Here is a 57,671-nt window from a genome sequence, read left to right as displayed (position 1 = left end):
TTTTCTAATTTGATACGCTCACGTTGGATCATCAAACGCTCTTTTTTAGAAAGGATCGCATAAGTACCGTCTTTGGTCATCTTGTCGATGTTAGCCATCTTCTTGATCGACTTGCGTACGGTAGTGAAGTTCGTTAACATACCACCCAACCAACGCTCGGTCACGAAAGGCATGTTTACTTTCTTAGCTTGTTCTGCAACAATTTCCTTAGCTTGTTTCTTGGTTGCTACAAATAAGATCTTACGACCTGATTTTACGATTTGTTTGATCGCTGCGGCAGCTTCTTCAGTTTTAGCTAAAGTTTTGTTTAAATCTATAATGTGGATACCATTGCGCTCCATGAAAATGTAAGGAGCCATTTTTGGATTCCATTTGCGGGTAAGGTGACCAAAGTGTACACCTGCATCCAATAAGTCTTGATATGTTGTTCTTGCCATTGTATTGTCTCCTTAAGATTAACGTTTACTGAATTGGAATCTCTTACGAGCTTTCGCACGTCCTGGTTTCTTACGTTCAACCATACGCATGTCGCGGGTCATTAAACCTTTAGCACGTAGCGCAGATTTTTTCTCAGCATCTAATTCAACAATAGCTTTAGCAATTGCTAAACGAACAGCCTCAGCTTGTCCTTTAACACCACCACCAGCTACATTTACTTGTACATCATATTTACCGGCAACTTCCGCAACTTCGAAAGATTGGTTAACAATGTATTGTAAAGGTAGGGTTGGGAAATATACTTTATAATCTTTACCGTTTACGGTAATAGCGCCGTTGCCATCTTTCAAATAGATACGGGCAACTGCTGTTTTTCTTCTACCAGAAGTATTTGTTGTTGACATTTCTTTTCTCTTTTAATTAAAGTTTAATGGTTTTAGGCGCTTGTGCAGCGTGTGGGTGCTCAGAACCAGCATAAACAAATAAATTAGTGTATAATTTTTTGCCCAACTTGGTTTTAGGCAACATACCACGAACCGCTTTCTCAACAACACGCTCAGGGTGTTTAGCCAATAACTCTTTTGGAGAAATGAAACGTTGACCACCTGGATAACCAGTGTAACGCACATAGGTCTTATCAACCATTTTGCTTCCTGTCAACTTAACTTTGTCTGCATTGATAACAATAACGTTATCACCACAGTCTACGTGTGGGGTGTACTCAGGCTTGTTTTTACCTCTAATAATCATCGCGATCTTAGAAGACAAGCGCCCCAAAATCTCTCCTTCAGCATCAACTACAACCCATTGTTTGTTAACGGTTTTAGCATTCGCAGAGACAGTTTTGTAACTTAACGTATTCACTTGCTTTTATTTAATTGTTAAAAAATTTATTATTCCCCAGTTTTTTAGGGACTGCAAAGATACGGAGATTTGTTTAATTACCAAATAGTTGGCGTAGAATTTTTTGGTTTTAAGTTGTAAGTTACTCGTGATATGTATAAAGTTGATCATTTGAAAAGCAAATACAGTAGCGTTTTTGTACCGAAAGTCCCGCTTTTCGTTGCAATCTTTTGCTGTGGTCGTCATTGCCCGGAACGAAGCAACCTCAAGCAAAAGTATTTCCACTTCAATCGGGTTTGAAAACGCAACGCCTGTTTACAAAACCAAAGTTGCATAAAGCTTATAACTCATCGGGCTTAAATCCAATTCGCTTTCTCGGCGCTGCCTTCTCTTGAATGAGTTGATCCAAGTAAGTAAAAACCAATTCAATGTTCTTGTCGTGGTTGTGCAGGTGCCTTTTAATTTCTGCGATCTCCAATTTCAATTCGTTATGGTGATCCAGTAGTTTGCGTAAACGAGAAAAAATCCTAACAATTTGAATATTTACTTGTATCGCTTGAGGGCTATTAAGGACGCTTGATAGCATTAAAACGCCGTGCTCGGTAAAAGCAAAAGGAGGTTTTCTAAGTCCCAACTTCTCACGATTGGATATCACAATTTGTGACTTCCAATTTTCTAATTCTTTTGAATTGAGTTGAAACATGAAATCTTCAGGAAAACGGTTGATGTTACGTTTCACCGCCTGATTTAAAACTCTTGTTTCCACACCATAAAGTTCTGCCAAATCACGATCTAGCATTACTTTTTGATTTCTTATCTCGTAAATTTTGTTCACCACAATATCATCAGATATAGAGGTGAAAAGTGGTTTGGCTGTCATAGGCGAACCAAATATAATCAATATATTTTAGGTTTGATGTCGCAATTGCGACATCAAAAACGATAATGTTAAGCGCAAAAAAAGCGCTGACATTAACTGCCAACGCTTCCAGTATCGTTTAACGCTAAATTACTTTCTTACCAACTTAATCGACATGGTTTTTGTTTCCTTGCCATCTTTAGTATCGTACATTTCCATTAGTTGGTTGTTGTCATCAACAATAGTGAATGTTTCTCTGAACCGAATTTGTTTGCCAGACGCGGCATCGGTAGCATTACCTCTAAAAGTCATTACCTTACGATCCTTATCAAAGGTACCTTCCGCATACATCAATCCTGTACCCATATTATCTATCCAAGTGCTGATGTAAACTTTTCTGGCATTATCATAAGCCATGGTGTTCATTCCTTCGAATGGCATGCCGTCCATCATCCCTTTATAGTTAGATTGTAGGTAACGCCCTCCCAAAACCATTTTAGTTTCGGCCTTAATGCCGGGACTGGTAGACATGATGGATCCATCTGGCTTGTAGAAAGAACACTCGGCTTCCCAATTACCCGCCGATTTGGCCATCCACTGATGTTCGCTTCCTGGTGCCATATAAGCTTCCCAGGCTTTCATCATCTCGGCGGAGTCGACTGGTTTAGAAGTATCGTTGTTTTTGGTGGTAGAAGTATCAGTTGTAGTACTATCTGTTGTAATACTTTTTTTCTCGCTATTGCAGGCTGTGGCAAACAATAACATGAGGCTGGCGGCCATCATTAAATTTTTCATTTGAGCTCAAATTAGTTTGATATTCAGTTGATTGTATTGTGATTAACAAGATAAGATAAACTTTGTTTTGAACGAAAAATTTCTAGAGAAATAATGAGTATGAGATCATTCAGACAGAATTTAATTCATCTATTTTCTGCTGTGCTTTTACACTGATTTTAGTATCCTGAATTTGATCAGCTACGGTAATATCCGCATCTCTATCTTTATCCGAAAGATGGACCTGCACTTTCTCTGCATTTTCAATGGCATGGTCGTATGAACCTCGAGCGCTCATCAGCTTTACAAAAACGGGTAAACATTCAAAGAAAATGAAAAGCAGCCCAATAAACGTTACCGCAAGTGAAGTGTTAAAATCTTTGGACCCATCTGGATTAAAGCTCAATTGTCCCAACGCCCAATTCCTATCCGCAAAGCCAGCAATGTTTGCCAAGCTATCTAGCTGTTTAGAGGTGAAGAGCTTCTCGCTCATCAATCCATCAAACTGCTTACGTCCGTCAACAAACTTTTCCATTTGTCTAACATCGGCGTTAAGCGTATCAAGGTTTTGCTCACGCTGTTTCAGTTCGGCTTCCTTGCGTTTGGCGTAGGGCCCATAGCCCATTACCCCGGAGGTTTCAGTGGTCTTGTTGCCGAAAATCTCATAGTTGAGTTTTTGCCTATCGCTTTTAATCGCTGCTGCCAGTGAATCGCGTTGCGCTTTCAACTCGTTCAGCTTTCCAAGCTCAATGGTATATTTTTTATCAAAAGCCTTATTTAAAGTGTCAATTTTCGAACGTTGCCCATTCAGGTAGCTCACTTTCAGCTTTTCTTTAATCTCTTTATCAAAAATCTTCAACTCCAATGGGCGTGAAATCACGATACCGATCATGATGGCCAGCAAAATACGGGGTGTTGCCTGTAATAGTTGTTTGTTGCTGCTTGCGTTTTTATCCAAACTGCCCACAATATAACGGTCCATGTTAAAAATGGCCAAGCCCCAAATCAAACCAAAAAATATTGAAAAAAGCCAAGCGAAGTCGCTGCCCTTAAATACGAAGTACATGGCATAGCCGCCAGAAAGGGCCGCAAACAAACCTGTAAAAAAGATTGTGGCACCAATACCTATATATTTATTGTGATCTGTAGGATGTTTTTCGAGCGTAGCAATGTGAGCTCCAGAGCAAAACCAAAGGAAGCGGGAAACGCGGTTCATAGTAACCAAAATTAAAATTCTATAGTTAAACGACTGGCCATCTCAATTGTTACAGTTCTTCGAGAAATAAATTCTCTATTTGTTTCAAGGTAGGAGAAAAGTAAAAATACCGTTTGAGTTTTGCGATGGAAGTAATTAATCACGTAATTCGTATCTTTGATTAAAACACGAAAAAATGAAAGAAGTTACAGTTCAAGACTTAAAACAAAAAATAGATAACAATGAGCCTTTCCAACTAATTGATGTTAGAGAGACTTTTGAATATGAAACCTCTAACCTTGACGGTTTAAATATCCCTTTGGGCGGTATTTTAATTGAGGCTGATAAAATTGACAGAGATAAACCTGTAATTGTGCAATGCCGCAGTGGGAAACGTAGTGCAGCCGCCATTATGCAATTGGAGCAGGTTCACGGTTTTGATAACCTTTACAACCTTAAAGGTGGGATTTTAGCTTGGCAAGAAGCTTTTGACCCAAACATGCCGGTGTACTAATTTTGAAATACTGATTTGATACGATCGACGTGTCATTCATCCTGTATTCAAACCCGAAGGTCATCGTAGATAATCCAATCATTTTATGAAAAAGAAAATATTCTTAAATGCTTTTTACAACCTGGCATTAATTCTTTGTATCCTAGGAGCCTTTTGGGCTTTTGAGAACAAGAGCCCTTTAATTGCCATATTTTTAGTGGCGGCCTTAGCTGCTTTCCTTTTCTTCAAGATAAAATTGATTAAGGAGCTAAACAAGGAATTTAGACAGGGACCACCCCGAAAGTAAAACAAAAAAGCCATCACAATATCCTGATGGCTTTTTTGTTTAAACGTGCTTAACTGCCTTTGGCAGATCTGGTCATTTGCTCTAGCATATCCCACATTTCTGATGGGATGGCTTCCAATCCGTTCATTTGTCCAGCGCCCTGTAACCATTCACCGCCATCAATGGTAATTATTTCTCCGTTGATGTAGCTAGAGAAATCGCTCACTAAAAATGCGGCTAGGTTTGCCAGTTCCTGATGGTCGCCTACACGTTTCAATGGTACCCTGTTCTTAAAATCAAACTTTTCGGCCAAATCACCAGGTAGCAATCTGTCCCAGGCACCTTTGGTTGGAAATGGACCAGGGGCAATGGCGTTACTTCTAATTCCATATTTGCCCCATTCTACTGCTAAGGATCGAGTTAGCGCTAACACACCACCTTTAGCACATGCCGAAGGAACTACATAAGCCGAACCTGTAAAGGCATAAGTGGTAACAATGTTTAGTACGCTTGCGGCCTGCTTTTGCTTGATCCAATGCTTGCCAAAAGCCAAGGTGCAGTTAACAGTGCCTTTAAGTACAATATCTATGATGCTAGAAAAGGCATTCGCCGATAAACGTTCGGTAGGGGAGATAAAGTTTCCCGCAGCATTGTTTACCAATACATCTACATTGCCAAACCTGGAAAGGGTTTCTGCCAGTACATTTTCTACTTGTTCATATTCTCTAACATCGCATTGTACAGCCAAAACCTTGCCTCCAGTTTGTTCTTCCATTTCTTGGGCGGTTTTTCGCAATACGTCTATCTTTCTGCTGGTGATGACCAAGTTGGCTCCCAGTTTTAGAAAATAGGTGGCCATGGCCTTGCCGAGGCCCGTGCCTCCACCAGTAACAACAATGGTTTTACCTTTTAGGGCATCGTCCTTTAGCATGGGTTGGTTGTACATTTCCTAGTATTTAATGGTTAGTATTTAGATATGTCGCTAAACGAAAGCGATCACTTTTTCTGTAGGCTATCTACCAATGATTTTAAAATGGCCCGGGTAGCCGGCGACCACCATTGTTTGAGCATAATTTCCAGATCGGCGCTTTGGTCGGCGCTGGTTGCAGCTACCAAGTCTTTTCGCAGGTTGAGTTTGCTCTGTTGCCAGGTGTTGGCTTCAAAGGCCATATATTTTCTGGCTTTCCTTTCTGCGGCGGTCAAAATACTTTCTGGTTTTACTATTTCGTCTACTAAACCTACAGATAAGGCTTCTTCAGGAGAAAACAGTTTGCCTTCCAATAAGTTCCGATAGGCATTTGCCTTGCCTAGCCAAAAGCTATAAAGTTTAAAGATGCTATCGGGAACTATAATGCCCACGGGAACTTCATTTAATCCAATGATATATTTTCCTTCAGCCATTACTCTGGCATCGCAGGCCAGGGCAATTACGCAGCCTCCCGCAGGGCTATGGCCATTAATTGCAGCTACTAAAGGTTTCTTGAAAGCGGTAATTTTAGCTGTAAAATCTAGGAACAGATGCCAAAAACTGCGGGCTTCCTGTTCGTTGTAGTGGTAAAGTTCTATCAAATCCAATCCGGCAGAAAAGAAATTCTCCCTTCCGGTTATCACTACGCCACCAATGTTTTCGTCGTTTTCAACGTTGTGCAGCATATCCTGAAGTTCGGTTACCATTTCTCGGTTCAACGAATTGGATTTGCCTCGGTTTAGTGTAATAACGGCAAGTCTGTCTTTTACGGTGGTTGCAATAGTATTCATTCCTCTTAGCTTTACATTTATATTTTTATAAAGCTAAGAGGTTCGAATTTATTATGCAAGCATAAAATTATTTTACTTCGTAAGTCAATACTTTTCTGGCCAGGCTTCCATTCACATCTATACCTTCAATTACAATGCGGTAAGCGCCGGGTACATCGGTGTTGAAATAGGAGATGTTGGCGATGCCATTTTTATCGGTAATTAGGTTTGGTTCCCAGAAAACGGTGGTTCTATGGTCGGGTTTGTTATCTTCTTTAACATATTTTGGTGAATAAAACTCACGATTATAGGAGTAGCCTACTGCGGCATAATTAACTATGCCGTGTGGGACAAAGGGCAGGGCAAATGGATCATGTTTTTTAGAGGTGATTACAATAACGCCATCACTGCCTTGTCCACCGTAAGCAGATGTATAACCTGCACTTTTTAAGATTTCTACCATTTCAATATTACGGGTAGGTATAGAAAGGCTTGCATTGGTTTGTATTTTTCCATCTATAACAATTAGCATGGGCCTTGATGACCCGCGTAAATAGGCCTGATTGCCATTAACTGTTATGCCTGCAAATCTTCCCATTAAAAATGTATTTAAACTTACTGCAGTTTCTAACACTTTCGCAGTAATTACCCTATCTGCGTGCCCCCTACCATTAATGTTTTGAGATTCAGGGTAAACCTGGCGTTTGCCTTTGATGGTTACCTGCTTTAGAAGGTTTGTTTTGGTCAACGTGCCTAATTTTTCTTGGTCTTCAAAATGTTTTTCACTTTGATCAAGATACCCTATTAGCTTGCTATTTATGTTGACTTCTATGTCCCCATTATTAGGATTTTTGGTGATTAACTGATCGGGTGTTTGATCTAGGGCGATGTCTACAAGTTTTCCATCTTTACTGGTGCGAGCCTGAACGATAAACGTTAGGCTATCTGAAAACTCGATATTGTCAAAGCAGAAACGTCCCTTATCATCTGTCAACGTATCAATCATAAAAAAACCTTGGGTTGTTGAAACCAAAGAAACTTTTCCCTTAACCACGGGTTTACCCGCTTTACTAACGGTACCGCTAATTTTTAAATTTTTTTCGGGCGGAAATGTATTTATGGTTTCTTTATGTTCGGCAAGATCTTTCCAGTTTATTTTCCTCCAGCCCTGGGTGAGCAATAAATTGTCCAGATCGTATGTCGCATTTTTGTGGTGATTGAAATAGTAATTTGGGCTTTCAACATAACCCGCTAAATCAGCCGTGAGCAATAATTTAACAAGGATATTGCTTTCGTTGTTCTCATCAGGTTTTACGGCTAAAGTATTTGTAACAGCTACTGAAAAGCTGCCCTGTAGTGGAACATCGCCGTTGCTGGCAGTAAGTGGGAACTCTACTGGAGATTTTTTCGCATAATTGCTCTGTAGTTTTTCGGATGTGATATTAATTTTATCATGTAAATTGTTTACAAAAACGATACGCTCATTTAAAGGTTTAAAACTTGATGACAACAGCGATACTTGAAAAATTCCAGAGGGCAGATTTTCTTTGGGAACGGTGAATGTAACGGTTCCATTGTTCACGGGAACTTCGGTGTAATAATGAATGCTTCCATTTTTTTGTACCACTAGAAAATGAGGGCCAGTAGAGGCCTTGTCCGAAGAAAAGTACAACCTTATTCTCATTTTTAGGCTGTCTAGATTGTCTACGGCAAGTGCTGTTCCGCTACTATAAGCTTGAGGTAGGTTTATTGTTAATGTTTTGTTTTTGGGCTGCGTTATTTTTGCGCTATAGTTGCGCCCTTTAGTAGGGTTAATGTAAAACGAACCCATACCCAGTTGGTTGGTTTCGAAATTGGTAATCTTATTTCCCAAATCGTCTTCAATAACTCCATTTAAATAAGTGCCTTGTCCAGTTTCTTTTATTGCTTTAATTGCCATTCGATTGGGAAACCCTTCAAGCATTATTCCGCCTTCCGGAAAGAATTGTACATCTGTGTTTTGGGAAACGGTTTTAAGTTGAAGCCGTTTTTTTACGACCTGCTTATTAGGCAAGGTAATATTTGCAGAAACAACTCTTTCTATATCTAAAGTTTTGTGGTTATCAATTGCTATTTCCCCTTTTTCGTTGGTTAGGCCTTGCCCTTTTTGCAAAATTTTATTATCAGATGATTTTACTTCGTAATCTACTTTGCTGTTGGCATAAGGGCTATGGTTTTTCTCTGTAAATTGAAGAATTGTGCTTGAGTTTTGCCCACTTGCTGATTCGTATGATTTGATGAATACGCGGTTGGTCCAAGAGTTCCCGATTTTGATCGTTTTATCGAAAAAGAAATCAGGTCCTGCATTGCGCATCCACTGGGTATATGCCCTTATTCTATAATTTCCCTCTTGCAGTGTATCGGCCAAACTAAAGTCGCCCCATGATGTGCCCAATTTCACAGGAAGTTTAAGTTTTTTGGTCAATAAGCCCTCTTCGTTAATCAACTCAACATATAATATGCCGCTTATTGCCGATGGTTTTCCAGTTTTTGCGTTTAATATGTAAGCTTTAAACCAAATATTGTCGCCTACCGCATAATAAGGTTTATCTAGATGTAGGTAAACTTTTTCTTGAGCGTAGCGACTGCCATATTGCTCAACTTTCTGTAGAAAATCAGTTAGTAAATTATTTTGGGCAATGACAAACTGTGACGCACATATTAATATACCCGTAAAGAAAATCCTTCGTAGTATTTGCATCAGGAATTATTTTACTTCGTAAGTCAATACTTTTCTGGCCAGGCTTCCATTCACATCTATACCTTCAATTACAATGCGGTAAGTGCCGGGTACATCGGTGTTGAAATAGGAAAGTTTGGCTTTGCCGTTGGCATCGCTTACCATTTGTGGCTCCCAAAAAACAGTAGTTCTTAGGTCAGGTCGGTTGTCTGGTTTCACATCATATTTCGGAGAATAAAACTCTCTCACCGCGGCATAGCCTTTTGGTGTGAAGTTGATAAGGCCGGGGGTATAAGAATTTACAGATCTTACTCCTTCGCCGCGTTTTGTATTGATTACAATTACACCCGATCCGCCTTGCATACCATAGATAGCCGTGGTAGCAATGCTTTTTAAAATTTCTACAGTTTCTATATCCTGAACCACAATATTGTCTAGGTTAAAGTCTTCGCCTCCCAAATTCATTCCATCAACAATAATTGCCATTGGTGCTTGGCCACCGCGGGCATATGCCTGGCCGTCTCTAATTTGTATGCCTGCTATCCTGCCCTGCAAGTATTGGGAAAGGGAAATGGCCGTTTCCAGGTCTTTGGCGGTAATTACGGCATCGGCATTGCCGGCGCCACCTAAATTGGAAGAATTATAGGTGGGTTTGCGTTTTTCAACGATGGTCACCTCGTCTAGCAAAATTGTTCGGTTCAGTAGGCCCCTTTTGGTTTGGTCATCAAAATATTTGCCGCTTTCTTGTAGGTAGGCCGATAACGATTGGTTTACATTTACCTCGATATCTCCCGTATTAGGGTTTTTGTTAATTGTTTGGCCAGGAACCACGTCCATCGCAATATCCACAAACTTCCTGTCTTTTTCGGTTCTGGCCTGCACTACAAATTTGGTGCTATCCAAAAATTCGATCTTGTCGAAGTTAAAACGGCCCTTTTCATCTGTTAAGGTGTCTGTCATGAAAAAACCGCCAGAGAACGATACCAACGAAACTTTGCCCTTAACAACGGGTTTTCCGCCCTTGGTAACCGTTCCGCTAATTTGCAGCTTTTTTTCGGCTGGGAATTTGGCAATAGGCGCTGTGCCATTTGCTACTTCCTTCCAATTGATTTTTCTCCAACCTTGGGTAAGCAGAAGATTGTCAAGCTCATATCTGGTATTTCTGTCGTTACGGAGGAAATAATGGTTCGGTTTTTCTATATACCCTGTCAAGTCGGCCGTGAGCAGAAGCTTTGTAAGGATATTGGTTTCATTTTCTGGATCGGGCTTTACCGCTGATGTATTAGTTACCGCAACTGAAAAACTTCCCTGAACGGGCTTGTTGTTATTTGTGGCGGCTAGGGATAAATCCACTTTTGCTCGTTTGCCGTAGGTAGGATTTAAGTTTTCGGGAGCCAGTTCGATTTTATCTTTCAAATTGTTAACGAACACAATGCGTTCGTTTAACGGGGCAAAGCTAGAAGACAGCAACGAGATTTGTACAATTCCTGATGGAAGGCTGTCTTTCGGGACCGTTAATGCAACCACCTGCTTAGAAGAAGCAATTTTACTGGAGAAATAGGTAACGCCGTTATGCTGTGCAATGAGGTTATATTCATCTTTGTTAAGCAAATCTTCAGAGATGTAAACTTTTACCGACATTTTTGTGCTGTCGATATTAGAAACGGATAGTACTAGGCCGCTTTTTTCCGCTGTGGGAAGGTTAACTGTCTTTTTTGTCCCGTCGGCAAAGGTAAGGTTGGCCCTATAGCCTTGTCCGGCAACTGGATTAAGAAAGAAAGAGCCCATGCCCAGCTTATTGGTCTCAAATTGGGATATTTCGGTGCCGTCGTTGGTTGTAATTACCCCTGTTGCAAATTCGCCCAAACCATTGCTGTTAATTGCTTTAATACCAACTTTGTTGGGCAGGTTTTCAACTAACTTGCCTCCTTCCGGGAAAAACTGCACATCAATATCCCGTGAAGTAGTTTTCAACGGAATTTCTTTGCCGATTACCTGTTTGTTGGGCAAGGTGATATTGGCAATTATTGAGCCGCTTTTCAAGGTGCCCGGCTGCTTGTTGATGGCATTTATAACAATTTCACCTTGGCTGTTGGTAATACTTTTGCCCCTTTCAATGGTTTTTTGGCCAAGCTTTACTTCATAGTTTACCTGGCAGTTTGTGTAGGGAACATTCTGCTTGTCGGTAAATTGTATGGTAGTGCTTATTTTTTCCTGGTTGTTTTCAATACTCAGTACATTGCTGGATTTGGTGAACACCTTGTTTGCCCATAAGTTTCCAATTTTGATGGTTTTGTCGAAGAAAAATTCCGCTCCTGCGTTTCTCATCCACTGCGTGTAAGCCCTGATACGATAATTGCCCTCGCTAAGAGAGTCTGTGAGCCTAAAATCACCCCAGGTAATACCACTTCTCATAGGGAGTTTCAGCTGTTTGGTTACCGAGTCCTTTTCATTGATCAACTCAACATATAATAGCCCGCTAATGGTAGAAGGTAGCCCGGTTTTTGCATTGATGGTATAGGCCTTAAACCAGATGTTATCGCCCACGGCGTAATAAGGTTTATCTAAGTGTAGATATACTTTTTCCTGTGCTTGCTTATCGGTAATTTCATCTAGTTTTTTTAGGAAACTGCCTAGGTTGGCATCTTGTGCCCAAAGAGAGGAGGTGCTAATGATACTTAAAAGGGCTGCACCCAGCGTTATGAGTTTAATTTTCATTGGAGTATTCAAATTTAATGTAAAGACCAGTAAAGATTCTTTACGCTATACGGCGGTTCATTCGTGTCAAGTTTCCTCTTTAAGATTGATTTATCGGGGTTTATCGCCATTCAAGATACAAAAAAAATAGCCTTGTTGCGTTTTTTAGACTATTATTTTAGTGACAAGGTTCAAAAGGCAGCTAGAAATTATTTTTCCACATCATGCTTTCCACGGGGCGAGTGGTTTTGTTGTTGTATTTTGCGTTGTTTTTGGTGTTGTACATATTTTCTATTTGCCCCTCTACAATAAAATAAATGAGTTGGCCAATGGGCATGCCGGCATAAACTCTCACAGGTTGTACACATGAAATCTCTAGTGTCCAAGTATTGCAAAAGCCAACATCGCCCTTACCGGCCGTGGCATGTATGTCAATGCCCAATCGGCCAGTGCTGCTCTTTCCTTCCAAAAACGGGACATGCCCATGGGTTTCTGTATATTCAACGGTTACTCCTAAGTATAAAGTTCCTGGTTGTAGCACAAAACCTTCTTTAGGGATTTCAAAATGTTCTATTTTATTGTGGGCCTTCGCATCTAATACACGGTCTTTGTAGGTTGCCAAATACTTTCCTAAATGTACGTCGTATGAATTGGTGCCCAAGCATTCAGGCTTAAAAGGTTCAATAATAATGGTTCCTTTGTCTATCTCCTCAAGTATCCGTTTGTCTGATAATATCATTTTTAAGTTTTTTGGTCTAAATTATGATTAATTTAAGATACTTTTGTATTGATTTTCTAAATAGAGGATGCCCGTAGTTTTTGATTTAAAAATTGATGCCCATACCGAACTAGCCGTATGGAAAATTGAAGAAAGCCATGATCAATTGATGGCAGGTCTGCAGCTTAAACAACACGAACTCGATATTATTGACTCCTTTAAAAGTGACAAGAGGGCCCTGCAATGGTTAAGTACGCGGTTGCTGCTGAGAACTATGCTCGATACCAGGGAATACATCGACTGCCAGATGGATGATCAGGGGAAGCCCTATTTGGTAAACTACGACTATCATATCTCGTTAAGCCATTCTTACGACTATGCTGCCGTAATGATTAGTAGGGATCCAGCAAAAAAAGTTGGACTGGATATGGAGATGATCAAACATAAGATTAAACTGGTCAGGCATAAATTTTTGTCGGATGTAGAACTGGCCCAAAAGCAAATTGGCGATAATATCAACGGGCTGTACGTGTGCTGGTGTGCAAAAGAGGCCATCTATAAATGGCACGGCCGTAAAGAATTGGAGTTTAAGCGGGATATCCATATCAAACCTTTCAAATTAAGGGACGATGGAGAACTTACCGCGGTGGTTGATTTGCCGCAGGGGCAAAAGGAACTAAATGTAAATTATTTTAAAACAGATGACGGCTACATGCTGGGCTACGTGATAGGATAAAATGAAATTTTTGATCGAGTAATGCTGGCGTGGTCGAATTGGCGTCAGGTCATCGGGTTTTCAAACGCTAAAACTTTTCGGACTAAAAAAAATGAACAAGGAAGTTAAATTTGTGGATTGGGGCTTAACAGATTATCAGGAGGCCTGGCATAAACAGGAACAGATTTTTGAGCAAACGGTGGCCTTAAAGGTAAAGAACCGTACTGAAAACAAGCAGGAGCCTACGCCAAACTACCTGGTTTTTTGTGAACATCCGCATGTATATACGCTGGGGAAAAGCGGCCATCCGGAGAATTTGCTGCTGGATGACCAGGGGCTCAAGGAAAAACAAGCCACTTACTATAAAATCAACAGAGGAGGAGATATCACCTATCATGGCCCGGGGCAATTGGTGGGCTATCCGATATTGGATCTGGATAATTTTTTTACCGATATACATCTGTACCTGCGCACTTTGGAAGAAGCCGTTATTTTAACGTTGGCCGATTACGGCATTGTTGCCGGCCGTTATGAGGGCTATACAGGTGTTTGGCTAGATGCGGACAATGAGAAAGCCCGTAAAATTTGTGCCATGGGCGTGCGTTGCAGCCGCTGGGTAACCATGCATGGTTTCGCCTTTAATGTAAATGCCAACTTGGCTTATTTCAAAAATATTGTTCCTTGCGGAATTGATGATAAAGACGTTACTTCTATGCAGCGTGAACTGGGCCGAGAGCTGAATATGGACGAAGTAAAAGAAAAATTAAAAGGCCATATTGCCAAGCTTTTTGAGATGCAGTTGAAATGACACTCGCCAGGAGGGCCGATTTTTAACATCGAACCTAATGGGCCAAATGCTTTGAACTAAAAGTGAGCTATTTTATTACGGTTTTTCATGGCCTTCAATTATCTTTACAGGATGCTGGTTCCAGCATATAAAGTAAAAAATTGGCATGACAGCACTTTCTTATTTGGCCCTTGGCGATTCTTATACCATAGGTGAAGCCGTGGAAACACACGAATCTTTCCCTTATCAATTGATAAAGGTTTTAAACACGGAGCATTTTGATTTTGCGGTGCCTAAAATTATCGCAAAAACAGGCTGGACTACCGATGAGCTGCGCCAGGCGATACAGCAAGAACAACTTACCGAAACCTTTGACCTGGTAACCCTCCTGATTGGGGTAAACAATCAATACAGGGGCTATTCGCAGGAAACCTATCGGAAGGAGTTTGTAGAACTGTTGGAAATGGCCATCGGCTTTGCCAAAGGAAATAAAGCCATGGTGTACGTAGTGTCTATCCCTGATTGGGGAGTGACCCAATTTGCAAAGCAGAGTGGCCGGGATTTAAAAAACATCAGCAATGAAATAGATGCTTTTAACCAAATCAACAGGCAAGAAACCGAGGCCAGGCAAATAAGTTATGTAGATATTACCCCCGGCTCTAGGCAGGCACTGAAAAAGCAAACGCTGATAGCCCCGGATGGTTTACATCCCTCGGGTAAAATGTATGCAGAGTGGGCCAGGCAAATAGCCGAAAAGTTTTTGGAAAAAGCTTAGCTGATAAGGTCTTCGTTCTGCATGGCCCATTTTAATAAAGCATTGTTTTCGTCCTTTAAATTCAATTTAGTGCAAATGCGATGCCTATAGTTTTTAATGGTGTACGGGCTTAAAAACAGTGTTTCGGCAATTTGTTTGGTGGTTTGCTGCTTTAAAATCAGGCGCACAATCTGTAGCTCTATGGCATTGATTGGTAATGTATTGCTTAATTCTTGTCCAAATTTTAAATGCGAAATAACGGCATTCTCTACAAGTTTAATAGCGGTATAAACCTTGGTTTCATCAACTGGTTTAATGATATAGTTTAGCGGTTTGGTATTTAAGGCCCGTTCTATAATTGCTTTAGATTGATAGGAAGTGATGTAAATGATGCCAAAGGCATATTGGCTTTGTAGCTGTTCAATTAAGTGGATACCATCATGTTCCTCGTTTAAATTAATATCGCATAAAATGAGATGAGGCAACAACTTTGGAACAAGCATTCTTACTTCTTCAAAGTTGAGGGCAATGGCAGTTGTACAGTTAAAATTAGCTTTAACCTGTTGCTCAATAAACCTGGCAATGATAATTTCGTCCTCAATGATCAATACCCGCATCTATATCAAATTGGAAAATTAAAAAGATAGGTTAGTCCATGGTTGTTCGCTGTTTCCACGGAGCCTTTTAACTGGCGGGTAAGATCCCTGATAAGCGTTAGTCCAAAGGAATTTTCTTTGGCCAGATGTATTCCGCTGCCGTTGTCACGATATTGCATTTCCCACTGTCTGTTTTTTAATGAAATACTGATATGAATGGCTGGTTCGGGCTGGGTTGCGAAGGCATGTTTATAGGAATTGGTGATCAGCTCCGAAACGATGAGGCCCAGTGATAAGCCTACTTTTGAATCAAGTACCAGTTTTTCGTCAATATTTAAGGTGATTTTTGTAGGGCTTTCCGGTACAAACATCCGTTTGGAGTGTGCCGCAATTTCGGCTATAAATTCATTTAGCGAGGCCGTTTTTTCACTGGCGTTATGGCTTGGATTTAAGCTGTCATTCACCAGCATCATCGCCTTTATTCTAGCAATATTGTCTTTAAGTAGATGTGTAGTTGAAGCTTCGGCCACTGAGGGCAGTTGGAGGCTGTTCAAACTGTAAAGCAATTGGAGGTTGTTTTTTACCCGATGATTAAGCTCGTTCATTAAGGTTTCGATCCGCTGGTTGCGCTGGCTAAGTTCAGAGGTTCTTAAGGCTACGCTTTCTTCCAACAACTCGTTTTGATACTTTTGGAGCTGGTTCAGTTCATCGAGATAGCGTAATTTATCTAGCTCATTTTGCCTTAGCCTAGCATTTAAACCAGTAAAGAACAACAACACTACTGTAATGGAAATGATTTTAGTTGCAATTGGGGTAATTAGGTAAAGTTGTTCGCCCCACAAAGTAATGGTAATGTTAAAGAAAATAGTAGCCGTAACATACAGGGCTAGCCCGTAAACCAGATAGCGCTCCTGCTTGTCTAATTGGTGCCAAAGTACTATAGGCGTATAAATCGCATAGGCCAAAAATATCAGCGAAAAGCAGATGTTAATTTGGGTTGAAAGTTTATAATTGGAACTGGTGAAGTTAATTAGGAATGAAATTACAGCAATGACAAAGATGCAGGCAATCACCATTTTTCCGTAGCGATAAAGCCTCATGTTCTTATCTCTGATTTTCCAGGAATCAATCAGCAGCAGAAATAGCCCTACTAAGCCCAATTGCAGAAAATGTTGTACAAATAGCCAGCCATATTGGGGCGCGTTTGGCAAAAGCCAGTCTATAAAGTATCTATTTAGTGAAATGTCATACAAATGAAAACCTAGAGCAAAAAGCATCAGGAAAATAAAAGGCCGATATTTTGTGGTAAGCCACGAGAAAAAGATGTAGATAATCAATAAACTTGAAGCTCCCTGTAGCCACAAGTCCAATAATTCACTGTTGGTCTTCTTTTCGATAAAATTGCCTTGATTGCTAAGTTCAAAGTCGAAAACTGGTTGGTATTTTTTAGTGTGCTTGCTCTTAAGCAATAATTTATATGGTAGATGTTGTTCCAAATCAATAGAGAAATGGAATCTGCTATCACCGTTTTTGATTTCATTTAAAGGCCTAAACGCACCAGCTTTTTGTGATAAGATGGGGGCATTGGGGGTATCGGCCTGTAAATATAGTTCTGCATGGGTTAAATGCCGGAAGGTAACCACCGCCGCAGTACTTGTATCAACTTTAAAGGGAACAAACAGCCAAAAAACATCGTCCATTCGTTGAACCTTGAAATTTTTAATCGCTTGGAAAGCAGAAGTGTTTTTCAGTAAGTCAGCAGCCTGGTATTGATTGCTACGGTCCTCTAAAATGCTAAAATGAGGTTTTAGTGGGATCTGATTTGGGCCGCTTAACCGGAAGCTGTGCTGCGAACGAGCCATAGTACACCATAAACATAGTAGCAAAGCGGTTATCAGGAAAGTACATTGGTTGTGGCGCATTAACGAGAGTGTTCATCAAAATAAGTTCCCGTTTTCCTAAGGTAGCATGGTAAAGGTCGGTATTTATGGAGAAAACTCCTAAAAAAACTCTTAATAGGACCTGAAAATAGAACCCTGGGGTCTATTTACTGGCGTTAACCTATGGGGTAATTTTGGCAAGCTATGAGGCGCATATTCCTCAAGAGCTCTTCAACGCTTAATCAAAAACTATAAATCATGGTGAAATCTTTACTTAAATCAAATGGTAAATCAACTATCGTACTTACGCTGTTGCTGTTCTTTTTTACAAGTGTTAATGCACAAAAATATAATTGGACGTTTTTAAAAGGCTATGCTGGCGCACCCATTTATAGCGCTTTTGGAACAAAAGGCGTAGCAAATAATTTTGCCACTCCTAACGGAAGATACGGGGTAGCTACTTGGGAGCTTAATGGCAAGTTTTATTTTTTTGGTGGCGAAGGGTATCCTGTGCCGTTAATTATAGGCTTTTCGGGTTTTCCTGTCAGTACAAATGACTTATGGTGCTACGATCCTGCCACTAAGCAGTGGACTTGGCTTAGTGGCTTAGACAATACCTATACAGCACAGGGAATTTATGGTACTATCCGTGTTGAAAATGAGAACAATATGCCAGGATCGAGATCGGGTGCGGTAACGTGGACCCTAAACGGTAAGCTATATCTTTTTGGAGGAACCGGCTTAGGGGCATCTAGTTCCTCCGGAAGTTTAAACGACCTATGGAGCTATGATCCTGCTACTAATAAATGGACTTGGATAAAAGGGGCAAATACCGTTAATCAATTGGGTACTTATGGAACCAGAGGAAATGCGGCTGCTGCAAATACACCTGGTGCAAGGCAATACGCTTTGGGAGGTGTAATTGACGGGAAACTTTATCTTTTTGGTGGAGAAGGATACGGGGCTTCAGGCTCATCATCAGGAAGTTTGAATGATCTTTGGAGCTATGATCCGGTTACGGGCAATTGGACTTGGCTAAAGGGAGCAAATGCCATTAATCAAACCGCCACTTATGGCTCAATTGGACAAGGAGCCAACGCCAATACACCTGGTGCAAGGAAACAGTCCGTTGCTTGGATAGACAACGGAAAGTTTTATCTTTTTGGTGGAAATGGCTATAACGCCAGCGCAGCCGGCAAACTGAATGATTTGTGGAGTTATGATCCTTCCACTGGATTTTGGACATGGGTAAAAGGCCCCTCAGGCATAAATCAAGCTGGCGTTTATGGCGTTAAACAAGTTGCTGCAAACAATAACGTGCCAGGGGCAAGAGTCGGCGCCGTGGGTTGGGCGCTTGATCATAAATTATATTTGTTTGGCGGAAGCGCAACAGGGGGTGCTGTAAATGATATATGGTCTTTTGATATTGGCACGGGGTTATGGACATGGCTTGGCGGGCCCGATACCCCAGACGGCAAAGGAAACTACGGGGTTAAGGGACAGGCTCACCCGGAAGCGGTGCCAGGTGCCAGAAATGTAGCTTCATCTCTGGTCTATAACAATAAACTTTACCTGTTACATGGGCAGGGGTATGGAAAAATTAGGATCGGCTTTTTGAATGATATTTGGAGTTTTAGCCCAGCCACTACACAATGGACATGGGAAGATGGCTTTGATTATTTCGAGCCTGTAGGTAACTACGGCACCAGTGAAATACCTGCGGCCTCTAACAATCCCGGGGGTAGAATAAAGCCGCTTAGTTGGGAAAACAATGGTAAGCTTTACCTGTTTGGCGGCCAAGGTTATGGTGTTGTTAAGAGCAACAACAATGCAGGGGCACTGAATGATCTTTGGCGTTATGACTCTGATACGAATGAATGGGTTTGGCTAAAGGGAAGTAATGATACACATCAGGCTGGGACCTATGGCACGATAAATATTCCGGCAGATGCTAATACTCCGGGAGCAAGATTGGGTGCTGTAGGTTGGCTGTTAAATGGAAAGTACTATCTGTTCGGTGGCTCTGGTTATGGTGCCACGTCATCCGTGGGCCGATTAAACGACTTATGGAGCTATGATTTGGCTACCAACAGATGGACTTGGATAAAAGGACCAAATACAGTTAACCAAGTAGGTACTTATGGAACTATTAATGTGGCGCATGCCAATAATTTACCTGGCCCTCGAAATGATGGCGTTGGTTGGGTGCATGGTGGAAAACTATATCTTTTTGGTGGAGAGGGGCTTGCCGCTAATTCAACTTTTGGCCGATTAAACGATCTTTGGTGCTTTGACCCCGCTACAGGTAACTGGACTTGGATAAAAGGCTCCAATGTGGTCAATCCGGTCAACGTACACGGTACAAAGCAGGTTGAAAATTCAGCAAATACCCCGGGCGGCAGGGTTTACGGAACAAGCTGGATTGACCAAGATAAATTGTACATTTTTGGCGGAATGAGTATTACTTCGGGATCTAGCATTGCAAGCTATAACGACTTGTGGGCATTTGATGTTAATACCCGAAATTGGACCTGGCTGAACGGTAGCAATACTGCTAATGCGGGAGGTGTTTACAGTGGGCCCAATGCCGTGCCGGGTTCCGTTTATGGTGCCTCGGGCATCACAGTAAAGGGGAAATTTTATCTCTTTGGTGGCCAAAACGCTAATACTAATGCCTACCTCAGCGAACTTTGGGTATATCAGCCAAACACCAATGAATGGGTTTTCATTAAAGGCGAGTCTGGCAAAACAAGTACTTACGAAGCCATAGGTGTGGCTGCGGTAAACAACGCCATCAGCGGTAGAATTAATGCTGCCACTTGGGTGCAAAATGACCATTTGTATGTGTTTGGGGGGAGAGGAATGGGCGTGGATAGAGCGGATGAAATGAGGGCTGATTTATGGCGGTTCTCGTTACCGTCAAGTAATGCGAAGCTTGCAAATATTGAGCTAAATAATGGTCAGATATCGCCCAACTTTGATCAGGACCTGAAAGTATACGCCGCAGTAGTTGGCAACTCGGTTGGTAATATTAAAGTTAAACCTACTTCAGCAAGCGGAACGGCGCAAATAAAGGTTAACCATGTCGACGTTGCCGATGGGAGCGAATCAGGTGAAATTGCGCTGAACGTTGGTGAAAACATCATCACGATCGAAGTGGTTGCAGAAGATGGACAAAGTACCGACAGTTATACCTTAAATGTGAATAGGGAGGAGGTGCTGCCAGTTAAGGTATCTTCGTTTACTGCTAAAGCGGCACATCACCTGGCTGAGATAAAATGGACTACTATTTCCGAGCAAAACAACCAAGAATTTATCCTTAGCCGATCGGTAGATGGGAAAACTTTTTCGGAATTGGGCAAGGTAAAGGGAGCGGGAAATTCATCTACCCCTAAAAGCTATTTTTATTATGACCGCAAGCCATTAAATGGTGCCAATTATTACCAATTGGAGCAAATGGATGCTGATGGTAAAATTAATTTGGTAGGCACAGCGGTGGTTAATTTTAAATTTGCTGTCACCACTATTTCGGTATATCCTAACCCAACTGGCAAGGAAATCAACTTAATGTTGCCAAATCAACTCAATACAACGCTTGCGGTAACCATAGTAACTATGTTGGGAAACGTGGTACACACAGAAAGATTGCCGGTAGTGCCCGGACAAACACAATACAAATTAAACAATAAAGAGCTTCCGGCGGGTCAGTATGTACTTCAGTTAAGTAACGCTGAAATTAGGGAAAGCTTTAAGGTTTTAGTCAATTAATGTGCTCCAAATGAAGTTTTAAATTCATTTGATTTGGATGAGGATGTCGATATTTCGTACATCCTCATTTTTTAAATGAGCTCCAGCATTTCTACCGCTTCATCAATGTTGTTGATATTATCGAAGGAAATCCGTAAGCTATCTTTTACTTCCTTTAAATTACATAGGCGGGGATGTAGCTGCGCAAAGGCCAATATGCGGTTAAAAGTTTCCGAGTCGAAAAACTTCGATTGTTTGTCGCTCAGGAAATAGCCACGCAGGATATTTTTCTTATAGCTCACCTTTTCAAACCCAAGTGTTTTGGCAATCCATTGAAGGCGTACCACCTTTAACATCGCCAAAACCTGTGCCGGTACGGGGCCAAATCTGTCCCGCAAACGTTTCTCAAAACTGCTGATCTGCTGCTCGGTTTCCAGCTTGGATATTTCGGTATAGAGGTTATAACGCTCGGTAATGTTGGTTACGTAACTGTCAGGAATGTGCATTTCCAAATCAGTATCTACTTGGGTGAAGCTCACAAAAGGGCGCTCCGGCTGGTCTTTGAACAGATCCTTGAATTCATCATCTTTCAGTTCCTGAATGGCCTCGTCCAAAATTTTGTTGTACATCTCAAACCCAATTTCGGCAATAAAGCCACTTTGCTCGCCTCCCAGCAGGTTGCCGCTGCCACGGATATCCAGATCACGCATTGCGATGTTGAAACCGCTGCCCAGATCTGAAAATTCCTCAATGGCACTTAGGCGTTTGCGGGCTTCATCAGTTAGGGTAGATAATGGTAAAGAAAGCAAATAACAGAACGCCTTTTTGTTGGAACGGCCTACACGGCCCCGCATTTGGTGCAAATCGCTTAAACCAAACATGTGCGCATGGTTAATGATGATGGTATTGGCGTTAGGTACGTCCAAGCCGGTTTCAATAATGGTGGTAGCTACCAAAACATCCTTTTCACCGTTAATAAAATCGAGCATCACATCTTCCAATGCATCGCCATCCAACTGACCATGGGCAATGCCAATACGTGCCGTTGGTACCAAGGTTTGGATCAGGCCGGCCAGTTGTTGTAAATCCTGCACACGGTTATGGACAAAGAAAACCTGCCCACCTCTATCAAGCTCAAATTGTATGGCCTCTTGCAGTAGTTTATCGTTAAAAACGTGTAGCTCTGTAGTTACAGGCTGTCTATTTGGCGGTGGTGTATTAATGATGGATAAATCTCTGGCGCCCATCAACGAAAAGTGGAGCGTACGCGGAATAGGAGTTGCCGTTAGGGTTAAAGTATCTACGCTTACCCGTAGGGCACGTAGTTTTTCCTTGGCAGCTACCCCAAACTTTTGTTCCTCATCAATAACCATTAAGCCCAAGTCCTTAAACTTTACGTCTTTGCTTAACAGGCGATGAGTTCCAATAATGATGTCTATTTTGCCTTGAGCTAATTTTTCCAGGCTTTCTTTGATTTGTTTGCTCGTTTTAAAGCGGTTGATGTAATCTACCGTACATGGAAAATCTCTCAACCTCGAAGAAAATGTTTTGAAATGCTGTAGGGCTAAAATGGTGGTGGGCACTAAAACGGCCACTTGTTTACCGTTTGCAACGGCTTTGAAAGCTGCACGAAGCGCTACTTCAGTTTTGCCAAAACCTACGTCGCCACAAACCAGCCGATCCATCGGATGTGGAGCTTCCATGTCCTTTTTCACATCGGTGGTGGCCTTCATTTGGTCTGGGGTATCTTCATAAATGAAAGAAGCCTCCAGCTCAGTATCCAAATAACTGTCAGGAGCAAAAGCAGTACCTACTTGTGCTTTACGTAAGGCATAAAGCTTAATCAGGTCGCGAGCTATGTCCTTAACTTTTTTTTTAGTGCTTTTTTTTAGCTTGTCCCAGGCTTCGGTGCCCAGTTTGTTCATTTTCGGCGGCGTGCCATCTTTGCCGCTGTATTTCGCAATGCGGTTTAGGGAGTTGATGTTTACATACAATAGATCATTGTCTGCATACACCAAACGAATCATCTCCTGCATTTTGCCATTGGTTTCTACTTTTTCTAAGCCCGCATATTTCCCAATACCGTGGTCTATGTGCGTTACAAAATCGCCTGGCTTTAAATCTCTTAGCTCTTTTAAGGTAATGGCCTGGCTGCGCTGATAACCTTTTTTAAGTTGGTATTTATAGAAACGGTCGAAAATTTGATGGTCGGTATAAAAAGCTACCTTTTGCGTAAAATCAACAAAGCCCTCACGCAGTGGAATATGGATTGGAATAAATTTTACGCTTTTATCAATGTCGTCTAAAATGGCGTACAAACGCTCCACCTGTTTGGCCGAGTTGGTAAAAATAAAATTATTAACGCCTTGCTTTTCGTTTTCCTTAAAGTTGTGGATCAGCAAGTTGAAATCTTTGTTGAAAGAAGGCTGCGGTTTAGTGTCGAAATTAAAAACATGGTCCGTTTGGTAGAAAAACTGCTTCCCAAACTCCACAAGCGTAAAATCATGCAGTAAATCAGCAATCATTTTTTCATCAGAGAAAGCGAATTTAGGATCTAGCCAATTTGGATTTTGCTGTTTCTCTGTTGCGGGCAATGCTTTCCAGAGCTCATTGGCTTTTTTGTAGCCAGTTTTTATAACGTCCAACGCAAAAGCGACATCCTTGAACCAAAGTTGCGTGTCTTTTTCAATATAATCTAGCAGGCTGATGTTGTTTTCGGTAAGGAACTTAGCCTGCACGTTGGGCACAATGGTCAAGGTTTTTACCTCGTCTACTGATAACTGGCTTTCGATCTCGAAAGTTCTGATACTTTCTACGGTATCACCAAAAAACTCGATGCGGTAGGGAAGGTCGTGAGAAAAAGAAAAAATATCGACAATACCACCACGGATCGAAAATTGACCGGGTTCATAAACAAATTCTGCACGCTCAAAATCATACTCAAACAAAAATTCGTTGATGAAATCTATGCCAAGTGTTGCACCTACGGTAATTTCCAAGGTGTTTTTTTCTAATACAGTACGGTCAATCACTTTTTCGGCCAAGGCTTCGGGGTAGGTTACCACAATTTGCCCGTATTCAGACTGGTGGTTCAGCTCATTGAGCACTTCGGCACGGGCCAGTACATTAGCGGTATCCACCTGTGTAAATTCAAAGGGCTTGCGGAACGAAGAAGGGAACAGTAAAATTTCCTTTCCCAAAATACTTTCAAGGTCAGAAGAAAAATAAGCAGCCTCTTCCCTGTTGGGTAGTATAAAAAGTTGTGGTTTGTGCTGTAAAAAATAGGTGGTTAACGCAATTACGGCATCGGAAGAACCCACCAATCCCTTGATTTGAGTTTTGCTCTTGCTGTTGTTCAGCGATTTTGCAATGGCAAGAACTCTTTGGTCGGTTTTAAATCTATTAATTAAGTCTCTAACGTTCACTATCCAAAGATACGCATTGTATTATTGTTGTATTGTTAAATTGTTAAATAGTCTTTAAAGCCGACAGGCAGGGAGTTGGGAAGTTTTTTGATATAGCGCTCATTTGCTAATAATCAAATCATCATATTCAATTTAGGTTTGGTCGGGATTTATTTCCAGTTTGTCGAAATTGGTTTCATAACACGTAACATAAAGCTTATTATTGTTTCTTAATATTACAAAATGCGGAACAAATGATAAGTAATAAAGGAAAATATGCAGAAATTGTGTTTTGGGTTTTAGCACTAACGTTACTGGCCACTGCTAATCCTCACGAGCATCATTTCACCTTATGTCCTTTGGCAAATCTAGGTTTCGATTGGTGTCCGGGGTGTGGTTTGGGAAGATCAATCACGGCCATTTTTAACGCTGATTTTGAAGCGAGTTTCAGGCATCATTGGTTTGGCATTCCGGCCTTGCTAATTATCCTCTACCGCATTTATCAGTTAGGTAAACAATTAATTATTAAACAAAACAAGCATTTAAAATATAAGGAGATTTAGCCATGTTCGATCAAAATTTCATGTCATTGCCAGGCATCACCCCACAAGAATATTCATACTTACAATCTGCCACACAAGGTTTAAACGAGCAACAATTGCGCACTTTCTTGATGATTTACTCTGGAAAGCGTAAAAATCCAAGCGATATGTTGTTGTTCTGTATCATTGGGTTGTTTTTGGTGCCCGGTTTACAACGCTTTATCATTGGCCAAATTGGCATGGGCATTTTGTACCTGCTTACTGCTGGACTTTGTTTTATCGGTTCGATCATCGACATTGTTAACCATAAAACCTTAGCCTTTGAACATAACCAACGCATGGTTTTCGAAAGCATGCAAATGGTTAGAATGAGCAACTTTTAGGCTTCATCTACATCAATATAACAGCCCATTAGCTTTAAACTAATGGGCTGTTCTGTTTTTAATAACTCGATTTCGATTATTATATAGCCGGCAATTGTTTGACGTATGGCTGACCCTGAAATAAATTCAGGGTGACGCTAAATAAACGCTTCGTCATGCTGAATTTATTTCAGCATCAGTTTTGCGGATTAACTACCACACCAACGTAGCGGCTGCGTTAGGGGCTAGGGAATAAGGAGTTCTTTCATTTTTAAGTGCAACTGAAAACGCCTTTTGCGCTTTTCCGGTATTCAGTACAATCAGAACCGTTTTACCTTCTGGCGTTTTAAAAGCCACGTTGGCCAATCCATCAATTTCATTCGAAGCAATCCTAACCGAACCGGGTCTTACAAACTTTGCGGCCTGTGCAATAATGTAGTAGGCTGGATTTCTGGTCACTTTATTGCCTTCAATGGTGATGGCTCCCAGGCACCTGTCGCAACCACCGGGCGTATGTGGTTTGTAGTTCCCATCTGCCGCCAGGTTCCATTCCAATACGGTTTTTGCCCAGTTTCTGGTGGCGCCAATTATGAGGTGCTTCACATGAAATGGAAAATCACCGGCCATGTTCCCCGGGGCACCTACCCATTGCTCGGTAAAATAAATATTCTTGTCAGGATGTGCTTCATGCACCTTGCTTAAAGCTTCAATTTTACCGCCGTATAAGTGAAAAGCGGAACCATCGATGTAAGGCTTAGCTTCAGGATCATCCAAAATACTGATCGGATAGTCGGGCCTATCGGCATTGTGATCGTAAATGATGATTTTGGTATTGATTTTATGCTGCTTGAAGGCAGGACCTAAATGCTTTTTCACAAAAATGGCCTGGTCTGCGGCAAGCATTAGCAAACTTGGATTGTTACCTGGATGCAAGGGCTCGTTTTGTACGGTGATGGCATCAATGGTGATCCCATTTGCTTTCATCGCTTGGATATATTTAACAAAATACAAAGCATAGGCATCATAAAATTCGGGTTTTAGGCTGCCACCTTTGGTTGCGTTGTTGGTTTTCATCCAAGCTGGTGGCGACCAAGGTGATCCCATGAGCTTGATTTTTGGGTTAATGGCCAGGATTTCCTTCAATACTGGAACAATGTCCTTTTTATCGGGCCCCAAGTCAAACTTGTTCATCAATAAATCGGTTTCACCTTCTGGTAAATCGTTGTACGAAAACACCCGCTCATTAAGGTCAGATGCGCCAATGCTCAAACGAAGGTAACTGGTGCCGATATTATTTTTGTCGGTCGCAAATAGCTCGGTTAAAATCGCTTTGCGGGCCAATTTTTCCATGGCAAGTAAATGTTGCGCACTTCCGCCGGTAAGCGTATAGCCAAAACCATCTATACGCTGGTAAGTTTTACTGGGATCTATGCTAATGGTATGCTCGCCAGTGGCTACGTGCTCTGGTGCGTTAGTTTGCTGTACAAACAGAATGTTTTGCTGCACATCGGTAAGCCAAACTTGGGGTTGCTTTTGAGCCTGTAAGCTGCCCCAGCAAAGGCAGCTCAAGGTCAAGATAAAGGATTTCTTCATCGGGGTGTTCAAATAGTGCGTTAATTAATTGACAATAAAAGTGCTGATAGAATGTGGCTGGCTTTGTGTTTTAGCCACTTCTCCGTTTAACCATAGTTGATAGTCGAGCTTTTTATCGCTCGTATTCATTACCACCACCACAATTTTGCCATCAGGATTAAGGAAACCCGAAGTTTGTAAAATATCTCTGGTAGAGGAAGTGATGATGCGTTTAGCGCCGGGCTTAATGAATTTAGAGAAATGCCCCAGGTAGTAATAAGCATTGGTGTAAATCAACTTTCCCGTGCGGGTGTCGGCATGAATAGGCGCAAAGCAATAATTCTGCACATGGTTTGGGCCTCCTTTTTCATCTAAAAGGATGTTCCAGTCGGTCCATGCAGCAGTTCCGTTGTTAAAATCATTAATCATCGAATGGCCATATCGCTCGCCTAAAGACCAATTATTGATGCTGTCTAGGCTAAATTTTTCTTTACAGCCTTCGGTGAAAATCAATTGCTTATCTGGAAAGCTTTCATTCACTTTTCGTAGATTATCGAATTGCATTTTACTGCCTGTCCAAGTTTCATACCAGTGGAAACCAATGCCCCAAACATATTTTGCGGCCTGTGGATCGTTCAAAATAGTGCTGGCTCTGTGATAGATCAAATCTCGGTTGTGGTCCCAAGCAATGAGCTTTTTGTTGGCCATGCCCGATTTATGCAGCGTTGGGCCTAAGTAATTTTTAATGAAATCCCTTTCTTCCTCTGCCGTATATATACACGATTCCCATCTTTGCTTAGCCATGGGTTCATTTTGCATGGTCAGCCCCCAGATAGGAATATTCCTTTTCTCGTATTCCTGGATGAATTTGAGGTAATAATTGGCCCAGGCCTGCTGGTATTCGGCTTTTAGTTTACCGCCTTGTAACATGCTGTTGTTGGTTTTCATAAAAGCTGGTGGCGACCAAGGGCTCACGTAGGTCGTTAGTTTTCCGCCTGCGGCAGCAATGGCCTTTTTAATCAAAGGAATTTTGAACTGCTCATCAGGAGCGATGTTGAAAGTCTTTAATTCTTTATCGCCTTCTTTCACATAAGTGTAACTGCTTGAAGAAAAATCGCAGCTGTTGATGTTGGTGCGCAATAAATTGTAGCCAATACCTTTTTCTTTGTCATAGTAAGCCATTAAAAATTCTTTTTGCTGCTCCACAGGTAGTTTGGCAAAAACTTCGGCAGAAGCATCCGTAATGGCTCCGCCTATGCCTACCATGGTTTGAAAAGTTTTATTGGTGTTGATGAATACCGTAGGCTCGGTTTCCAACGGTTGGCTGTAAGGGGTAAAATTGAGCTTGCCCTCATTGCTGATCCGCAGATTGGTGTGCTCTGCGGTGGTGAACTTCTCCGCTTGTTTGGTGCTGTTCCTTGGCTGATCTGTACAAACGAGTAGAAAAGCGAGTACTAAGGTAAATAGGTTGGCTTGATACATATTTTACTAATGATGGAATATTTGGTGTTTTTTGGATTTTGCCGCATGCCCGTAAATCATGATTTAAGTTTTACGGACAAGGGCGTATTTAGGGTTTGTATTTGGTTAGATTAATGTTGCTTTTGAAGGCTTTTTTTTGCCATTGCTTGATGCAAAGTAGAATAAACTATCGCTAAAAACCAAGTATTTTGGTTTTAAATTTTTAATTAAATAACTGTAATACAGATTGTTGTGTTGGTTTTGATACGTTTTGATGCCGAAAGCTCAGCAAATGAAATTCCTTGCCAAAGCTGGTGCTAAGCAAGTTTTTTGGCCAAAATGCGTAAAGGTGGTTGATACGTTTGAGTACCTAAGTGATTTTTTTCGAATTTTAGCTAATAACGAGCCTGCTCCAGCCCATGTCGCCTGCATTTTTCAGCTCTTTTTTCCGGCTTTCCATCACTTTTTTGATTTTGTGGCCATAGTTTAAGCAAGTGTTTTGCCTAATGCCCAAAATTTCGGAAAGCTTGTGCGAAGAAATTTTCCCTTGGGAAGAATAGATGAGAAAAACCATATAGAAGGATTTGGTAATGGAGATGCGGCTATTTTGAAAGATGGTATCAATCAGTACCGACTCTTCATAACCACATTTTTTACAACGCCGGCTATGGGAGGTATGACCAGGAATATAATCGCTGGTGCCACATTTTTTACATTGATAGCCGTTACTCCATTTTAAGGTGGCCAAAAATGCAAAACAGCTTTCCTTGTCGGGATAAATTTTACTGAACTCCTCAAAGCCTACTTGGGTCGACATCACCCGTGCTCGGGTCACCTTTTCAATATCCACTTTAAGCTCCTGGTTGTCGTTGGCGAGCAGCGCATTCATCTTACTAATTTCTTCTGCCTGTTGGGCCAAACGACGATTCGATTCCGTAAGCTGTATGTTTTGGGCCTCAATTACCGCCGATTTTTCAAATACCTCCCTGGTTCGCTCGGCAACTTTTCTCTCCAGTTCCTTATTAAGATTGTCCTTAAGCTCAGCGTTAATGCCCATCTGTTTAATGGTTTCCTGCTGTGCCAAGTCCTTTTGCTGCTTTAACCATCGCACCTTATCGCCAATGGCTAAAGAAAGAAACATCATTTCCAATACAAAACTGATGCTTAGCCCATAATAGCTTAAGGCACTAACGTTGAACCAGTCGAAACCAACCGAAATGAGAAATTTGAGCAAGAAACCGCAAAATAAAAAGCTATAGCCCAACACAAAATACCTTGCAGGCTTGTAGCCTTTTAAATAGATGTAAATGCCGGTTCCGTAGGCAAGCGTTAACGGAATAATTTCAAGAACTTTGTATTTGAACAGATCTTGGTTAAAGAAGAATGAAATTATAAACAAAGCAATCCTTAAAATAATTACCAGATTAATAAGGCGATGTAAGGAAGGAGCTTTCTCTTTTACCTGCAAAAGCCGTTGCGAAAACAACAGTGCAAAAACACTGGCGGCACACAGGGCAACCGCATAGGCAATTTGATTCCAATGTGGACTATTGGGCCAAAAAAACTGGTAGGCTATGCCATCGGCACTCATCTCGTAAATGGCTATGCTAATGTTGTAGAAAACGTAATACAGATACTGCCGTTGCCTGATGTAAACAAACATTAGCAGGTTGTAAAAGCTGAAAATGGCGATCATGCCATAAAACACACCAAAAGAGAAATATTCGGTGGTGGCATATTGGATAAACCAAGGTACAGAACGCAAAACCAATATCACATCAGCGCTTTGCTGCGATTGTATTCTAAAATAGAAGGTTCTTTTTTGGTTGGGAATATTTTCGAGCAGAATTTCAAAATTTTTGTGCAGCAAGGGCCGCTGGTCAAACGAATAACGATCACCTAAGGACAAACTGTGGTAGCCGCCCTGCTGATTGGGGATATAGGCCACAATATCGTCAATCGTCTGGTCAAAAAACTCTAACAAAAAGCTCTTATTAAGTGGCTCTTTTTGATCGATGGAAATTCTGTACCAATGCACCGCGGCTTTGTTGGTTTTTTTAGGCGTGCTCGAAACGCTTGGCTTAAAGGAATGTACATGCTGTGGTAATAAAACGTCCTCGAAAGTTAGCTTGCCAGTAGGGTCTTCGAGCTGTTCAATTTCCTTAAAGGAGAAGATATGCTGTTTGGTGTTTTCTGTGATCCACACAGTTTTTTGGGCAAAAGCGTTTCCAAAAGCAGTAAAAAAGGCCGCTTGCAAAAGAAACAGTTTGAGGTGGAACAGAATTGAATTTCTCATTAATTTGGTTTGGTGTAACAAGCGTGAGCATGATGAACATGCGAAAACTTATCTCCTTAGTGTCAAAGATACAATTTGCTCGCTCAAAATAAATTTATGTATTGAGATGGCTTAGTCGCACCTATTTCTATTCCTCGGCAAAGCAATCTTTAACTACTATGCCCCATGTGTCTGTGTGATTTTATGTTCCTGTTGAACCACATAGACATACAGCTTTTGACGAACAACCTCAATTATTAGAGGAAGCGGATATGTTTTAATTAAAAGCTTATGGTTAACTTTAACCAATGAAATTAAAGAATCTAATTGAAAGTTTAGAACAATGGGCGCCGCTCAACTACCAGGAAGACTACGACAACTCTGGTTTGATTGTGGGAAGCCCGGATGATGAAATCCACGCCGCTTTGGTTTCGCTGGACTGTACCGAGAAGATTGTTGACGAAGCCATAGAAAAGAACTGCAATCTGATCATTTCCCATCATCCCATCGTGTTTAAAGGACTGAAGAAACTGAATGGCAAAAACTATGTGGAACGGGTGGTGATGAAGGCCATCAAAAACAACATTGCCCTATATGCCGCACATACCAATTTAGATAGCGTTTCGAATGGTGTGAACGCCAAAATCTGTGAACGCTTGGGCGTGGAGAACGCCAAAATTTTGGTGCCCAAATCGGGCCTCCTGAAAAAACTGGTTACGTTTTGCGAGCATAAAGATGCCGAACAACTGCGTAATGCCCTGTTTGCCGCAGGTGGGGGCAATATCAGTCATTACAGCGATTGCAGTTTTAACCTAGAAGGCGTGGGTACGTTTAAGGGCGACGAGCAATCGAACCCAACCTTAGGTACGGCTGGCGTGAGGGAATATGCCCATGAAACCCGTATCGAAGTCATCTTTAAGGTACAAGACGAACGCAGGTTGTTGTCGGCTTTGTTTGAAAATCATCCTTACGAAGAAGTAGCTTACGATATTTATGCTTTGGATAACCAACTGCAAAATGTAGGTTCGGGTATGGTTGGGGACTTGCCCGAAGAAATGGACGGTGCAGAATTTCTGCGTTTGGTGAAAACCCAAATGGATGCCAGGGTATTGAGGCACACTGGCCTATTGCCCCAAAAAATAAGGCGTGTTGCTGTATGTGGTGGTTCGGGAAGTTTTCTGTTGAAAAATGCCATTGCGGCAGGGGCCGATGCTTTTGTAACGGCCGACTTTAAGTACCATGAATTTTTTGACGCCGAAGACAAAATCGTGATTGTGGACATCGGACATTTTGAAAGTGAACAATTTACATCTAATTTGTTGATAGATAATATTCAAGAAAAATTTCCTAACTTTGCAATCCGTTTAACGGAGCATAACACAAACCCCATAAATTATTTCATTTAATGGAACAAACAGTAGAGCAGAAGCTAAAGGCTTTATACGAATTACAAAACATACATACCAAGATTGATAAAATACGCCAAATTAGAGGTGAATTGCCAATTGAGGTTGCCGATTTGGAAGATGAGGTAGCTGGTTTGGAAACCCGTATCCAAAAGATCAAAGCAGAGTTGGATGATACGGAAGATGCTATTGTAAATCGTAAAAACATGATCAAGGAAGCTCAAAACTTGATCAAAAAATACGATACACAACTTAAGGATGTAAAAAACAACCGCGAGTACGATGCCTTGACCAAAGAGGTTGAAATCCAAAACTTAGATATTCAGGTAAGTGAGAAAAAGATCAGGGAGTTTGGTTTCGAGATTAACAATAAGACTGAAATTTACGAGAAAGCCAAGGCCAACCTTGACTTAAGAAAAGGTGATTTAGAAGCCAAGAAAACTGAACTGGAAACCATCACGGCTGAAACGGAAAAAGAAGAGCAAGCTTTGTTGAAAAAGGCTGAAAAAGCCCAAGAAAACATCGAAGAACGTTTGTTGTTTGCTTACAACAGATTGAGAAAAAATGCCGTGAACGGTTTAGCGGTAGTAACTATCGATAGAGATTCTTGCTCAGGTTGCTTCAACAAAATCCCACCTCAACGCCAGTTAGATATCCGTCAGCGCAAAAAAGTAATCGTTTGCGAGCACTGCGGCCGTATCTTGGTTGATGAGGCTTTAACGCACGAATTGGCAGAAGCTTAATTAGTATCCAACCAACCAAATATAAAATTAGCCCCGCAATTGCGGGGCTTTTTGTTTGATACGGTATTGAAACCGTTGTAACTTCTATTAAGTTCTTGCTTTTTTCTTGTGATTATGCTTATCACTATACCACGCAAAGAGTTAGCTGATTGTTGATCACACCAACCTTAGGCGAGATCTTATCGTTAATTATAGATTAGAATAATGAGAGAAAGGATCACATATATTATTAATCCTGTTGGTAATCTTCAATTTTTTGATGTCTTTTTTTGGGGTTTTGTTTTCCATGGTTGAATGCTTTATATCCCGAGCCTATGAGGACTTATGCTCAAAGAGGAGTGGAAGGGCTAAAGCAATCGTATTATAAATTGAATGTATAAGTGCCACGGCGATAAAAGCATAGCCCTTGTTGTTTTCTTTACAGGCAATGTACATGTAGTTTAAAATAATTCCCGTAACAAAGGCAAAGCCAACGTAAAATATAGAGAAACTATGGCTTATTGCAAATGCCAATGAAGGTAAGGTAATTCTTACTAACATACTTTTCACTTTTAGCCTGCTCATAATTAAAAAAGGTAATTTTTGGAACAGATAGGCCTCTAAAAGTGGAGCTATTAAAATCCCTATAATTATTCTGAATGCCAGGGATTCTTTTTCAAGGATAGGATTGGGTTGTATATTTGAAGTGCAGAAGTACTCTAATGCACTAAATAATTGTGCTATTTAACATAATCGCCACTAAGCAGTAAAGAAAGAGGCGGATGGCTTGAAGGTGGTTATTTAATGCGATCAACATGGCATAGTTTTGATTTTGCAATTTCCAGGTTGCTTATTACCGTCTACATTATTTTAACTCCGAATGTCACAGCAGATCTTGTCAAATCGTAATCATGTGTGGGACTTTTTTCTAAAGCATTGTTTAAACCTAAACGATAAGATAGTTCGGGTACAGCTGTAAAATGCTTAAACTTGATGGCATAGCCTGCGCCAGCCAAAGCTAAAATGTTGTTCTTTTGGAGTTTGAGTTCTTCCTTTTGCTTGCTTGCTACATATAAATACTCTATTCCACTAAGTAGGGATAGCTCTTCATATAATTTTAACCTTAGCTTAAGGGGAGCGGCAATATTTACATCTTTTAATTTTAGGCTAAAATTATTGGCCTTATCTGCTAAGGTGTGTTTTTCTACATTAACATGTGCCTCTATGTCTACACCAACTAATTTACTGAAATTTATTGCATAGAAATTGCCTAGCCCCCAACCTATATCTGATTTTGCATCTACGGCCGATTTGTTCGTCTGAAAGAAGTTGACATTGCTTTTCAGCAAAAATCCCCACCTGTTTTTTTCAGTGCTACTGGTGGTTTGGGCGAAGCAATTTAGGGTAACACTGAGACAAATAAGCAATGCTGTTTTTTTTGAAAAATTCATAAGTTTTAGTTAAATAATGTTAAGAAGCACAATACTGATATTGTGCTTTTAAAAAATTAATCCTTTTAAGCAACGAGTATTGCTCCAACAACGGCAACAACTGCCATCCCTATTTCAACAAAGTTCTCCAGAACCAACTACCTCTAACAGTTTGTTTCATTTCCATGGTATCCAACTCCTGAACACCAAGATTTTTCTTGTGGTTGGTGATAACACCAACCAGAGGTTAAAAAAGAGCTATCCGATTGGTAATCATACCTGCCTGAGGGTGAATTAAATTATTTTCCTGCGTTAAAACCATCCTTAAAGCCTGTCACAACATCGCTCCAATTTAGTACTAGGCTAATGATGAAAATAACTAATAGCACCAATAATAATATTTTAAAGTAATTGGTTTTCATAATTGTAGTTTAATGGTTTAACAATTTATATTAAAAAGACGACACTTATCAAATTTCTAATGGCGTGAACAATAAAAACTGCGAGAAAAGGCCATTTGCTATAAGTTTTAAAATAATGGTACATGAAGCACAAATGGCAGCCTATAACAAAGGTGACTAGTTGGTATTCAACACTAAAATCATGCACTAAGCCAAATGTACCTCCTGAAATTAAAACGATGAGATATATTCTTTTTCTAAAAAAGGAGAACGCTGTTAACTGCTCATACACCAGCCATTGGAAAATAAATGTTTCTATTATGGGCGAAAGTAAAACTGCAAAAAGAATGAAAACATTTCTTTCTTTTCCGTCTTCTTTTAGCACGCTTAAATCTCGCCCGAACGTAGGGTCCTCACTTTGTAAAAAAGGTGCCAATAAAAAGACGGCTAAATAGCTTAATATCAAGAAAATAAAAACTTGTGAAATAAAGTTCTTCTTCTTTATTTTCTCATGTAACAAGGTGATTAACTTCATAGTTGAGTGATGTAGGGTGTTATGGTGCATAACTTTCTGCATCATTTTGGGGCTTATTTTATCATTGCTTCTGCATGTGCTATGTAAGCTCTCCTTATAGCATTGGATGTTCCTTGGACATGACTCCATTTATCCACTATTTTTTTTCAAAAACGTACTTAAGAAGCTCGCCTTGCCACCCCCAACTTCCCCATCAACCTCTTTCATTTCCATGGCATCCAACTCCTGAACACCAAGATTTTCTAAATTCAATGTTTTCATTTTTAGAAATTTAAAATTATACCTACTCTGTTTAAGGCTTTTCGGTTTGCGCCTTTTTGTTGCAACAAGCTAAAGTTAAAAGCGGTTGCTATAGAAAAATTATAGTTTGGGAAAAATATTTAAATAGTGCGCTTTTTCGTTCTTCCCTAAATTGTCGCCAATTGGCGAGATATAAAGCTGAGGATAAGTTGGGCTTGTCCAAATCTAACGCTCGTATTTCGGAAGCTCGCTGCGCATCCCTTAACCAGGGCATGAGATTTTTTTTACGTTTCAATAGGGTATTTTCCTGTTGTTGCAGCGATATTTTATCAAAGGTAAGGAGGATTGCTCCCTTTGTGGTTCTTTTATTATCTTCTGCCGAAACGCTTTTGATCCGGCCTGTTATGGGTGCAAATATTTCGGTTTTTTCCAAGTTGCTCCTTAACGTACCTTGACTTTTAACACTCATCGTTACATGTAGAAAGGGCAGCAATGCTATCGCGATTAATACGAGGCAGATGGTAAAACAGTAGATAATTTGGCTGGAAATCCTGATTCGATGAATTAGGGTAACTGTATTTTCTTTTTGATTGGTGTTGTTAAGGGTTGTCATATTGTTCATTAGTAGTGTATTATAAAATTCGAGATATTATTTTATAACTCCAACAACCTATATCTCTATTTTCAAATAATTGAAAAATAGTAGGTTAATGCTTTGGATTAAAATAACGCTGGTATTTTTAAAACAAGGAACCGTTTGATGCGTTATATAGCTTTATTTTTATTTAAATTGTACCTATATATTACAAGCCATTGAAATTTACTCGCCACCTGATTTTTGTTGTAACCGCTTGCTTTTCCCCATTTTTGGCTTCGGCCAATTTTGATTTTAATCCAAATTGTGTAAAAGCGTACCAGAATATTTTTGAACTGAAACTTACCACTGCTAAGCAATTAATTGCTGCAGAGAAGAAAGTAAGGCCCAATAATTCTATTATCCCATTATTGGAAAACTATGTAGATTATTTTTATCTGCTCACAACCGAAAGCAAAGCGGAATTTGAGAAACTGGAATCAAATAAAAACAGTCGTTTAAACCAAATTAGTAAAGACGATAAAAGCTCGCCTTATTATTTGTATGCACAGGCCGAGATCAATTTGCAATGGGCATTAATCAGAAGCCGATACGGCGCCTATTTTGCAGCCTCACGTGAAATTAACAAGGCTAATGGCTTGCTGAAGGACAATCAGAAAAAATTCCCAGCGTTTCATTTAAATGATAAAGGCTTGGGTTTGATTAACGTAGTAATTGGCGCATTGCCCGACGGTTTCATGAAGTCGGCCCTGTCTACTTTTGGCATTAAGGGCGATGTACAAACAGGACTGGCCCAATTGGACCGTTTGGCAGAGAACTTACCGAAATCTACTTATGAGCCTTTTTATGAAGAGGTAATTTTTTACTACGCCTATTTACTGTCCGACGTGGCTAAAAGCCCACAGGCCTATGCCAAAACCATGAAATATACTGCCCGTATTGCCGATAGCAGCCTGCTGAAAAGCTATATGCGGGCCTACGTATGCGCCCGAAATGGTAAAAGTGAGCAGGCCATCGAAATATTAGAGGGCAGACCAAAAGGCAACCTTTATCAGCCTTTTGCCTATTTGGATTACCTGTTGGGCGTAGTGCGTTTAAATAAATTGGATGTTGGAGCAGCTTCAAATTTCAACCAGTTTTTGCAGCACAACCAGGGAGATAATTATATTAAGGATAGCTATTTGCACATGGCTTGGATTTCCTTGCTGAAAGAAGATACTGCAGGTTTTAACAACCTAATTGGCCAGGCAAAAGGTAAAGGAAATACTTATGCGGAGAAAGACAAACAGGCGTTGAATGAAGCCAACTCGCCCAGACCGCAGTTGGTGTTGCTAAAAGCCCGTTTATTGTATGATGGAGGGTATTTGAGCAGGGCCATGGAAGTATTAAGCTCCAGCAAAATAGATGACTTTAAAAGCAACAAGGACAAAACGGAATTTGCGTATAGGCTAGCTCGTGTAAATGATGATTTAGGGAAAGACGATGCTGCGCTCGTTCAATACCAAAATGCGATTAACCTAGGTAAAGGCTTGAAATACTACTTTGCCGCAAAATCTGCGGTACTTGCAGGGAATATCTACGAAAGGAAAAAGAATCTCGCCAAGGCAAAGGCCTGTTTCCGCTTAGCGATAGATATGAAAGGCCATGAATACGAAAATAGTATCGAAAACGAAGCGAAACAGGGCTTGAAGAGAATAGGGGAATAAGTAAAGATAAAAGAGCAAGGGTTGGGTAAAGCCCTTACTCCTTGCTCCTTATTTTTACTGCCCTAAAATTTGTAAACGATGGCGTTGATGTGCATACCTGCACCTACAGATGCAAATACAGCATAATCGCCCTCCTTAATTTTATAGCCATCCATCTTATTTTTTAATACCAGATCAATTAAAGTGGGTACCGTAGCTACCGAACTATTGCCCAACCAAGAAATGGTCATGGGAACTAATTTTTCGGGGATGTTGTCTTCTCCATATAGTTTAAATAAACGTTTCATGATAGCATGGTCCATTTTGCCATTGGCCTGGTGAATGAATACCATTTTAATTTGCTTTACATCAACACCAGCCTTATCTATGGCCTGTTTCACCAACTGGGGAACGGTAATTACAGCAAATTCATACAGTTTACGGCCTTTCATTTTAATATAGGCATTGCCACTTTGGTCGGTAGGGTTGTTACTGCCACCCATAATGAGCATATCGGCATGGCTGGCATGGGTTTGCGCTTTGTGGGCTAAAATACCTTTGGAGTCATCATTGGTGGCTGCGCTCAAAATAGTTGCGCCGGCACCGTCGGCAAATATCATGCTGTCGCGGTCGTGCGGGTCAACAATTCTGGATAACGTTTCTGAGCCAATAACCAATACATGTTTTGCATCTCCGGAACGGATGAGGTAATCAGCTTGTATCATTCCCTGAACCCAGCCCGGACAGCCAAAAATCAAATCAAAGGCCACGCAGTCCGGATTGCTAATGCCCAATTGAAGTTTTACTTTTGCGGCCAAGGCTGGAAGCATATCTACCCGATTGCTGCCGTGCTTGATGTCACCAAAGTTGTGACAGAATATGATGTAATCTAAGCTTTCTTTATCGATTTTGGCATCTTCTATTGCTCGTTGAGCAGCAATTAGGCCAATGTCGTGGTTTAGTTGATCATCATTGATATAACGTCGTTCGTTGATTTCGGTGATGTCACTGAATTTTTGGATAATTTCTTCGTTCTCTTTGTCAATCTTTGCACCCCCATCAAAAAAGGTATGTTCTAGGAAATGTTTGCCAGAGATAGCATTTTCAGGAATATAACTGCCCGTACCGGTAATCACCGATCGAATTTTGCTCATAGTTATTAATTTACACTTTAAACCAATTTGGTATTTAGTATAAATTTAATACTATTGAACCATTAAACAAAATTGTTTAGCTGAAATCGTCAATTAGAAACACAAAAAGCTCTTTGGGGCCATGCGCACCTAACACCAATGTTTTTTCAATATCAGCCGTTCGGCTGGGACCTGTAATGGTACTGATCATTGAGGGGATTTGATGCCCGTATTTGGTTTTCAGCAGTTGGAAAGCATCTTTTAGATCTAAAACCAGCTGACCCGTTCTGGCAATTACAATATGGTGATGAGGAAAAATGCTTAACCTGCGGCCCGCAGCATTTTGATTGCTCACCATTACCGAGCCATTTCTGGCAATCAGTGCTTCGCACATGGTAATGCCTACTTCGGCCTGGTGAAAATCCTTGTCGGTTTGGTAAAAGGGAAATTCATAGGTGCTCAATAAAGCTTGTAGTTCGGGTTCCCAACAATAAATTTTTCGCCATTTGTATTGATCGGCAAGCCCAAGGATGTTCTCTATAAAATCAACGCCGTTTTCACAAAAAATAAAATTGCCCGCAACGGCACTCAACTGCTCCGCAAACAAAATTTCCAATTCCTCTTCATTTTGTTGGTACAACGGGGTTTCTTCCAGATAAGGGTAAGGATTATCTCGTTTTTCGAGCAAAGCCTTCCTAATCTTTTTAAGCATCAGTTCCTTGGGGGTAATATTGTCTTTCATCAGCGTACTGGCTTTTAAAAACAAAAATAGGCAAGCTAGTGATAAGAGCCTGCCTATTTTTGATTAAAAATTAAAATCTATTTGCTTTCTTCAGCGGGGTTAATGGTTGTAGCGCTTTCATCGGTTTGTTCCGTATGGTTCACTACAATTTCTTCAGGTTTAGGTTCAATCCCCTTGGCTCCATTTACAAATTCGTCATAAGTGGTACGGGTATCAAATGGACGTTTGCCCAAAAGCTCTTCTAAATCTGTTTGGAAAAGGATTTCTTTTTCCAGTAGTTTTTGGGCTAATTTCTCTAAACCTTCTTGATTGGCGATGAGCAATTGCTTGGTGCGTTCGTAAACTTCATTGGTTAGGTTACGCACTTCAATATCGATCATTTCTGCTGTTCTATCCGAATACGGTTTATCAAAATTGTATTCATTATGCGGATCGTAGAAAGATACATTACCTACATTTTTGTTCATCCCATAGATTTTAACCATGCCGTAGGCAATGCGGGTAATATGCTCCAAATCGCTAAGTGCACCCGTTGAAATTTTGTTGAAGATGATATCTTCTGCAACTCTACCACCCATGGTCATGCACATATCGTCCATCAATTGCTCGGTGGTGTATAAAAACTGCTCTTTTGGCAGGTATTGCGCATAGCCTAAGGCCGCAACACCACGGGGAACGATAGAAACCTTTACCAATGGATTGGCATGCTCTAGGAACCAACCAGCAATGGCGTGGCCAGCTTCGTGGTAGGCCACAATTTTTTTCTCTTCGGGAGAGATGATTTTGTTTTTCTTCTCTAAACCTCCAATCACACGGTCAATCGCGTCTTGGAAATCTTGCATGTCTACCATCTCTTTGTTGCGGCGGGCAGCAATTAATGCCGCTTCGTTACATACGTTGGCAATTTCTGCACCGGCAAAGCCTGGAGTTTGAGCCGATAATTTTTTGGCCTCTACGTCAGGAGCAGTTTTAATAGGTTTTAAATGTACCTTGAAAATTTGCTCGCGGCCCACCAGGTCAGGTTTGTCAATAGAAATTTGTCTGTCAAAACGACCAGGACGCATTAAAGCCGAGTCCAATACATCAGGGCGGTTGGTTGCAGCCAGGATAATGATTCCTGAATCAGTACCAAAGCCATCCATTTCTACTAATAATTGGTTAAGGGTGTTTTCACGCTCATCATTACCGCCCATTACACTGCCTTTACCACGGGCACGTCCAATCGCATCAATCTCATCAATGAAAATAATACAAGGCGCTTTATCTTTGGCTTGTTTAAATAAGTCACGTACCCTTGAAGCGCCAACACCCACAAACATTTCCACAAAATCAGAACCTGATAAAGAGAAGAATGGGACCTGTGCTTCGCCAGCTACGGCTTTGGCCAATAAGGTTTTACCCGTTCCTGGCGAACCTACCAACAAGGCGCCCTTAGGGATTTTACCTCCTAAATTGGTGTATTTTTTAGGGTTTTTAAGGAAATCTACAATTTCCATCACCTCCGTTTTGGCTTCTTCTAAACCCGCAACATCGTTAAAAGTGATATTTACTTGGCTCTCTTTGTCAAATAGGGTAGCTTTTGATTTGCCGATGTTGAAAATTTGGCCGCCACCGCCGCCACCGCCACCGCTCATGCGGCGCATCATGAAAATCCAAAGACCAGCGAACAGTAGTAATGGTAAAATCACTTGCACGAAAATACCTGTCCATGCGCTAGATTTAGAGATGGTTTCTACAGGGATTTGGTTTTCGGCAGGGATATTTGCCTGTGATTTCTCCAATTGCTTGCTTAAAATTTCGGGAGAAGGGGCATTGAAGGTCACCATAGGTCCGGTATCACGGCCAAAACCACTTCTGTTTTTGTATTTTTTATATTTGGGGTCTTCTTTTTTGCTGTCCTTGATGTAAACTTCTGCCTTTACAATGTCGTCAGATTTATAAGTAACGATCTTCTGTACATCTCCGGGGATGAGCATTTCTTGCTCAAAAGTTTTATAAGAAATTTGTTGCGCATTGTCTGAGCTAAACAAAAACTGAATAGCCAAAAGGCCGATAATAATAGCCGCATACACCCAAAATATATTAAATTTTGGAGTTTTTTGAGGGCGTTTAGGGATGTTAGGCATTCGCTTTACAGGTTTGTTGGGCTTATCGTTTGAATTATTTTCTTGTTTCATGCTAGTTAAAATATTTTAGGGTTATGCGCTTTTATACGTAGTTGCTTCGGCGTCTCCCCATAAGTCTTCTATTCCGTAAAAATCACGTTTTTCGGTTCTAAATATATGAACAACAATGTCCAGGTAGTCTAAAATAATCCACTCGGCATTGTCTTGCCCTTCTTTTTTCCAAGGGTGGGTTTGGGTTAGTTTATAGATTTCATCTTCTACACTATCAGCAATTGCTTTGACTTGGGTAGAAGAATCTGCATTGCAGATGACAAAATAGTCGGAAACTGAACTGCTCAGCTCCCTTAAATCCAATCGCACAATATCGTTCCCTTTTTTTTCTTGAATGCCTTGTACGGCTATTTCAGACAGGTATGTAGAAAGGTTCGCATTTTTCTTTTTTACCATTAAAAAAAATTAATTTTGGTCTTCAACAAAATATAAAATCAACACTTGCAAAATAACACTTTTTCAACATTATTTGTTGGTCAAAATCTTATCAAATTATCAGCGGTTGATTCTACTAATAATTATCTGAAAAAATTAGCTTCAAATTCCGAGCCATTGCCCGAAGGAACTGTAATAATGGCAGACCATCAATATGCGGGCAGAGGGATGCAGGGCAATGTTTGGATGGCCGAGGCAGGCAAAAGCCTTACGTTTAGTTTGTTGTTAAGGCCAACTTTTATTTCTGCTGAGCAACAGTTTGAGCTAAATATGTTGGTTTCAGTGGCCATAAACAATGTTTTGTCTAAATATTTGAGTGATGATTTGAGCATTAAGTGGCCAAATGACGTTTATGTTGGCAATCGGAAAATTGGTGGGGTGTTAATTGAGAATGTCATTACTGGCAGTCATCTCAAACAAAGCATAATTGGCATAGGATTAAATGTTAACCAAGGGGAATTTGAAGCAGAATTGGCCGGAAGGCCAGTGTCGTTAGCACAAATTTTACAACAAGATGTGAATCTATTTGTGCTTTTAAGTGAACTTTGTTCGCAAATTGAGCAACTTTATCTAAAAATGAAGTTCGGAAAAAGTACAAACCTGAGGGAATTGTACGTTAGTAGGCTTTATCGTCTTCATAAAATAGCTACCTACAGCAAAAATGGCGAGCTGTTTGAAGGGGTTATAGAAGGAATTAGCCACACAGGCTTGCTAAAAATCAAACCTTTGGATGGAGAAACCCAGGAGTTTGGGTTTAAAGAAGTTGCTTTTATTTAGAATGTTAAATAAATATGCTAATATTGAATGTTAAACATAACTTATAAAAAACAAATGAAAAAAATCACCCTAATTTTAGCGATGGTTGTAATGGCAACCATTAGCGCATTTGCTCAATTAGAGAACCCCGTGAATTGGCAGTATGCTGCTAAAAAGATTAACAAAAATGAGGCAGTGCTTTATATCAAGGCAACCATTGACCCAAATTGGCACCTTTATTCTCAAAATATCAAACCTGGAGGGCCAAATAAAACGGAATTTACCTTTGTTGCTTCTAAAGATTTCACTTTAGTGGGTAAAACTACCGAACCTAAGCCCATTACCAAATACGAAAAAGTGTTTAAAATGGATGTGAGCTATTTTGAGGACCAGGTTGTTTTTCAGCAAAAAATAAAACTGAATAAAGCAACCACTACGGTTAAAGGTAAGGTAGAGTTTATGGTTTGCGATGACAAACAGTGTTTGCCGCCTAGTGAAGTTAGTTTTAGCATTCCAGTAAAATAAATGAATTGAATAAGGAATACCAGCGGTGTTCCTTATTTTTTTATGTAGTGCTATAATGAGAACACGATTGCTCCTTTTCCTTTTGTTAAGCGGTTTTTTTGCTCATGCCCAGTTGCTCGAGCCCGTTAAATGGTCTTATCTGTCTAAAAAGCTCAAAAACAACGAGGCCGAAGTTTATATTAAGGCCAGTATGGCTCCCGGATGGCACATTTATGCGATGCAATTTAATGAGCCGCCAATGAGTACAAGTTTTCGTTTTACGCCATCTCCATCCTATACTTTAATAGGTAAAGTTAAAGAGCCTAAATCTGTAGCCAAGTACGATAAGAATTTCAAAAAGAACCTCTACTTTTTTGAAAAAGAAGTGGTTTTTACGCAGAAAATAAAATTGCTTAAAGCTAAGGGCGCTGTTAATGGCGTTTTGGAGTTTATGGCCTGCAACGATAAAAGCTGTCTTCCAGCGAAGGAGGTTTCTTTTCAGATTCCTGTTTCCCGTTAAGTCCTTATACCCTATGCGTTGACGTGATAAGTAGAAAATTATCGCTAACTTCACCACCACAACACAAACACACAAATGAAAAAAACTAACTTATTAGGAGTGCTTTTAATAGCACTTTTTACCGCCTTCTATTCCATTGATGGCTATGCCCAGCAAGCCCAGGAAGACACCACTTCAGCCAGTGCAGATATTGGCGATCTTGAATTTACCACTATCGGCTCAAAAGAAGATAGTATAGCTAACAACATCAAGCCTGATTCTTCAGCTGCGGTAACCACCACAGCAGATACCACCAAGAAAGCAGTTGAAGCAGCTCCAGTTACTTCGCAAAACAAAGAGAAAACACTTTGGCAAACATTTATTGAAGGACTTTTTGGAGGTTTCCTGGCCTTTTTAATGCCATGTATTTTTCCAATGGTTCCGTTAACGGTAAGTTATTTTACCAAGAGAGCCGGCAGTAAACAAAAAGGAATTGCCCAAGCCATTATTTATGGTTTGTCTATCATCGTTATTTATGTTGCAGTAGGTTTGTTGATTACCATTTTATTCGGTTCGTCGAAATTAAACGAATTGAGTAGTAGCGGTATTTTTAATATCCTTTTCTTCCTTTTGCTAGTGGTTTTTGCCATGTCATTTTTTGGAGCTTTCGAAATTACCCTTCCAAGTTCCTTTGTCAATAAAATTGATCAAAAGGCAGACAATAGCCGAGGATTGGGTGGTATTTTCTTTATGGCCGCTTCTTTGGCATTGGTATCATTTTCATGTACAGGGCCCATTATTGGAACCTTGTTGGTGCAAGCGAGTTCTAAAGGTGAAATTTTAGCCCCAGCAGTTGGTATGTTCGGTTTTGCTTTAGCATTAGCCTTACCATTTACCTTATCGGCCATTTTTCCAGGGTTTTTAAACAGTATGCCAAAATCAGGCGGTTGGTTAAACAGCGTAAAAGTTTGTTTGGGCTTTTTAGAATTAGCCTTGGCACTTAAGTTTTTATCATCAGCAGATTTAGTTTGGCACTGGGAGTGGTTTGATAGAGAGATATTCTTGGTATTGTGGATCGTGATATTTGCCATGATGGGCTTCTACCTGCTCGGTAAACTCAGATTTTCTCACGACAGTAAATTAGAATACATCAGCGTGCCTAGATTGGTGCTGGCTATTGTATCGATTTCTTTTGCCGTTTATATGGTGCCCGGACTTTGGGGTGCGCCTTTGAAAGTATTAAGTGGCTTGGCGCCGCCAATGCATACCCAAGATTTTATCCTTACGAATAACGATCATGCTGCAGGACCAGCAGTATCATCCGACTTCCCAAGTAAAGTAAAATATGCAGAAGTACTTCCTGCGCCTCATGGTTTCAAAGTGTTTTTTGATTTGGATGAAGGTGTAGAATATGCTAAAAAGGTAGGTAAACCGATTATGCTCGACTTTACAGGATGGACTTGTGTGAACTGTAGAAAAATGGAAGATGATATTTGGGTAGACCCAACCGTAGGAAACATCATCCGTGATCAATATGTCCTGATCCAGCTTTATGTGGATGAAAGAAAAGTGAAAATGCCTGCTGATAAAGTACATTATTCAAAATACCTGAAAGGTGATACAGATAATTTAGGCAGGTGGAACCAAGATTTCCAAGCCACTAAATATGGTGCTAATTCTCAACCGTATTATGTGCTTGTAGATCATCAATTAAACCCATTGGTGCCAGCACAGGGCGCTATTTTCAATGCAAAGGAATACGCTTCTTTCTTGCAAAGTGGCGTAGATAAGTTTAACTTAGCCAAATGAGTAAGATACAAAATATAGGCGTGCTGACTTCTGGTGGCGATGCTCCCGGAATGAATGCCGCAATTAGAGCCGTAGTTAGAGGTAGTTTATATTATAAGTTAAAGGTTACTGGCATTTTAAGAGGCTACGATGGCTTGATCAATGCCGATTTTATGCCCATGGACGGTAAATCCGTGGCCAATATTATACAGCGTGGTGGCACTATTTTAAAAACTGCTCGTTGCGATGATTTTAGAACAGCAGAAGGAAGGGCAAAAGCCCATCAGAACTTGGTTGATAATGGTATTGATGCTTTGGTGGTGATTGGTGGCGATGGTACTTTTACCGGTGCCGATATCTTCTCGCAGGAATTTGATTTCCCGATTATTGGCTTGCCGGGAACCATAGATAATGATTTAGAAGGAACTGACTTAACCATTGGCTACGATACGGCCATCAATACGGTAGTGAATGCCGTAGATAAAATCAGAGATACTGCTGAGTCACATGACAGGTTGTTCATTGTAGAGGTAATGGGACGCGACTCTGGACTGATAGCCTTAAGAAGTGGCATTGGTGTAGGGGCTGAAGCGATTTTAATTCCGGAAGCCAAAACCACCACCGCTGATTTGATTTATCGCATCGAGCACGGACGTAAGGATAAAGCATCTAAAATTATTGTAGTAGCCGAAGGCGATGAAGCAGGCGGAGCTTACAATGTTGGCGAAATCCTCAAGGATAAGTTTCCTCATCACGACATTCGTGTATCGGTACTTGGCCATATCCAACGCGGAGGCAAGCCTAGTTGTATGGATAGGGTATTGGCCAGCCGTTTAGGTGTAGCCGCGGTAGAAGGATTGCTGGAAGGAAAATCAAAGGTAATGGTGGGACAAATCAACAAGGAAATTGTATTCACGCCATTTGCTAAAGCCATTAAACATATTGATGCTGCCCAAATTACGCCAGGTTGGTTACGTTTGGCAGAGATTTTATCTCTATAGTTCCTTTTAGAGAAAAATGTTTTAAAGCCCCGTACATGCGGGGCTTTTTTGTTTGTTGTGCCCAATGGCTTAATGTACAGTGGTTTGCGAAATTGGCCCAGGTTTTATAACTTACCGTTGAAAAACATTTATCTATGCTTATAAAAACCTATGGAAGCGCCGTTTACGGTGTAGATGCCATTACCATCACTATTGAAGTAAATGTAAGTGCTGGAAACAAATACTACATGGTGGGCCTGCCCGATAATGCCGTTAAAGAAAGCCTATTTAGAGTAGAAAGTGCCATCCGAGTGGCCGGTTATCATATGCCGCGCCAAAAGATACTTGTTAATTTAGCTCCTGCTGATATCAGAAAAGAAGGTTCCGCCTATGATTTGCCCATAGCTATTGGAATTTTGGCCGCTTCGGGACAGGTTGATGCCGCAATATTGGAAAAATACGTGGTGATGGGTGAGCTGTCATTGGATGGCGGAGTACAGTGTATTAAAGGAGCCTTGCCCATTGCCATACAGGCCAGAAAAGAGGGTTTTACAGGGCTGATATTGCCCGCGGCCAACGCCAATGAAGCTGCTATTGTAAACGATCTGGAAGTGTACGGGATGGAAAACCTGTTGGATGTGATTCACTTCTTCAGCGGAAAGGAAAAACCAAAACCTGTATTTGTTGATACTAGAAAGGAATTTTTCAAGCAGATCAATAATTATGAACATGATTTTGCCGACGTTAAAGGGCAGGAAAATATTAAGAGGGCTTTGGAAATTGCGGCTGCGGGTGGGCACAATGTGATTTTGATTGGCCCACCCGGAGCAGGGAAAACCATGCTGGCTAAACGCTTACCAACCATATTGCCCCCCTTGAACCTCAATGAGGCCTTGGAGAGTACCAAAATTTATTCGGTTGCCGGCCGTTTGTTAGGCAATAATGCACTGATGACGGAAAGACCGTTCCGATCGCCCCATCACACTATTTCTGATGTAGCTTTGGTTGGCGGTGGGATTAATCCGCAACCCGGTGAAATTTCATTGGCACATAATGGGGTGCTTTTTTTGGATGAATTGCCAGAATTTAAAAGAACTGTATTGGAAGTGATGCGCCAACCCCTTGAAGATCGGCGGGTGAGTATCTCGAGGGCAAAGTTTTCGGTAGAATATCCGGCCAGTTTTATGTTGGTGGCCTCCATGAACCCGTGAAACCACGTTTGTTTGTTTGCCTATTGTCCAAAAAAAAAGAAACAGAGATCTTTATCGTATCATCCTCAACTATAATGTAATCCGTCACAGTTTCAATAATCCCACGTTTTTGAGAAATTTCCATTTGAGACCATTCCTCATATAAAGCCCTCGCTTGACTAAGCACATAGTCACTTGAATTCAATTGTACTTTTATATAATCAATTTCCCCCTCTAGCTTTGGTATATAATCTTTGAGCTGAGCTACCTCCTGTGACAATGGCTTATACAAATTCATATAATGCTCCTGATCAATTCCACTATTAAGCCTAAGATTAACCAGATCGTCCATTTTTTTCAAATGTTGGTTTCTTTTCTTAACTGATGAGGATAGCAATGCTTCCTTTTCTTTTATTTGTCGGTTCAACTCATCGATAAATATTTGTGTGTTCATCCCACCAAGATATTCCTTCAGATGAGCTTGATAGGTATTGTTTATTAACTGTTCATCAATGAACTTTTTACACTTTTGGCACGTAAACTTTCTAGCTGTACTGAGTTTGTACATGGGTGCACCACAGCCACATCTTATCAAACCAGCCAACAAAAATTCGGAAGTCCTACCGGGTTTTTTAAGTTTCTCAGCTTGCTTGTCTAGGATAATATTACACTTCTGCCAAGTTTCCTCATCTATAACTCTTGGACATTCCAGCTCAACCCATTCCTCTTTTGGTTTTATAATCCATCCTCCTTCTGGGGTTGTTTTAGTATAATTCGCAATTCGAATACCTTTTGCACTGGTATCCCGAAGGAGCCGTTGGACGGTTGTGCCGGAGAATTTTGCTCCATTTCTCGTTCGGTGCCCTAGTTGATTGAGCTTATCTGCAGTCGTTTGGATTCTTTGGCACTCTAAAAAAATCTGATAGACTAGCTTACGAATAGGAGCCTCCTTTTCATCGATCATCAATTGCTTGTTTTCCCATTTGTAACCAAAGCTAGCCTGTCCACCCAAAGGTTTGCCCATCTGAGCGCGGATAGGTATTGAGGCAGCAACCCTACTGGAAATCTCTTCTCTCTCCCATTGAGCCATAGCAGAAATAATTGTGAAGAACAATCTTCCCGCTGGTGTACTTGTATCAATCTGTTCGGCCAAGGAAATAAGATCCGCACCTTCCTTTCTGAAAATCTCCGCAAATTCCAATAGTTCTTTTGTATTACGTGCGAGCCTAGCAAGTTTTGAAAATACCAACCCTGTAATACGGCCTGTTCTGATATCGTTCAACATGCGCTGGGTCTCTGGATGCTCCATTACTGTTTTTCCTGAAATCGCATCCAGGCGATAGACCTCAACTACATCCCAGTCCCTTGATTTTGCGTAATACCTAGCCCGCTGTTCATGGTGCTCGGGACTCTCATCCCGAACCTGATAATCTGTTGACACCCTGATCCAAATGCCAATTTGTTTGTGTTCCATATCAATGTTTTTTACTAGTTAAGTGAATTAAAACCTCATGGTCTAATCTAATCTATTTGCGTCCAAAATCATTCCTGAATTGCTCAAAACGCAGTTTTATTTCATATTTCCCTGCTGGTTCTATGCCGATTTTTTTGAGAAAAGCCGTTTGATGCCAAAAGCCCTCTTTCCCAGTTCAAGTGCTGAAAGTATAGCGCTAGATTTTGCAAGTCCCATCCCCTTGAACTTTGCCAGCTCTGTATGGCTGATCGTTGCCAGTTTTTGAAGATCGTTGTCTACAGACCTCAAGATTTTTTCGCCGAGCTCAACGGCGTTGCTATCCGTAGTTCCAGAGCCGATCAACATTGCAAGCAGTTCGGCCAAGGTCAATTCACCTGGCCCATCTTCCAGAAATTTCTCCCGTGGACGCTTTTCAGGATCCCAAGACTTGATACCGCTTCCTCTGTTATCCTTACCCTGGTTGAACAAATCCAATACGGTAACCTCTTTTTCCCCAGCGTAAGCTGCCGTTTGGAAAAGAGAGGCAAATGCTGAAATCCAAAGCTCGAAATCTTCTTGCCAGATGTACATTCTAGCTTTCTTTGTACTACCGTCTTCATACTTTACCAAATTGGTGATACGCATGTAGTTACTCTTATTTCTGGCCAGTTTGAAGTCCAGAAAGAAGAAGCTCTTTCTTCCCGAAGAAAATGCTTCTGATGCAATGGTGTTATCTTTCATAACTTATTTATATTTAAAACCTTACCCAAATCTCCTTATTGAAATTCAATTACTCGGTTGTATATTAGCCAATCCGATTTAAGCGCTTTTAAATCGGTTAAGTTATTGGAATACAGGAGGATTAATTTTTATGGAGTCTGTAGTTAATGATGAAACAGAACGCATCTGCGCCTATTCTGGATGCAAACGATTATTCGACGGGCGGAAAGACAAGATGTATTGTAGCGATCAATGTAGGAATGCAGCTGGCCGCGAGAAGAAAAAGGTTGCAAAATGGGAGGAGCCAGAACATTTTGGTCAGATTAATCGGATCATCATGCGCAATTACCAAATTTTAAAACGGCTTTACAATGGAACGCTAACTCCGGTTAAAAACTGGCAGCTTAGCGACGAAGGATTTGAGTTCAAATTTATGACAGGAATATATCGACTGGATGAAGGCATTGATATTTATATGTGCTATGAATATGGATGGTATCAGCTTTCAGATAATAAAATACGAATTTATTCCGTGCCTCCTCTGTTCCTAACTGGAATGGCCAAAGTAACAAAGGATGGATAATATCAATCTCATCCTAAAACGGACGTTAATTCCATAGCAAAAGTAATGTATTAGTGTTTCGCGATTGAAAAACCCTTAGATAATAACATTATTTCGCATTCTAACAATTGTCTTGTTAGAATGCTTTTTTTTGTTGTTATCTTTTCAGGGGTCGAGCTTTTTTTATTGCTGGAAATCCGTAATACCAATGTTCTCTGGTGTTTTTTCGATTATAACGGCTCCTGTCCGTTCACAAAATTCGAATGTCTTAGGATTAGGGAAAGGGTCGACAGCGTAAACCTCTCCTCGAAAGTTGTTTAATATAATGTTATTAATTTCACTGTCGCCACAGCCATAACCTATCAATATCAATTTCTTTGATGTTTGAAGGTTTTCTTCAAATAACTTAAATATGGTTTCGTAGTAGACAGGATCTTGGTACCTTAAAATTTTCGAAGTAGTCCCAGTTAAAAAATCCGGAAAATAATTCACAAAATCATTTACATACTTAAGTTCACCATTATCATCAATAACCTCTTTATAGAAATCGGTAACACCAATGCCTTTTTTGTTTTTGACATAACCTTCAATTTGTCCATCTTTTCCATGAAATGGATATTGATCCAAACTGCCATGAAGCTTATATAACCTATAATTTGTGTTGTAATTTCCTGTAAAATGCGATAGGCGGACTTTACCATAATCATCCAACTGCCCGTAATAAGGCGAGCCCAATTCTGTGAAGCCAGTTGACAAATCACCATGCATTGCATCAGTATGATTTAGCGATTCCAAAAATAAGTCGTGGTTTAGCGTATGTAAATTCAGTACATTATCTCTACCCCAATACTGTAAGCATCCCAAAAAACCATTGTAACCGGGATACGGCCCTCCATGATGGATTTTTGGATAGAATTTTGTTCCTTCGCCATCCACAAGTAATGCTGAAACTAACTGGTTAAAGATGCTATTATGCGCTCGTATTAAATTATGGTTATCATCTTCTAAGTTGTATTTAGCGCGGAATTCATCGCAAAAGTTCTCGAAGCGTTCATCTCGATGATTTGGATTATTGACGTTTATATAAAAGTCAAAAAATTCCTCATAATTAAAACCACCACTTATCGAAACAAAAAATGCAATTAATTCAATAGTAAAAAGTTTCTGTGTATGATATGACGTGTAAACAAACGGATCTTTCTCGCCAGGCTTTAACCAACAAACGGATCCTTCTTGGGCCACAGTAAACTGATTTTCTGAAAGCTCGGTTATTTTTCTATTCAACTGATTTGCGGTAGGATAACCTTTATTCACCGAAAAACCAGCTCCTAACAAAAAGGATATTTCTGCCATGATTCACATTTTGTATATAAACATGAAATTAGTGTTTTTAAATATAAGACCTGTCCGGATTTCCAACTTTGTCGAAATGTTGATAATTAATAGCTAGTTTTGCACCTATTTTTGATACTTTTAATTTTAAGCAGATTCCGGCTACAATGCTCAACGATAGTTTTTACAATTTTCTCGCAACCTTAAGTTTTACCGAAACTGATCTGGCGGTAGGGATGGTTGATGAAAATACATTTAATTATCAGGTTGATGAAGCTACCGGCATATCGGTTAAATATATTCTAACACCAGAAAAGGAAGACATATTTTTCGCGCATAGGTTGCTTTGGAATAAGAATCAAGATAATGTGTTCGTAGCAGTCTCAAAATCTCAGACATATATAATCAATGCAAAGGAGAAGCCGAATTCCAGCAATCCCTTAAAGGGTAGCATATGTTTAAAAACATTTGAATATGGGACAAACACAAAAGGTTTCGAGAATATCAAACCCACAGAAATCTCAAAACAGTATATTGACTCCGCTTTTTTCTTTGATTTTGTAAGTAAATATCAGAAAAAAAGGCAAGAGGTAGACAAGGATTTGCTGTTAAATCTGTTGGCTCTTAAAAATGACCTTGTAACCGGTCCAAATGAAGAAACGATTCATTTACTTATCCTAAGGTGTATTTTTATAAAATATCTAGAAGACAGAGGGATATTTGAGAAGGAATATCTTTTAGACATTTTAAAAACCCACAAACCCGAAAATTTGTTAGCGGCTTTTGATGAAATCCGGAAGATTAATGGCGACGTTTTCAAGTACGATAGCGACTTTACCGTAGAGGATATCAAGCCCGACTATTTAAGACAGTTGTCATTATTTTTCGATAGTGATTATCGAACAAAGCAGAAGTCCTTATTCCCTTACGAATTCAATCAGATCCCAATCCAGCTGATTAGCCATGTTTATGAAGCGTTTTTGAAAGGCGATAGCAAAAAGAGAAATGGCATTTATTACACTCCGCCATTTCTTGTAAAGTTCATGCTTTCTCAAGTTCTCCCAAAAGGACAATCAGGCGAAGTAATATCTGCGAAATGTTTGGATCCAGCAGTTGGATCTGGAGCATTTCTTGTGGAATGTTTTTCGGCGATACAGAACTCTTACGGGCGAAAACTAAATTTTGAGGAGAAAAAAAATATTCTTGAAAATCAACTTTTTGGAATTGATGTAGATAGGAAGGCATTACAAATAACCGCCTTTAGTCTCTATTTGGCCTTATTAGAAACTGAGGATCCAAATTTCATCAAGAATGAAATTAAATTTGCCCATCCAATTCTACCGAGTCTTATTGGCAAAACATTAATTCATGGAAATGCGTTAACTGATGATATTTTTACAGATTTCACTTTTGGCTATATCGTATCAAATCCGCCGTGGGGATCAGTGCCCGTTGCAACAGAGGCTAATAACGATTTCGAGCGCTTGCAGATAGAAAATGAAAGAAAAGCCATTTCCAATAAAGGCAAAGGGTTTTCTGAATATAGCACAGTATCTGACTTTGAAAGATCGCAAGCATTCTTATTACGTTTCTCAAAATGGTCGAACATTCAAACGAAGATTGTCGCTGTAGTCAAAAACTCTATTTTTCTAAATGACAATGCACTTAGTTTCAGAAAAAATCTCCTTACAAGTTACAATGTCGATACATTCTACGAATTATCGCATTACAATAAAATACTTTTTAAGAAACGTGTAATTGGTGAGATCAACAACCAAAAAATTGAACTAGGTGCTAGTGAACCGTGTGCGGTAATTGTCATGAGCGCTTTTGAAGATCATGATGGACAACTTACGTACATCGCTCCAAAAATGTCTACCTTTTCGGAGACTTTTGAGGTTATTCAATTTTCTGATAGAGATGTCTTTGAGATTCATAAATCTGAATTACAGGACAATGATCTATACTGGAAGGTTTTAGTAAACAGCGATATCGAAGCTGTGAAGCTTATCGAAAAGCTGCTAGACCTTAAAGACATTACTATTGAAGCACGCGCAGGCTTCCAGCCTAAAAGAGATATGGTAGCTCTTGGGGAACCTATATGGAAGAAATTCATTGAACCTCAAGATTTTGAGCAGTTTGAAAACATTGATATTAGATCCTTGGACAAATTCAACTGGAATCAAAATCTCCATAGAAAAAGAGACGAAGAAATTTTTAACAACGATAGATTGATATTGCCAGTAAGACCTCTAAAAAAAGATAAATTCCTATTTAGAGCTACATACATCAACTCAGAAGCAGTTCATAAACATAATATTCTTACTGTCAAACTCAAGGATGGTAGTCGTTATGTTGAAGATTATCTTCCGTACTTAGGCATTTTCAACTCCCAGTTAATTGGTTTTATTTTTTATCAGCTTTCAGTACAATGGGGAAAAGGTGATGGAAAAAGAGATACATTAAGAAATATAGACGTCGAAAATCTACCGATCAAGAAGATTAGTGATCAAGTTGTCATAACTAATTTACGAGATTTGGTTTTAGAAATTCAGCGCTTGATCTCAAATGGAGAACCATATGAAGCTCAGGCAAATGCTCTCAACGAAATGGTCTTTGATCATTATGGTCTACTGGACTATGAGCGCCAAATAGTCAAAGAATTTTATCAGATAAACGTTGAACGCGAAGAAAAAACGAAGCAACTGGTAACCAATAGAGATATCTGTAAATATTTTGATGCATTTAAATCTACATTTTCGCTGATCCTATCACAGGACAACACTTTGAACGGTACCTGTTATATTTCCCCGTACTTAGGTGCAATAATCTGTATATCGATCGTACAAGAAAGTGAAAAAATGGATTTTTCTGCTCAAACAGATAAGAACCTACTAAACTTTGTTAAAAGTGGTCAGCTCAAAAAAGTCCAAGCGCTAAAAATTTTGGAAGAGAACAAGATAAAGCTTTACGAGGGCAACAAATTTTATATTATCAAAAGCAACCATTTCAAAGATTGGACTATACGACAAGCCATAAGTGATGCAAAGGAAGAGATCGTAGAGTTTATCAAACACCTATCAGAATAATCAATGCTCTCACAAAACGACTTTATACAAATCAACCTTAAGGCCCTTGGCTTTACATCAAAAAGAGATTTGGTTGAGAATCTCTTTTTGAAATCGTTGATTGAGTCGTACCAAAGAATTGCACATACAATCTCCACTGAAAATGAAATCAGAGACAGATTTATGCAGGATCTTTATAATACAGAATCCCAGCTTAAAAAATGGCTTCAGGCCAGCATCATCTATTTAGATTGGGAAAATTGGAAATTTACTCCGGAAAACAAATTGGCCCGAGCGGATATTTCTTTCAAACTTACGGGATGTGAGTTTATCGTTGAATGCAAAAGACTAAAGTCGGCAGATAAATTATACTTCGATGAAGGCCTCCTTCGATTCCTTACATTACATTATAGCAAAGGCCATGAATATGCTGGAATGATTGGCTTCGTTATAAACGATAAGGACGGCGACATACTAAGTGGCCTCAAAAGCAAGGTAGTCAATTATGACTATCTTAGCACCGATTTCGTAAACTCATCGTTCCCATTGTTGCCTGCTAGTTTTTTAAGCTCTCATAAAAGAACCGACAGCTCAACCATAAATATTTTTCATTTGTTATTTTCATTCGCACAAATGGCAGCGCAAGAGGAGGGAATGGTTGCCGAAGTTTAAGCGAATTTATTTTACTGTAAGCTTTTTTACCTTGAATTTTTCGTCACATTGAAGCAGGTCTAAACTTTGGTAGTGATCCATAAAGAGCACACAGGCATTCCTTCCCCTATCTTTGGAAGATGGGTAGATAATTCCATCTATGGGCTTTTTATCACTTGTGTAAAATTTGTATCTGAAGTACTCGGTAATTACTTGCGTAGGTACGTATTCTATATGTTCTGTCCCATCATGGCAAACAGGCTTCGCAAAATCATCTAAGAATTTAAAAAGGAATTCAACCTTATCATACAAATCCCAATTCTCTTGGTCAAATGGACTTACATAAGGAATTTTGCTTAGATCTATCAATTTCAAATCTATTTTAGGAAAAAAAGTCGCTATCGTATAATAAACTTTCGAACTATCTAATCTGTTCAAGGTCTCCAATTTGGCCGTACGGACATCCAAAGCTCCATAAAACATCGAAATTCCAGCAGAGCTCATGCGGTTTGGAAAGGTAGCATGCTCAATGGGTGGTGAGCAAATATCTCTGGGGTATTTAACTTCGTTTTTAGAGGCGTGCTGCCTGCACCGATAAATTGGCGTTCCCGCTTTAATTACGGTAATCATTCGTTGACGTTTAATATCACCAGCCAATTCTTTCAAAAAACTCTCTGCACTTATCGCTTTATCACCAAGCCTCATTTCTTTTCTAGGACTAAACAGATATCTAGATTGATGTTTAACAAGGTGTCGGAACTGGAGCCAACCTTCATATTTAAAATCGGAGGCGGCACTCCCTTCATCTGCCCAAGCACTTGTATGATCAAAACTATTGACCATGTCTTCGTAAAGCCCTTCGTCCTCGACTGTTAATCCTAAACCCTCCAACTGTTCCAAGGGTCCATCGAAATCACCCAGGTATCCTCCCTCAGCTGAAACATAAGACATAAAATTCGCCGGGTCTGTAAAAAAATGCATCAACGCATCTGTGAGAAATTCCATTAGCATGTCAAGATCGATTACTAATCGCGACTTTTTGCAATAATCACAAGTTCCCATCTCGCCGTTTCTTTTGATAAACAAACGAACTGCATAGTCATCTATATGCGAGGAGCAAACACTTTTATCGGGAACACTTGATAGCCCACGCTCCCAAGCGGCCATTGCCGCCTCCATTACCATACTCATAAAATATAATCTTTTTGCTAAATGCTTATTTTGATGCTTCTAATATTGCACGACTCATTGTTCGCTCCATTTTTGAAAACATTTCCATAAGGTTTTTATCAAGCTCCATATGCACCTGGTAATATTTTCTGGGACTGTTTTCATTTAATCTATTAAGCCGCTGAAAGTCTGCTTTTGCGGCATATAACATCTCCTCGGCCGAAGGCAATTTTTTTAAAGCCACTTGTAACCAGTAGCGTTTTGGAATCTTTTTTTTAAAATCCTGAAATCGGTAATGTTCTATGTTTTTTTCGATATCCATTTTGTAGAGCTCAAGATATCCAGATGCAACAACAACCTCTGTAACAGAGTTATCGAACTCAGGAAAATCTCTGATAAAATCCTCGACCTGTGCTATACTTTGAATGTCTTTTCCTGTCAAATCCCTTACATTCCCTAATATCTTATTTGTAGCTTCAATTTGTGCGTCTAGAACTTCGCTTCTCTCTCTTGCATATTTTATTTGTGCTTTTGAACCCTTTCGCAAAACGTTTTTGATCACAGTAACTTTTTCTGAATTTAGTAAATCTGCTGTAGATTATTCCAAAACTGGCCACTGCTTTTTTTGCAAACTGGCCACATC

The 57,671-nt window shown here is 40.3% G+C and carries 51 protein-coding genes and 1 pseudogene (1 of these 52 running past the window's edge); 20 read left to right on the top strand and 32 right to left on the bottom strand.

The features are described 5' to 3' along the window. The 6 genes from rpsB to DUT71_RS15925 form a co-directional block, all read right to left on the bottom strand. Window positions 1-437: the 5' portion of a 30S ribosomal protein S2 gene (gene rpsB / locus DUT71_RS15955; protein ID WP_113663542.1), read on the bottom strand. Its footprint begins 388 nt before the window's first position; only the first 437 of its 825 coding nucleotides appear in the window; it begins with the start codon at window positions 435-437; its stop codon lies beyond the left edge, outside the window. Window positions 438-455: 18 nt separating this feature from the next. Next, on the bottom strand, window positions 456-842 hold the full coding sequence (rpsI, locus tag DUT71_RS15950) for a 30S ribosomal protein S9 (protein WP_113663541.1): 387 nt from the start codon (window positions 840-842) through the stop codon (window positions 456-458). 16 nt (window positions 843-858) lie between these two features. Then, on the bottom strand, window positions 859-1,302 hold the full coding sequence (gene rplM / locus DUT71_RS15945) for a 50S ribosomal protein L13 (protein WP_113663540.1): 444 nt from the start codon (window positions 1,300-1,302) through the stop codon (window positions 859-861). Between the two features lie 319 nt (window positions 1,303-1,621). Further along, window positions 1,622-2,161, bottom strand: coding sequence for an ORF6N domain-containing protein (locus tag DUT71_RS15935; RefSeq protein ID WP_113663538.1), 540 nt, complete (start codon window positions 2,159-2,161; stop codon window positions 1,622-1,624). Between the two features lie 129 nt (window positions 2,162-2,290). After that, window positions 2,291-2,935 carry a DUF1579 domain-containing protein gene (locus DUT71_RS15930; RefSeq protein ID WP_113663537.1) on the bottom strand — a complete coding sequence of 215 codons (645 nt, stop codon included), beginning with the start codon at window positions 2,933-2,935 and terminating at the stop codon, window positions 2,291-2,293. Between the two features lie 109 nt (window positions 2,936-3,044). Next, window positions 3,045-4,130, bottom strand: coding sequence for a DUF4407 domain-containing protein (locus DUT71_RS15925; RefSeq protein ID WP_113663536.1), 1,086 nt, complete (start codon window positions 4,128-4,130; stop codon window positions 3,045-3,047). 175 nt (window positions 4,131-4,305) lie between these two features. Between DUT71_RS15925 and DUT71_RS15920 the strand changes: the two genes are divergently transcribed. Next, entirely contained in the window at window positions 4,306-4,623 is a 318-nt protein-coding gene (locus DUT71_RS15920; protein ID WP_113663535.1) for a rhodanese-like domain-containing protein, read from the top strand. An 85-nt stretch (window positions 4,624-4,708) separates the two neighbouring features. After that, on the top strand, window positions 4,709-4,909 hold the full coding sequence (locus tag DUT71_RS15915; RefSeq protein WP_113663534.1) for a DUF6358 family protein: 201 nt from the start codon (window positions 4,709-4,711) through the stop codon (window positions 4,907-4,909). Window positions 4,910-4,958: 49 nt separating this feature from the next. Here the strand turns inward: DUT71_RS15915 and DUT71_RS15910 are convergent, their stop codons facing one another. The 5 genes from DUT71_RS15910 to dcd form a co-directional block, all read right to left on the bottom strand. Further along, window positions 4,959-5,834, bottom strand: a complete 876-nt coding sequence (locus tag DUT71_RS15910) for an SDR family oxidoreductase (RefSeq protein WP_113663533.1) — start codon at window positions 5,832-5,834, stop codon at window positions 4,959-4,961. A gap of 50 nt (window positions 5,835-5,884) precedes the next feature. Beyond that, window positions 5,885-6,646, bottom strand: coding sequence for an enoyl-CoA hydratase/isomerase family protein (locus DUT71_RS15905; RefSeq protein ID WP_113663532.1), 762 nt, complete (start codon window positions 6,644-6,646; stop codon window positions 5,885-5,887). Between the two features lie 67 nt (window positions 6,647-6,713). After that, window positions 6,714-9,365 (bottom strand): SusC/RagA family TonB-linked outer membrane protein, encoded by a 2,652-nt coding sequence (locus tag DUT71_RS15900; protein WP_113663531.1) that lies wholly within the window; start codon window positions 9,363-9,365, stop codon window positions 6,714-6,716. 6 nt (window positions 9,366-9,371) lie between these two features. Beyond that, window positions 9,372-12,062, bottom strand: a complete 2,691-nt coding sequence (locus tag DUT71_RS15895; RefSeq protein ID WP_240186960.1) for a TonB-dependent receptor plug domain-containing protein — start codon at window positions 12,060-12,062, stop codon at window positions 9,372-9,374. Window positions 12,063-12,243: 181 nt separating this feature from the next. Further along, window positions 12,244-12,780 (bottom strand): dCTP deaminase, encoded by a 537-nt coding sequence (dcd, locus tag DUT71_RS15890; protein WP_113663530.1) that lies wholly within the window; start codon window positions 12,778-12,780, stop codon window positions 12,244-12,246. A 67-nt stretch (window positions 12,781-12,847) separates the two neighbouring features. Here dcd and DUT71_RS15885 point away from each other — a divergent pair, with 67 nt between their 5' ends. The 3 genes from DUT71_RS15885 to DUT71_RS15875 all read left to right on the top strand — a co-directional run bounded on the left by DUT71_RS15885 (window position 12,848) and on the right by DUT71_RS15875 (window position 15,036). After that, window positions 12,848-13,495: a 4'-phosphopantetheinyl transferase family protein gene (locus DUT71_RS15885; protein ID WP_113663529.1), complete on the top strand. Its 648-nt coding sequence runs from the start codon at window positions 12,848-12,850 to the stop codon at window positions 13,493-13,495. A gap of 91 nt (window positions 13,496-13,586) precedes the next feature. Continuing rightward, the gene (gene lipB, locus DUT71_RS15880; RefSeq protein ID WP_113663528.1) at window positions 13,587-14,282 is read left to right on the top strand and encodes a lipoyl(octanoyl) transferase LipB; all 696 of its coding nucleotides are present in this window, start codon (window positions 13,587-13,589) and stop codon (window positions 14,280-14,282) included. A gap of 145 nt (window positions 14,283-14,427) precedes the next feature. After that, on the top strand, window positions 14,428-15,036 hold the full coding sequence (locus DUT71_RS15875) for an SGNH/GDSL hydrolase family protein (RefSeq protein ID WP_113663527.1): 609 nt from the start codon (window positions 14,428-14,430) through the stop codon (window positions 15,034-15,036). Here the strand turns inward: DUT71_RS15875 and DUT71_RS15870 are convergent. Next, window positions 15,033-15,632, bottom strand: coding sequence for a response regulator transcription factor (locus tag DUT71_RS15870; RefSeq protein ID WP_113663526.1), 600 nt, complete (start codon window positions 15,630-15,632; stop codon window positions 15,033-15,035). The two genes, DUT71_RS15875 and DUT71_RS15870, sit on opposite strands and share 4 nt — an antisense overlap. A gap of 5 nt (window positions 15,633-15,637) precedes the next feature. Further along, complete coding sequence (locus DUT71_RS15865) at window positions 15,638-17,473, bottom strand: histidine kinase dimerization/phosphoacceptor domain -containing protein (protein ID WP_162796080.1); 1,836 nt, start codon at window positions 17,471-17,473, stop codon at window positions 15,638-15,640. A 276-nt stretch (window positions 17,474-17,749) separates the two neighbouring features. Between DUT71_RS15865 and DUT71_RS15860 the strand changes: the two genes are divergently transcribed. Next, window positions 17,750-21,259 (top strand): Kelch repeat-containing protein, encoded by a 3,510-nt coding sequence (locus tag DUT71_RS15860; protein ID WP_113663524.1) that lies wholly within the window; start codon window positions 17,750-17,752, stop codon window positions 21,257-21,259. Between the two features lie 71 nt (window positions 21,260-21,330). On the opposite strand, the gene mfd is transcribed toward DUT71_RS15860, so the two are convergent. After that, window positions 21,331-24,663: a transcription-repair coupling factor gene (mfd, locus tag DUT71_RS15855; protein WP_113663523.1), complete on the bottom strand. Its 3,333-nt coding sequence runs from the start codon at window positions 24,661-24,663 to the stop codon at window positions 21,331-21,333. Window positions 24,664-24,896: 233 nt separating this feature from the next. On the opposite strand from mfd, the gene DUT71_RS15850 reads away from it, so the two are divergent. Both DUT71_RS15850 and DUT71_RS15845 read left to right on the top strand, forming a co-directional pair. Then, window positions 24,897-25,205 carry a DUF2752 domain-containing protein gene (locus tag DUT71_RS15850; RefSeq protein ID WP_113663522.1) on the top strand — a complete coding sequence of 103 codons (309 nt, stop codon included), beginning with the start codon at window positions 24,897-24,899 and terminating at the stop codon, window positions 25,203-25,205. Window positions 25,206-25,225: 20 nt separating this feature from the next. After that, window positions 25,226-25,567 (top strand): TM2 domain-containing protein, encoded by a 342-nt coding sequence (locus DUT71_RS15845; RefSeq protein WP_240186959.1) that lies wholly within the window; start codon window positions 25,226-25,228, stop codon window positions 25,565-25,567. Window positions 25,568-25,759: 192 nt separating this feature from the next. Here the strand turns inward: DUT71_RS15845 and DUT71_RS15840 are convergent, their stop codons facing one another. From DUT71_RS15840 to DUT71_RS15830, 3 genes are all read right to left on the bottom strand, one after another. Continuing rightward, on the bottom strand, window positions 25,760-27,139 hold the full coding sequence (locus tag DUT71_RS15840; protein ID WP_113663520.1) for a glycoside hydrolase family 30 protein: 1,380 nt from the start codon (window positions 27,137-27,139) through the stop codon (window positions 25,760-25,762). Between the two features lie 24 nt (window positions 27,140-27,163). Beyond that, window positions 27,164-28,600: a glycoside hydrolase family 30 protein gene (locus DUT71_RS15835; protein ID WP_113663519.1), complete on the bottom strand. Its 1,437-nt coding sequence runs from the start codon at window positions 28,598-28,600 to the stop codon at window positions 27,164-27,166. 370 nt (window positions 28,601-28,970) lie between these two features. Beyond that, the gene (locus tag DUT71_RS15830; RefSeq protein ID WP_113663636.1) at window positions 28,971-30,875 is read right to left on the bottom strand and encodes a 7TM diverse intracellular signaling domain-containing protein; all 1,905 of its coding nucleotides are present in this window, start codon (window positions 30,873-30,875) and stop codon (window positions 28,971-28,973) included. A 287-nt stretch (window positions 30,876-31,162) separates the two neighbouring features. Between DUT71_RS15830 and DUT71_RS15825 the strand changes: the two genes are divergently transcribed. Beyond that, a complete protein-coding gene (locus DUT71_RS15825) occupies window positions 31,163-32,260 on the top strand; it encodes a Nif3-like dinuclear metal center hexameric protein (protein WP_113663518.1) in 1,098 nt (365 codons plus the stop codon). After that, a complete protein-coding gene (locus DUT71_RS15820) occupies window positions 32,260-33,003 on the top strand; it encodes a zinc ribbon domain-containing protein (protein WP_113663517.1) in 744 nt (247 codons plus the stop codon). Before DUT71_RS15825 ends, DUT71_RS15820 begins: the two co-directional genes overlap by 1 nt. A 312-nt stretch (window positions 33,004-33,315) precedes the next feature. Here DUT71_RS15820 and DUT71_RS15815 read toward each other — a convergent pair whose 3' ends face one another. From DUT71_RS15815 to DUT71_RS15800, 6 genes are all read right to left on the bottom strand, one after another. Continuing rightward, a complete protein-coding gene (locus DUT71_RS15815; protein WP_394341149.1) occupies window positions 33,316-33,543 on the bottom strand; it encodes a hypothetical protein in 228 nt (75 codons plus the stop codon). A 299-nt stretch (window positions 33,544-33,842) separates the two neighbouring features. Next, window positions 33,843-34,433, bottom strand: a complete 591-nt coding sequence (locus tag DUT71_RS15810) for a hypothetical protein (protein ID WP_113663515.1) — start codon at window positions 34,431-34,433, stop codon at window positions 33,843-33,845. Between the two features lie 278 nt (window positions 34,434-34,711). Then, the gene (locus DUT71_RS20555; RefSeq protein WP_262510641.1) at window positions 34,712-34,834 is read right to left on the bottom strand and encodes a hypothetical protein; all 123 of its coding nucleotides are present in this window, start codon (window positions 34,832-34,834) and stop codon (window positions 34,712-34,714) included. Window positions 34,835-34,859: 25 nt separating this feature from the next. Next, window positions 34,860-35,393, bottom strand: coding sequence for a CPBP family intramembrane glutamic endopeptidase (locus DUT71_RS15805; RefSeq protein ID WP_162796079.1), 534 nt, complete (start codon window positions 35,391-35,393; stop codon window positions 34,860-34,862). An 84-nt stretch (window positions 35,394-35,477) separates the two neighbouring features. Next, window positions 35,478-35,609: a hypothetical protein gene (locus tag DUT71_RS20550; RefSeq protein ID WP_262510640.1), complete on the bottom strand. Its 132-nt coding sequence runs from the start codon at window positions 35,607-35,609 to the stop codon at window positions 35,478-35,480. An 88-nt stretch (window positions 35,610-35,697) separates the two neighbouring features. Further along, window positions 35,698-36,210 carry an HlyD family secretion protein gene (locus tag DUT71_RS15800; protein ID WP_162796078.1) on the bottom strand — a complete coding sequence of 171 codons (513 nt, stop codon included), beginning with the start codon at window positions 36,208-36,210 and terminating at the stop codon, window positions 35,698-35,700. 191 nt (window positions 36,211-36,401) lie between these two features. On the opposite strand from DUT71_RS15800, the gene DUT71_RS15795 reads away from it, so the two are divergent. Further along, window positions 36,402-37,889, top strand: a complete 1,488-nt coding sequence (locus DUT71_RS15795) for a YfgM family protein (RefSeq protein WP_113663512.1) — start codon at window positions 36,402-36,404, stop codon at window positions 37,887-37,889. A gap of 62 nt (window positions 37,890-37,951) precedes the next feature. On the opposite strand, the gene DUT71_RS15790 is transcribed toward DUT71_RS15795, so the two are convergent. The 4 genes from DUT71_RS15790 to rsfS all read right to left on the bottom strand — a co-directional run bounded on the left by DUT71_RS15790 (window position 37,952) and on the right by rsfS (window position 42,316). Beyond that, entirely contained in the window at window positions 37,952-39,022 is a 1,071-nt protein-coding gene (locus tag DUT71_RS15790; RefSeq protein ID WP_113663511.1) for a 3-oxoacyl-ACP synthase III family protein, read from the bottom strand. Between the two features lie 76 nt (window positions 39,023-39,098). Next, window positions 39,099-39,743, bottom strand: coding sequence for a LutC/YkgG family protein (locus DUT71_RS15785; protein ID WP_113663510.1), 645 nt, complete (start codon window positions 39,741-39,743; stop codon window positions 39,099-39,101). Window positions 39,744-39,820: 77 nt separating this feature from the next. Beyond that, window positions 39,821-41,920 (bottom strand): ATP-dependent zinc metalloprotease FtsH, encoded by a 2,100-nt coding sequence (gene ftsH / locus DUT71_RS15780; protein WP_113663509.1) that lies wholly within the window; start codon window positions 41,918-41,920, stop codon window positions 39,821-39,823. Window positions 41,921-41,941: 21 nt separating this feature from the next. Then, on the bottom strand, window positions 41,942-42,316 hold the full coding sequence (gene rsfS, locus DUT71_RS15775; protein WP_113663508.1) for a ribosome silencing factor: 375 nt from the start codon (window positions 42,314-42,316) through the stop codon (window positions 41,942-41,944). Between the two features lie 45 nt (window positions 42,317-42,361). Here rsfS and DUT71_RS15770 point away from each other — a divergent pair, with 45 nt between their 5' ends. The 6 genes and pseudogenes from DUT71_RS15770 to DUT71_RS15745 all read left to right on the top strand — a co-directional run. Beyond that, on the top strand, window positions 42,362-43,132 hold the full coding sequence (locus DUT71_RS15770) for a biotin--[acetyl-CoA-carboxylase] ligase (RefSeq protein WP_113663507.1): 771 nt from the start codon (window positions 42,362-42,364) through the stop codon (window positions 43,130-43,132). A 54-nt stretch (window positions 43,133-43,186) separates the two neighbouring features. Next, complete coding sequence (locus DUT71_RS15765; RefSeq protein WP_113663635.1) at window positions 43,187-43,636, top strand: protein-disulfide reductase DsbD N-terminal domain-containing protein; 450 nt, start codon at window positions 43,187-43,189, stop codon at window positions 43,634-43,636. A gap of 55 nt (window positions 43,637-43,691) precedes the next feature. Then, complete coding sequence (locus DUT71_RS15760) at window positions 43,692-44,135, top strand: protein-disulfide reductase DsbD domain-containing protein (protein ID WP_113663506.1); 444 nt, start codon at window positions 43,692-43,694, stop codon at window positions 44,133-44,135. A gap of 75 nt (window positions 44,136-44,210) precedes the next feature. Continuing rightward, window positions 44,211-45,923 carry a protein-disulfide reductase DsbD family protein gene (locus DUT71_RS15755; protein ID WP_113663505.1) on the top strand — a complete coding sequence of 571 codons (1,713 nt, stop codon included), beginning with the start codon at window positions 44,211-44,213 and terminating at the stop codon, window positions 45,921-45,923. Next, window positions 45,920-46,903, top strand: coding sequence for a 6-phosphofructokinase (gene pfkA, locus DUT71_RS15750; protein WP_113663504.1), 984 nt, complete (start codon window positions 45,920-45,922; stop codon window positions 46,901-46,903). Before DUT71_RS15755 ends, pfkA begins: the two co-directional genes overlap by 4 nt. A 134-nt stretch (window positions 46,904-47,037) precedes the next feature. Next, window positions 47,038-48,090 (top strand): annotated as a pseudogene (locus DUT71_RS15745) (YifB family Mg chelatase-like AAA ATPase); the annotation flags it as partial. On the opposite strand, the gene DUT71_RS15740 reads toward DUT71_RS15745, so the two are convergent. Beyond that, on the bottom strand, window positions 48,065-49,546 hold the full coding sequence (locus DUT71_RS15740) for a recombinase family protein (RefSeq protein ID WP_113663503.1): 1,482 nt from the start codon (window positions 49,544-49,546) through the stop codon (window positions 48,065-48,067). The pseudogene DUT71_RS15745 and the gene DUT71_RS15740 overlap by 26 nt on opposite strands. Before the next feature lie 120 nt (window positions 49,547-49,666). Further along, window positions 49,667-50,266, bottom strand: coding sequence for a UPF0758 domain-containing protein (locus tag DUT71_RS15735; protein ID WP_113663502.1), 600 nt, complete (start codon window positions 50,264-50,266; stop codon window positions 49,667-49,669). A 130-nt stretch (window positions 50,267-50,396) separates the two neighbouring features. Here DUT71_RS15735 and DUT71_RS15730 point away from each other — a divergent pair, with 130 nt between their 5' ends. Then, a complete protein-coding gene (locus DUT71_RS15730) occupies window positions 50,397-50,828 on the top strand; it encodes a hypothetical protein (protein WP_113663501.1) in 432 nt (143 codons plus the stop codon). Between the two features lie 162 nt (window positions 50,829-50,990). Here DUT71_RS15730 and DUT71_RS15725 read toward each other — a convergent pair whose 3' ends face one another. Continuing rightward, a complete protein-coding gene (locus DUT71_RS15725; protein WP_113663500.1) occupies window positions 50,991-52,160 on the bottom strand; it encodes a hypothetical protein in 1,170 nt (389 codons plus the stop codon). A 146-nt stretch (window positions 52,161-52,306) separates the two neighbouring features. Here DUT71_RS15725 and DUT71_RS15720 point away from each other — a divergent pair, with 146 nt between their 5' ends. Beyond that, window positions 52,307-55,228, top strand: coding sequence for an HsdM family class I SAM-dependent methyltransferase (locus DUT71_RS15720; protein ID WP_113663499.1), 2,922 nt, complete (start codon window positions 52,307-52,309; stop codon window positions 55,226-55,228). Window positions 55,229-55,231: 3 nt separating this feature from the next. After that, the gene (locus tag DUT71_RS15715; RefSeq protein WP_113663498.1) at window positions 55,232-55,879 is read left to right on the top strand and encodes a hypothetical protein; all 648 of its coding nucleotides are present in this window, start codon (window positions 55,232-55,234) and stop codon (window positions 55,877-55,879) included. A 6-nt stretch (window positions 55,880-55,885) separates the two neighbouring features. Here the strand turns inward: DUT71_RS15715 and DUT71_RS15710 are convergent, their stop codons facing one another. After that, on the bottom strand, window positions 55,886-57,049 hold the full coding sequence (locus DUT71_RS15710) for a HEPN-associated N-terminal domain-containing protein (protein WP_113663497.1): 1,164 nt from the start codon (window positions 57,047-57,049) through the stop codon (window positions 55,886-55,888). A 25-nt stretch (window positions 57,050-57,074) separates the two neighbouring features. Next, entirely contained in the window at window positions 57,075-57,590 is a 516-nt protein-coding gene (locus DUT71_RS15705) for a hypothetical protein (RefSeq protein WP_113663496.1), read from the bottom strand. Between the last annotated feature and the right edge of the window lie 81 nt (window positions 57,591-57,671).

Origin of the sequence: Pedobacter nanyangensis (assembly GCF_003313505.1) — a bacterium.
Classification (GTDB): Bacteria; Bacteroidota; Bacteroidia; order Sphingobacteriales; family Sphingobacteriaceae; genus Pedobacter; species Pedobacter nanyangensis.
Note: the sequence above shows the minus strand (reverse complement) of the source record. Positions and strands in the feature narration are given on the sequence as shown.

Bases quoted from the DNA above. Each gene is read 5' to 3' on its own strand.
- rpsI (WP_113663541.1), bottom strand. From the start codon at position 842: ATGTCAACAACAAATACTTCTGGTAGAAGAAAAACAGCAGTTGCCCGT.
- DUT71_RS15935 (WP_113663538.1), bottom strand. From the start codon at position 2,161: ATGACAGCCAAACCACTTTTCACCTCTATATCTGATGATATTGTGGTG.
- DUT71_RS15930 (WP_113663537.1), bottom strand. From the start codon at position 2,935: ATGAAAAATTTAATGATGGCCGCCAGCCTCATGTTATTGTTTGCCACA.
- DUT71_RS15925 (WP_113663536.1), bottom strand. From the start codon at position 4,130: ATGAACCGCGTTTCCCGCTTCCTTTGGTTTTGCTCTGGAGCTCACATT.
- DUT71_RS15920 (WP_113663535.1), top strand. From the start codon at position 4,306: ATGAAAGAAGTTACAGTTCAAGACTTAAAACAAAAAATAGATAACAAT.
- DUT71_RS15915 (WP_113663534.1), top strand. From the start codon at position 4,709: ATGAAAAAGAAAATATTCTTAAATGCTTTTTACAACCTGGCATTAATT.
- DUT71_RS15910 (WP_113663533.1), bottom strand. From the start codon at position 5,834: ATGTACAACCAACCCATGCTAAAGGACGATGCCCTAAAAGGTAAAACC.
- DUT71_RS15905 (WP_113663532.1), bottom strand. From the start codon at position 6,646: ATGAATACTATTGCAACCACCGTAAAAGACAGACTTGCCGTTATTACA.
- DUT71_RS15900 (WP_113663531.1), bottom strand. From the start codon at position 9,365: ATGCAAATACTACGAAGGATTTTCTTTACGGGTATATTAATATGTGCG.
- DUT71_RS15895 (WP_240186960.1), bottom strand. From the start codon at position 12,062: ATGAAAATTAAACTCATAACGCTGGGTGCAGCCCTTTTAAGTATCATT.
- dcd (WP_113663530.1), bottom strand. From the start codon at position 12,780: ATGATATTATCAGACAAACGGATACTTGAGGAGATAGACAAAGGAACC.
- DUT71_RS15885 (WP_113663529.1), top strand. From the start codon at position 12,848: ATGCCCGTAGTTTTTGATTTAAAAATTGATGCCCATACCGAACTAGCC.
- lipB (WP_113663528.1), top strand. From the start codon at position 13,587: ATGAACAAGGAAGTTAAATTTGTGGATTGGGGCTTAACAGATTATCAG.
- DUT71_RS15875 (WP_113663527.1), top strand. From the start codon at position 14,428: ATGACAGCACTTTCTTATTTGGCCCTTGGCGATTCTTATACCATAGGT.
- DUT71_RS15870 (WP_113663526.1), bottom strand. From the start codon at position 15,632: ATGCGGGTATTGATCATTGAGGACGAAATTATCATTGCCAGGTTTATT.
- DUT71_RS15865 (WP_162796080.1), bottom strand. From the start codon at position 17,473: ATGGCTCGTTCGCAGCACAGCTTCCGGTTAAGCGGCCCAAATCAGATC.
- DUT71_RS15860 (WP_113663524.1), top strand. From the start codon at position 17,750: ATGGTGAAATCTTTACTTAAATCAAATGGTAAATCAACTATCGTACTT.
- DUT71_RS15850 (WP_113663522.1), top strand. From the start codon at position 24,897: ATGATAAGTAATAAAGGAAAATATGCAGAAATTGTGTTTTGGGTTTTA.
- DUT71_RS15845 (WP_240186959.1), top strand. From the start codon at position 25,226: ATGTCATTGCCAGGCATCACCCCACAAGAATATTCATACTTACAATCT.
- DUT71_RS15840 (WP_113663520.1), bottom strand. From the start codon at position 27,139: ATGAAGAAATCCTTTATCTTGACCTTGAGCTGCCTTTGCTGGGGCAGC.
- DUT71_RS15835 (WP_113663519.1), bottom strand. From the start codon at position 28,600: ATGTATCAAGCCAACCTATTTACCTTAGTACTCGCTTTTCTACTCGTT.
- DUT71_RS15830 (WP_113663636.1), bottom strand. From the start codon at position 30,875: ATGAGAAATTCAATTCTGTTCCACCTCAAACTGTTTCTTTTGCAAGCG.
- DUT71_RS15825 (WP_113663518.1), top strand. From the start codon at position 31,163: ATGAAATTAAAGAATCTAATTGAAAGTTTAGAACAATGGGCGCCGCTC.
- DUT71_RS15820 (WP_113663517.1), top strand. From the start codon at position 32,260: ATGGAACAAACAGTAGAGCAGAAGCTAAAGGCTTTATACGAATTACAA.
- DUT71_RS15815 (WP_394341149.1), bottom strand. From the start codon at position 33,543: ATGTTAGTAAGAATTACCTTACCTTCATTGGCATTTGCAATAAGCCAT.
- DUT71_RS15810 (WP_113663515.1), bottom strand. From the start codon at position 34,433: ATGAATTTTTCAAAAAAAACAGCATTGCTTATTTGTCTCAGTGTTACC.
- DUT71_RS20555 (WP_262510641.1), bottom strand. From the start codon at position 34,834: ATGAAAACCAATTACTTTAAAATATTATTATTGGTGCTATTAGTTATT.
- DUT71_RS15805 (WP_162796079.1), bottom strand. From the start codon at position 35,393: ATGATGCAGAAAGTTATGCACCATAACACCCTACATCACTCAACTATG.
- DUT71_RS20550 (WP_262510640.1), bottom strand. From the start codon at position 35,609: ATGAAAACATTGAATTTAGAAAATCTTGGTGTTCAGGAGTTGGATGCC.
- DUT71_RS15800 (WP_162796078.1), bottom strand. From the start codon at position 36,210: ATGAACAATATGACAACCCTTAACAACACCAATCAAAAAGAAAATACA.
- DUT71_RS15790 (WP_113663511.1), bottom strand. From the start codon at position 39,022: ATGAGCAAAATTCGATCGGTGATTACCGGTACGGGCAGTTATATTCCT.
- DUT71_RS15785 (WP_113663510.1), bottom strand. From the start codon at position 39,743: ATGAAAGACAATATTACCCCCAAGGAACTGATGCTTAAAAAGATTAGG.
- ftsH (WP_113663509.1), bottom strand. From the start codon at position 41,920: ATGAAACAAGAAAATAATTCAAACGATAAGCCCAACAAACCTGTAAAG.
- rsfS (WP_113663508.1), bottom strand. From the start codon at position 42,316: ATGGTAAAAAAGAAAAATGCGAACCTTTCTACATACCTGTCTGAAATA.
- DUT71_RS15765 (WP_113663635.1), top strand. From the start codon at position 43,187: ATGAAAAAAATCACCCTAATTTTAGCGATGGTTGTAATGGCAACCATT.
- DUT71_RS15760 (WP_113663506.1), top strand. From the start codon at position 43,692: ATGAGAACACGATTGCTCCTTTTCCTTTTGTTAAGCGGTTTTTTTGCT.
- DUT71_RS15755 (WP_113663505.1), top strand. From the start codon at position 44,211: ATGAAAAAAACTAACTTATTAGGAGTGCTTTTAATAGCACTTTTTACC.
- pfkA (WP_113663504.1), top strand. From the start codon at position 45,920: ATGAGTAAGATACAAAATATAGGCGTGCTGACTTCTGGTGGCGATGCT.
- DUT71_RS15740 (WP_113663503.1), bottom strand. From the start codon at position 49,546: ATGGAACACAAACAAATTGGCATTTGGATCAGGGTGTCAACAGATTAT.
- DUT71_RS15735 (WP_113663502.1), bottom strand. From the start codon at position 50,266: ATGAAAGATAACACCATTGCATCAGAAGCATTTTCTTCGGGAAGAAAG.
- DUT71_RS15730 (WP_113663501.1), top strand. From the start codon at position 50,397: ATGGAGTCTGTAGTTAATGATGAAACAGAACGCATCTGCGCCTATTCT.
- DUT71_RS15725 (WP_113663500.1), bottom strand. From the start codon at position 52,160: ATGGCAGAAATATCCTTTTTGTTAGGAGCTGGTTTTTCGGTGAATAAA.
- DUT71_RS15720 (WP_113663499.1), top strand. From the start codon at position 52,307: ATGCTCAACGATAGTTTTTACAATTTTCTCGCAACCTTAAGTTTTACC.
- DUT71_RS15715 (WP_113663498.1), top strand. From the start codon at position 55,232: ATGCTCTCACAAAACGACTTTATACAAATCAACCTTAAGGCCCTTGGC.
- DUT71_RS15710 (WP_113663497.1), bottom strand. From the start codon at position 57,049: ATGAGTATGGTAATGGAGGCGGCAATGGCCGCTTGGGAGCGTGGGCTA.